This is a genomic window from Nonomuraea sp. NPDC026600 (genome assembly GCF_040638335.1).
Classification (GTDB): domain Bacteria; phylum Actinomycetota; class Actinomycetes; order Streptosporangiales; family Streptosporangiaceae; genus Nonomuraea.
Window position 1 is genome coordinate 1 of sequence record NZ_JBEZYD010000002.1, and the last position, 55878, is coordinate 55878.

At 69.8% G+C, this 55878-nt stretch carries 49 protein-coding genes and 1 tRNA gene; 24 read left to right on the plus strand and 26 right to left on the minus strand.

Going from position 1 to position 55878, the window contains the following annotated elements:
• Nucleotides 1-44: 44 nt before the first annotated feature.
• Together AB0F17_RS03715 and AB0F17_RS03720 are read right to left on the minus strand one after the other, a co-directional pair.
• Nucleotides 45-224 (minus strand): hypothetical protein, encoded by a 180-nt coding sequence (locus AB0F17_RS03715; protein WP_358015693.1) that lies wholly within the window; start codon nt 222-224, stop codon nt 45-47.
• A gap of 18 nt (nt 225-242) precedes the next feature.
• Nucleotides 243-1187 (minus strand): SDR family NAD(P)-dependent oxidoreductase, encoded by a 945-nt coding sequence (locus AB0F17_RS03720; protein WP_358015696.1) that lies wholly within the window; start codon nt 1185-1187, stop codon nt 243-245.
• Between the two features lie 56 nt (nt 1188-1243).
• Here AB0F17_RS03720 and AB0F17_RS03725 point away from each other — a divergent pair, with 56 nt between their 5' ends.
• The 3 genes from AB0F17_RS03725 (at nt 1244) to AB0F17_RS03735 (ending at nt 3961) form a co-directional block, all read left to right on the plus strand.
• A complete protein-coding gene (locus tag AB0F17_RS03725) occupies nt 1244-1663 on the plus strand; it encodes a MerR family transcriptional regulator (RefSeq protein ID WP_358015699.1) in 420 nt (139 codons plus the stop codon).
• A gap of 169 nt (nt 1664-1832) precedes the next feature.
• Nucleotides 1833-2549, plus strand: a complete 717-nt coding sequence (locus AB0F17_RS03730; protein ID WP_358015702.1) for a hypothetical protein — start codon at nt 1833-1835, stop codon at nt 2547-2549.
• A 191-nt stretch (nt 2550-2740) separates the two neighbouring features.
• Nucleotides 2741-3961, plus strand: a complete 1221-nt coding sequence (locus AB0F17_RS03735; RefSeq protein ID WP_358015705.1) for a helix-turn-helix transcriptional regulator — start codon at nt 2741-2743, stop codon at nt 3959-3961.
• 1062 nt (nt 3962-5023) lie between these two features.
• On the opposite strand, the gene AB0F17_RS03740 is transcribed toward AB0F17_RS03735, so the two are convergent.
• Entirely contained in the window at nt 5024-5572 is a 549-nt protein-coding gene (locus AB0F17_RS03740) for a CGNR zinc finger domain-containing protein (RefSeq protein WP_358015708.1), read from the minus strand.
• Between the two features lie 92 nt (nt 5573-5664).
• Between AB0F17_RS03740 and AB0F17_RS03745 the strand changes: the two genes are divergently transcribed.
• Nucleotides 5665-6561, plus strand: coding sequence for a DMT family transporter (locus AB0F17_RS03745; protein ID WP_358015711.1), 897 nt, complete (start codon nt 5665-5667; stop codon nt 6559-6561).
• Here AB0F17_RS03745 and AB0F17_RS03750 read toward each other — a convergent pair.
• The 5 genes from AB0F17_RS03750 to AB0F17_RS03770 are packed head-to-tail and all read right to left on the minus strand — an operon-like array spanning nt 6501 to nt 9836.
• Nucleotides 6501-6890, minus strand: a complete 390-nt coding sequence (locus tag AB0F17_RS03750; RefSeq protein ID WP_358017345.1) for a transcriptional repressor — start codon at nt 6888-6890, stop codon at nt 6501-6503. The genes AB0F17_RS03745 and AB0F17_RS03750 overlap by 61 nt on opposite strands.
• Nucleotides 6890-7765, minus strand: coding sequence for a metal ABC transporter permease (locus AB0F17_RS03755; RefSeq protein WP_358015714.1), 876 nt, complete (start codon nt 7763-7765; stop codon nt 6890-6892). Before AB0F17_RS03755 ends, AB0F17_RS03750 begins: the two co-directional genes overlap by 1 nt.
• On the minus strand, nt 7762-8538 hold the full coding sequence (locus AB0F17_RS03760; RefSeq protein WP_358015717.1) for a metal ABC transporter ATP-binding protein: 777 nt from the start codon (nt 8536-8538) through the stop codon (nt 7762-7764). Before AB0F17_RS03760 ends, AB0F17_RS03755 begins: the two co-directional genes overlap by 4 nt.
• Entirely contained in the window at nt 8535-9425 is an 891-nt protein-coding gene (locus tag AB0F17_RS03765) for a metal ABC transporter substrate-binding protein (protein ID WP_358017348.1), read from the minus strand. The genes AB0F17_RS03760 and AB0F17_RS03765 overlap by 4 nt, the downstream gene beginning before the upstream one ends.
• 48 nt (nt 9426-9473) lie before the next feature.
• Nucleotides 9474-9836, minus strand: a complete 363-nt coding sequence (locus tag AB0F17_RS03770; RefSeq protein WP_358015720.1) for a DUF6703 family protein — start codon at nt 9834-9836, stop codon at nt 9474-9476.
• A gap of 152 nt (nt 9837-9988) precedes the next feature.
• Between AB0F17_RS03770 and AB0F17_RS03775 the strand changes: the two genes are divergently transcribed.
• Together AB0F17_RS03775 and AB0F17_RS03780 are read left to right on the plus strand one after the other, a co-directional pair.
• On the plus strand, nt 9989-10276 hold the full coding sequence (locus tag AB0F17_RS03775; RefSeq protein ID WP_214638288.1) for an antibiotic biosynthesis monooxygenase family protein: 288 nt from the start codon (nt 9989-9991) through the stop codon (nt 10274-10276).
• A 94-nt stretch (nt 10277-10370) separates the two neighbouring features.
• Nucleotides 10371-11756: a glycine--tRNA ligase gene (locus tag AB0F17_RS03780; RefSeq protein ID WP_358015723.1), complete on the plus strand. Its 1386-nt coding sequence runs from the start codon at nt 10371-10373 to the stop codon at nt 11754-11756.
• A gap of 242 nt (nt 11757-11998) precedes the next feature.
• On the opposite strand, the gene AB0F17_RS03785 is transcribed toward AB0F17_RS03780, so the two are convergent.
• Nucleotides 11999-12970: a dienelactone hydrolase family protein gene (locus AB0F17_RS03785; protein WP_358015726.1), complete on the minus strand. Its 972-nt coding sequence runs from the start codon at nt 12968-12970 to the stop codon at nt 11999-12001.
• A gap of 133 nt (nt 12971-13103) precedes the next feature.
• Complete coding sequence (locus AB0F17_RS03790; RefSeq protein WP_358015729.1) at nt 13104-14432, minus strand: cytochrome bc complex cytochrome b subunit; 1329 nt, start codon at nt 14430-14432, stop codon at nt 13104-13106.
• Nucleotides 14433-14654: 222 nt separating this feature from the next.
• On the opposite strand from AB0F17_RS03790, the gene ppdK reads away from it, so the two are divergent.
• On the plus strand, nt 14655-17288 hold the full coding sequence (gene ppdK, locus AB0F17_RS03795) for a pyruvate, phosphate dikinase (protein WP_358015732.1): 2634 nt from the start codon (nt 14655-14657) through the stop codon (nt 17286-17288).
• Between the two features lie 39 nt (nt 17289-17327).
• Here ppdK and AB0F17_RS03800 read toward each other — a convergent pair whose 3' ends face one another.
• The gene (locus AB0F17_RS03800) at nt 17328-18827 is read right to left on the minus strand and encodes a M48 family metallopeptidase (RefSeq protein ID WP_358015735.1); all 1500 of its coding nucleotides are present in this window, start codon (nt 18825-18827) and stop codon (nt 17328-17330) included.
• An 81-nt stretch (nt 18828-18908) separates the two neighbouring features.
• Between AB0F17_RS03800 and AB0F17_RS03805 the strand changes: the two genes are divergently transcribed.
• Entirely contained in the window at nt 18909-20129 is a 1221-nt protein-coding gene (locus AB0F17_RS03805) for a deoxyguanosinetriphosphate triphosphohydrolase (RefSeq protein ID WP_358015738.1), read from the plus strand.
• Nucleotides 20130-20154: 25 nt separating this feature from the next.
• Nucleotides 20155-21315, plus strand: coding sequence for an FAD-dependent oxidoreductase (locus AB0F17_RS03810; RefSeq protein ID WP_358015741.1), 1161 nt, complete (start codon nt 20155-20157; stop codon nt 21313-21315).
• Here the strand turns inward: AB0F17_RS03810 and AB0F17_RS03815 are convergent.
• A complete protein-coding gene (locus AB0F17_RS03815) occupies nt 21299-22162 on the minus strand; it encodes a M23 family metallopeptidase (RefSeq protein ID WP_358015744.1) in 864 nt (287 codons plus the stop codon). The genes AB0F17_RS03810 and AB0F17_RS03815 overlap by 17 nt on opposite strands.
• 195 nt (nt 22163-22357) lie before the next feature.
• On the opposite strand from AB0F17_RS03815, the gene dnaG reads away from it, so the two are divergent.
• Both dnaG and rpoD read left to right on the plus strand, forming a co-directional pair.
• Nucleotides 22358-24199 (plus strand): DNA primase, encoded by a 1842-nt coding sequence (dnaG, locus tag AB0F17_RS03820; RefSeq protein ID WP_358015746.1) that lies wholly within the window; start codon nt 22358-22360, stop codon nt 24197-24199.
• A gap of 427 nt (nt 24200-24626) precedes the next feature.
• Nucleotides 24627-25730 (plus strand): RNA polymerase sigma factor RpoD, encoded by a 1104-nt coding sequence (rpoD, locus tag AB0F17_RS03825; protein ID WP_214638280.1) that lies wholly within the window; start codon nt 24627-24629, stop codon nt 25728-25730.
• A gap of 68 nt (nt 25731-25798) precedes the next feature.
• Here the strand turns inward: rpoD and AB0F17_RS03830 are convergent, their stop codons facing one another.
• The 7 genes from AB0F17_RS03830 to AB0F17_RS03860 are packed head-to-tail and all read right to left on the minus strand — an operon-like array spanning nt 25799 to nt 34299.
• Nucleotides 25799-26608 carry a glutamate ABC transporter substrate-binding protein gene (locus AB0F17_RS03830; protein ID WP_358015749.1) on the minus strand — a complete coding sequence of 270 codons (810 nt, stop codon included), beginning with the start codon at nt 26606-26608 and terminating at the stop codon, nt 25799-25801.
• Nucleotides 26605-27975 (minus strand): hypothetical protein, encoded by a 1371-nt coding sequence (locus AB0F17_RS03835; protein WP_358015752.1) that lies wholly within the window; start codon nt 27973-27975, stop codon nt 26605-26607. Before AB0F17_RS03835 ends, AB0F17_RS03830 begins: the two co-directional genes overlap by 4 nt.
• The gene (locus tag AB0F17_RS03840) at nt 27972-28622 is read right to left on the minus strand and encodes an FHA domain-containing protein (RefSeq protein WP_358015755.1); all 651 of its coding nucleotides are present in this window, start codon (nt 28620-28622) and stop codon (nt 27972-27974) included. The genes AB0F17_RS03835 and AB0F17_RS03840 overlap by 4 nt, the downstream gene beginning before the upstream one ends.
• Nucleotides 28622-29917, minus strand: a complete 1296-nt coding sequence (locus tag AB0F17_RS03845; RefSeq protein WP_358015758.1) for a VWA domain-containing protein — start codon at nt 29915-29917, stop codon at nt 28622-28624. The genes AB0F17_RS03840 and AB0F17_RS03845 overlap by 1 nt, the downstream gene beginning before the upstream one ends.
• Nucleotides 29910-31004 (minus strand): protein phosphatase 2C domain-containing protein, encoded by a 1095-nt coding sequence (locus AB0F17_RS03850; protein WP_358015761.1) that lies wholly within the window; start codon nt 31002-31004, stop codon nt 29910-29912. Before AB0F17_RS03850 ends, AB0F17_RS03845 begins: the two co-directional genes overlap by 8 nt.
• The gene (locus AB0F17_RS03855) at nt 31004-33133 is read right to left on the minus strand and encodes a tetratricopeptide repeat protein (protein ID WP_358015764.1); all 2130 of its coding nucleotides are present in this window, start codon (nt 33131-33133) and stop codon (nt 31004-31006) included. Before AB0F17_RS03855 ends, AB0F17_RS03850 begins: the two co-directional genes overlap by 1 nt.
• On the minus strand, nt 33130-34299 hold the full coding sequence (locus AB0F17_RS03860) for a hypothetical protein (RefSeq protein WP_358015767.1): 1170 nt from the start codon (nt 34297-34299) through the stop codon (nt 33130-33132). The genes AB0F17_RS03855 and AB0F17_RS03860 overlap by 4 nt, the downstream gene beginning before the upstream one ends.
• A 175-nt stretch (nt 34300-34474) precedes the next feature.
• Between AB0F17_RS03860 and AB0F17_RS03865 the strand changes: the two genes are divergently transcribed.
• Genes AB0F17_RS03865 through AB0F17_RS03875 form a run of 3 tightly spaced genes read left to right on the plus strand, consistent with a single transcriptional unit; the run spans nt 34475 to nt 36415 of the window.
• Nucleotides 34475-34630, plus strand: coding sequence for a hypothetical protein (locus AB0F17_RS03865; protein WP_358015770.1), 156 nt, complete (start codon nt 34475-34477; stop codon nt 34628-34630).
• 40 nt (nt 34631-34670) lie between these two features.
• Nucleotides 34671-35945: a hypothetical protein gene (locus tag AB0F17_RS03870; RefSeq protein ID WP_358015774.1), complete on the plus strand. Its 1275-nt coding sequence runs from the start codon at nt 34671-34673 to the stop codon at nt 35943-35945.
• Nucleotides 35942-36415: a hypothetical protein gene (locus AB0F17_RS03875; protein ID WP_358015777.1), complete on the plus strand. Its 474-nt coding sequence runs from the start codon at nt 35942-35944 to the stop codon at nt 36413-36415. Before AB0F17_RS03870 ends, AB0F17_RS03875 begins: the two co-directional genes overlap by 4 nt.
• A gap of 42 nt (nt 36416-36457) precedes the next feature.
• Here the strand turns inward: AB0F17_RS03875 and AB0F17_RS03880 are convergent, their stop codons facing one another.
• Nucleotides 36458-36772, minus strand: coding sequence for a YtxH domain-containing protein (locus AB0F17_RS03880; protein ID WP_358015779.1), 315 nt, complete (start codon nt 36770-36772; stop codon nt 36458-36460).
• 127 nt (nt 36773-36899) lie between these two features.
• Here AB0F17_RS03880 and AB0F17_RS03885 point away from each other — a divergent pair.
• From AB0F17_RS03885 to AB0F17_RS03905, 5 genes are all read left to right on the plus strand, one after another.
• Nucleotides 36900-36971 (plus strand) — tRNA-Asn (locus tag AB0F17_RS03885).
• A gap of 89 nt (nt 36972-37060) precedes the next feature.
• Complete coding sequence (locus AB0F17_RS03890) at nt 37061-37363, plus strand: DUF4265 domain-containing protein (RefSeq protein ID WP_358015781.1); 303 nt, start codon at nt 37061-37063, stop codon at nt 37361-37363.
• Between the two features lie 12 nt (nt 37364-37375).
• Nucleotides 37376-37507 (plus strand): hypothetical protein, encoded by a 132-nt coding sequence (locus AB0F17_RS03895; protein ID WP_358015784.1) that lies wholly within the window; start codon nt 37376-37378, stop codon nt 37505-37507.
• 357 nt (nt 37508-37864) lie between these two features.
• Nucleotides 37865-39001 carry a nitric oxide synthase oxygenase gene (locus AB0F17_RS03900; RefSeq protein WP_358015787.1) on the plus strand — a complete coding sequence of 379 codons (1137 nt, stop codon included), beginning with the start codon at nt 37865-37867 and terminating at the stop codon, nt 38999-39001.
• A gap of 86 nt (nt 39002-39087) precedes the next feature.
• Nucleotides 39088-39861: an enoyl-CoA hydratase-related protein gene (locus tag AB0F17_RS03905; RefSeq protein ID WP_358015790.1), complete on the plus strand. Its 774-nt coding sequence runs from the start codon at nt 39088-39090 to the stop codon at nt 39859-39861.
• Nucleotides 39862-39914: 53 nt separating this feature from the next.
• Here the strand turns inward: AB0F17_RS03905 and galK are convergent, their stop codons facing one another.
• Nucleotides 39915-41027: a galactokinase gene (galK, locus tag AB0F17_RS03910; RefSeq protein WP_358015792.1), complete on the minus strand. Its 1113-nt coding sequence runs from the start codon at nt 41025-41027 to the stop codon at nt 39915-39917.
• Between the two features lie 43 nt (nt 41028-41070).
• Here galK and AB0F17_RS03915 point away from each other — a divergent pair, with 43 nt between their 5' ends.
• Nucleotides 41071-41889, plus strand: a complete 819-nt coding sequence (locus AB0F17_RS03915; protein WP_358015794.1) for a 1-aminocyclopropane-1-carboxylate deaminase/D-cysteine desulfhydrase — start codon at nt 41071-41073, stop codon at nt 41887-41889.
• Here the strand turns inward: AB0F17_RS03915 and AB0F17_RS03920 are convergent.
• Nucleotides 41877-42422, minus strand: a complete 546-nt coding sequence (locus tag AB0F17_RS03920) for a hypothetical protein (RefSeq protein ID WP_358015796.1) — start codon at nt 42420-42422, stop codon at nt 41877-41879. The two genes, AB0F17_RS03915 and AB0F17_RS03920, sit on opposite strands and share 13 nt — an antisense overlap.
• Nucleotides 42423-42545: 123 nt before the next feature.
• Here AB0F17_RS03920 and AB0F17_RS03925 point away from each other — a divergent pair, with 123 nt between their 5' ends.
• From AB0F17_RS03925 to AB0F17_RS03935, 3 genes are read left to right on the plus strand one after another with little or no spacing between them, the layout of a single operon-like run.
• Nucleotides 42546-48017 carry a tetratricopeptide repeat protein gene (locus tag AB0F17_RS03925; RefSeq protein ID WP_358015798.1) on the plus strand — a complete coding sequence of 1824 codons (5472 nt, stop codon included), beginning with the start codon at nt 42546-42548 and terminating at the stop codon, nt 48015-48017.
• A 60-nt stretch (nt 48018-48077) separates the two neighbouring features.
• Nucleotides 48078-48806 carry a TetR/AcrR family transcriptional regulator gene (locus AB0F17_RS03930; RefSeq protein WP_358015801.1) on the plus strand — a complete coding sequence of 243 codons (729 nt, stop codon included), beginning with the start codon at nt 48078-48080 and terminating at the stop codon, nt 48804-48806.
• The gene (locus AB0F17_RS03935) at nt 48803-51295 is read left to right on the plus strand and encodes a PEP/pyruvate-binding domain-containing protein (RefSeq protein ID WP_358015804.1); all 2493 of its coding nucleotides are present in this window, start codon (nt 48803-48805) and stop codon (nt 51293-51295) included. Before AB0F17_RS03930 ends, AB0F17_RS03935 begins: the two co-directional genes overlap by 4 nt.
• Nucleotides 51296-51399: 104 nt before the next feature.
• On the opposite strand, the gene AB0F17_RS03940 is transcribed toward AB0F17_RS03935, so the two are convergent.
• From AB0F17_RS03940 to AB0F17_RS03955, 4 genes are read right to left on the minus strand one after another with little or no spacing between them, the layout of a single operon-like run.
• A complete protein-coding gene (locus tag AB0F17_RS03940) occupies nt 51400-52365 on the minus strand; it encodes a glycine betaine ABC transporter substrate-binding protein (RefSeq protein WP_358015807.1) in 966 nt (321 codons plus the stop codon).
• Nucleotides 52366-52401: 36 nt separating this feature from the next.
• Nucleotides 52402-53169, minus strand: coding sequence for an ABC transporter permease (locus tag AB0F17_RS03945; protein WP_358015810.1), 768 nt, complete (start codon nt 53167-53169; stop codon nt 52402-52404).
• Nucleotides 53166-54197 carry an ABC transporter ATP-binding protein gene (locus AB0F17_RS03950; protein WP_358015812.1) on the minus strand — a complete coding sequence of 344 codons (1032 nt, stop codon included), beginning with the start codon at nt 54195-54197 and terminating at the stop codon, nt 53166-53168. Before AB0F17_RS03950 ends, AB0F17_RS03945 begins: the two co-directional genes overlap by 4 nt.
• A complete protein-coding gene (locus AB0F17_RS03955; protein ID WP_358015815.1) occupies nt 54184-54837 on the minus strand; it encodes an ABC transporter permease in 654 nt (217 codons plus the stop codon). Before AB0F17_RS03955 ends, AB0F17_RS03950 begins: the two co-directional genes overlap by 14 nt.
• Nucleotides 54838-54942: 105 nt before the next feature.
• Between AB0F17_RS03955 and AB0F17_RS03960 the strand changes: the two genes are divergently transcribed.
• A complete protein-coding gene (locus tag AB0F17_RS03960; RefSeq protein WP_358015818.1) occupies nt 54943-55761 on the plus strand; it encodes an IclR family transcriptional regulator in 819 nt (272 codons plus the stop codon).
• The last annotated feature ends 117 nt before the right edge of the window (nt 55762-55878 follow it).

Genomic DNA, 55878 nt, shown 5'->3' on the forward strand with positions numbered 1-55878 from the left:
GCCTTCGCGGACTAACACGTCCGACAGATCACGCGGACTGTCCATCAACCGCAGGTCCAGACGCTGCCATCCGACACGGAATTGCGGATCCTACACCGGTAGCCCAGTCCTCGTTCGGCGTTGGTCAGGTCGGCCGCTAACGGGCCGGCCAGCAGCCACGGGTGATCGCCGACACTAGGATCCGGCCGCTCGCCGGGCAGCAGCACGGGCAGGGTGCGTTCCATGAGGCCCAGCGAACCAGTTCAGGCGGTTGTCATGAACGCGTTGACGCCGGTGAGCTCTGCCGACAGTCTCCACAAGCGCGCGGTCTGTTCGGGGTCGACCGCCATGCCGTCGCCGAAGGGTTCGGCGATGTCGCAGTCCTCGCAGTAGACGCCGCCCTTGCCGGCCAATTGCGGTGAGGTCGCAGCCCATACCTGCGTCGCCGCGCCCTGCGCAGGCGTCTTGAAGTCGTCGTTCACCTGATTGCCGGCCGCATCGATCCAGCCGGCGTCGATCATCTCCTCCTTGGTGAGGTGGCGTTGCAGCGGGGTGAGGATGTACCCCGGATGCACTGAGAACGCCCGGACTCCGGCGTCCCGGCCGAGCACGTCGAGCTCCGCGGCGAACAGCACGTTCGCCGTCTTCGCCTGTGTGTATGCCTGCCATTTGTCGTAGCCGTGCTGGAAGTGCACGTCGTCCCAGCGCAGTCCTGAGACCAAGTCGAAGCCGGAGGCCACGACGACAACGCGGGCCGCCCCGCCACGGGCGATCGCCGGCCAGAGCAGGTTGACAAGCGCGTAGTGGCCAAGGTGGTTGATCGCGAACTGCGCTTCCCATCCGGGGCCGACCCGTGTCTCGGGACAGGCCATGATCCCGGCATTATTGATCACGATGTCGATCTCCCGACCCGACGCCAGAAACCGATCGGCGAATTCGTGGACACTGCCAAGTTCGGCCAGGTCCACCTCGTCGACCTCGACGCCATCGATGCCCTCGGCCATCTCCCGAGCGGCCGCCCTCCGCCGGGCGGGGACGATGACGTGGGCTCCGGCGCGGGCGAGCGCGCGGCTGGTCTCCAGCCCGAGACCCGAATAGCCCCCAGTGACGACGGCGAGCTTGCCGGAGAGATCGATCCCACGCAGGACGTCGTTCGCGGTACTCCGGGTGCCGAATCCCGATCCAAGCTTGTGTTGAGGCGTTGTCATGATCCGAAAGCTAGATGCTAGACCTTGGTCTAGGTCAATAGCGTACGCTCGGCTCCATGACCGGCAGCACACCGGAACTGAGCATCGGGCAGGTCGCGGAGCGCACCGGGCTGAGCGTGCACACCCTGCGCCTCTACGAGCGTGAAGGCCTCTTCGCCAGTCAGATAAGACGGAGAACGAACGGCCGCCGCATCTACAGCGAGTGGGATGTGGAGTGGCTGTCCAGCTGCATGAGGTTCCGCGCCTCCGGGATGCCCCTCGCCACGATTCGGCGCTTCGCCGAACTGATCCGGCAAGGCCCCGGCAATGAAGACGAGCGACTGGCGTTGCTGCGCCAACATCAGCAGCAGGTCCTCGCTCGGATCGCCGAACTCACCGAGTGTCTCAACCTGATCACCCAGAAAGTCGGGGTCTACGAAGAACACGTGTCGCAGGGTACGGCGAGCGCCCTCTGGAGCACCGGCAACCACACGTAGGCGTCGACGGGTCCCGGCGGTGCAGGGCCGCAACCAGGCGCATCTGACCAGGGCGATCCTTGCGACCCACCGACGTCCAGGGCCTTGGTGGCTCCGGTCGTGTCGTCGCAGGCTGCGCCTTGATCGAGAAATCTCGATGAGAGCTCAACGCTAAAGAGGAGACATCTGGATGGCTGCTTCGCGAGCCGCCCTCACACGCGACGACCTGAGGCTGAAAGTCGCCGTCCAGCGTGGGCAGCTCAGCGGCACGGATTTCCGGGTGATCCGGCCGGCTAGACCGTTGAAGAACGGGGCACTCTACAAGGCCCGAGATTGGTACGAGATGTATGCGGACCGGAGGGACGGCCGACGCATTGGCACTCTGATGCTGCTCGCGGCGCGATCCCCGCGATCCCTGATCTACCTGCCGACGCGCGCCACCTCGACCGCTCCCGGGGTCGGCTGGGACAACGAGAAGCGGCTCGAACTCGTGCTGGCCCATCGCGCGGTGCAGTTCCGGCCCTCCCGGTGGAAGCAACTGCGGGAGCGCATCAACGCAGGGAACGCTCCCCGAGAGCTACGCACCGCAAGCATCCCGGCAAGAGACCTGTCGGCCGGCCACGGGCTCAAGACCTCAGGGCGAAGCGATCCGAAGCACAGCAACCTGCTTCACCAGGCCGTTTATGCCGAGACCCTGTTCCTGGTGGGCGGCACGACGGCGTTCCGGGAGGCGGCACAGGAGATCTTCGCCGTTACCAAGGACGGGCCACCCCACGCCGCGACGGAGCATTACATTCCCGGCGCCTGCAATTACCACGTCTGCCGCAGCCTCTACGACTGGCCGGATCTGGAGGAGCACGACTGGGACCAGTTCCATGTGGAGTTCTGCCCGCAATGGGCGAGATGATCAGGCGAAGGACTCCCGGCAGGTCATCGCTCCGGCCAGGCCCGGTCATCAACAGATCACGATCTCGGACTGCCGTACTAGGCGGCTGACGTTGAGTGGTGCTACGGCGATAATCCCAAGAACCACCTCTTTTGAGCTGGGCAAACGGTTTATGGTGGAGATGTCGCGCAACCGGAAAAGGGGGCAGGAATATGGCCGGATTTGACTGGAATCCCGAACCGGCAACCACCCCTCGCAGTGAGCACACGGGCATCCGAATAGCGAAAGCGCGGAACCTCCGAGGGTTCACCCAAGAGGGCCTAGCCATGCGAGCGAACGTGTCACGCAGCCTGCTCGCCAAGGTCGAGACGGGAGCGAAACCCGCGACTCCATCCCTGGTCGCGGCCGTCGCGAGAGCGTGCGCCGTGGACCCGGCGGAGATCAACGGCCAGCCATACCGGGGTAACGATAAGAACAGCGATGCGGTACACGCGACCATTCCGGCAATTCGGATGGCCTTGGCGTACGTGGATATCGCGCCCGAACTCGACGCGCCTCCTCGGACCCTGGGCGAGTTGCGCACCGAGATAGCCGAGCTGCGAAAGCTTCAGAAAGCCGCATCGCATGTCCGTCTCGGCGCTCGCCTGCCTGCGGTTCTGGAGGAGTTGACCGTCCACGCCATGGAGATGGATGTCGCGCGGGCATGGCGCATGCTCAACCGCGCCCAAGCCTTGGCCGGATCGCTGGCACGTCGGCTGGGCTACAACGATCTCGCTCAGGTCATTGTCGAGCGGACCTCCGTCTCCGCGCAGCGTGCCGAGGACGAGCACCTTCCCTGCCTGGTCTCGCTCGGTCGAGCGAGGCTGCTCATGACGCTCGGAGCATGGGACGTAGCCCTCAAGATGATCAAGAATGCGGCGAGTAAGATCGATCAGGACAACCCGGTCTCAATGGAGGTCTTCGGCTCCCTCCACCTCAGTGCCGCCATCGCCGCCGCGAGGGCCGGTAAGGCTCCGGATGCCTGGGAGCATCACGGCGCGGCTTCGGACGCTGCGGCTCGAATCAGCCCGCGAGACCGCCGCGATCCTTACGGCCTTCAGATGAACCCCCAGAATGCGGCCATTCATGGTTGCGCGGTGGCCGTCGAACTGGGGGACGCCGACGAGGCGATCAAGCTGGACCGCGAACTCGATCTGGGACAGCGCTCCGTCGGTGGTGAGCGGCGGGCTCATCACGAACTTGACATGTCTCGTGTCCACTTGTGCGGAAATGATCACGAAAGGTCGCTCAAGCGCGTCCTTCACGCGGAGCGGGTCGCGCCGCAGATGACCCGGTTCCACCCCTCTGCCAGAGAGACGGTCCGCCAGCTCCAGCGTAGTTACCGGAAGCCCCCCGAGTCGTTGCGTTTGCTGGCCGGCCGCATGAGCATTTAGCAGCCGGTTTGTCAAGGGGGCTCGTGTGCACTTGCTGTGCACAATGGCCCCCTTCCCCGTTTCTACGGTCGCTGTGATGCGAGACCCGCGGTCCTCGCACGCAAGATCAGCAAGGCTGAGACCTTGGAGGACGGGTGAGACGACGTACGGCGTCAACCAGATCGAGTGGGCCACCCGGCGAAGCCAGTCGGAGCGATCAGCAGCCTCCCGCAAGACGCCGGGACTGGGATCCGGACAAGCGACGCGTCGCATGGGAACTGGACCGCTCTGAGCCTGGATGGGCCGTGTTCTATGGCCCGTACAGTCGCCGCTTCTGGGCGATCGCCGCCTGGCTATCCCCATGCCCCCTTGTCTTGGACGCCGGGGATATCGTCGAACTGCGCACTCTCATGCGCGACGCGGACGCCGCGTATGGGCTGAGGATGGCATGACGGCGGATGGCTCGTGGCGGCAGCCGGGGTGCCGTATCGAGATCACGAGCATGGAGCACAGCCCGACGACTACACGGGCGCTCGGGTCGCGGCTCATCGGTGCCATGGGCCGGGTGGTCGCTCATTTCCGCCCTGGCGTGGTCGCCTTGATCGAACTTGATGGGCCGCAGTGGGATCTACCGCAGGGGGTGCGACGCTGGTCGGTGCACTGGGATGACCTCACTCCGCACCCAGAGCGGTGCGCCGAACCGCCGCCTGCCTACTGGGTGGGACTTTCAGGCCTTGAACGAGAGGCCGTACAGCATGCGATGCGAGATAGCGAGGAAATTGGCCTCTGCGGCGATGTGGCGTATCCCTTGCCGTTCACCGGCTGGTCTCTTCCGTTCGCCTCCACCAGCGCGCGAGCTTGCCCGACTTGCGCATGGTTGGTAGGAGCAGAGCTATGCCCTAGTAGTGCGGTGGGCCAGGGCTGAAGAACGAAGCCGTGGACCGTCGATCGCTGTCAGCCGGATGCCCTCGGGGTGCGAGCCAAGCTCCATGCCTTTGGGGGGTCGAAGGGGGCGGAGCCCCCTGGGAAGCACGGCTGAGTGCCACTCGCGCGTAGCGCGCCGAACGGCGATGACCGAGTTTGTCAGGCCCGCCGTCGTGCCCGATAAGCGGCCACGTGCATCCGGTTCCCACAAGTACGGCTGTCGCAGTAAACCCGCGACCGATTGCGCGACTCGTCCACGAACACCCGGTCGCAGTCAGGCGCCGAGCAGGTCCGAAGACGTTCCCACTCCTCGTCCACCACCAGATGCGCCAGCGCCACGCCGCAGTCCGCCGCCAGATGCTCGGAAAGGGTCGCGTCCGGGGCGAAGTAGTGCATGTGCAACGGATGCCCATCGTGCTCCGTCAACCGGGGCGTGATGCGCGTCTTCGACAGGAGCCCGTTGAGGAGTCGTACGGCCGTCGGCTGGTCCGGGGCGGTGAAGACGCGGTGGAAGGCCTCGCGCACCAGCCGCACCTGCCCGAGGTCGCGGGCCGTGAGGGCGCCGATGCCGCTGACCTGGCGCGACTCGACGAAGCCGTGCAGGTCGGCCAGCTCGGCCAGGCCGTCTTCGCCGCCGGTCGACGGGGAGGTGTTGACCAGCTCTACGACCGTGGCCAGCGAATGCACCATGTCATGGCCAAACGGCATGTTGACTCCTGTCGACGACCGGTTCTAGCGTGGTCGCAGCGTATCTCTCTCCAAGGGTGTCGGGGGTTTCTGTGAGTGCACATCGTCGTATCGTGCTGATCGCGATAGCGGGTGCGCTGATCATCTCCACCTCCGCGCCCCTGGTGCGGTTGTCGGGGGTCTCGCCGGCCACCTCGGCGTTCTTCCGGTGCGCGTACGCGCTGCCGCCGATGCTGGTGCTGGCCTGGTTCGAACGGCGGAAGCTGGGCCCCCTGCCGGCCCGGAGCCGCAACCTGGCGTGGCTGGCGGGCGTGCTGTTCGCGTTCGACCTGCTGTTCTGGCACCAAGCTATCAAGTACGTGGGCGCGGGGCTGGCGACCGTGCTGGGGAATCTGCAGGTCTTCATCGTGGCCTTCGCGGCGTGGGCGCTCTTCCGCGAGCGGCCGTCGAACCGGCTGATGCGGGCCACCCCGGTGGTGTTCGCCGGCGTGGTGCTGATCTCGGGGGTCTTCGACAGTGCCGCATACGGGGCGAACCCGGTGCTCGGGGTGGTGACGGGTGTGGCCACCTCGATCTCGTACGCGGCGTTCCTGCTGGTGTTGAAGGGCGGCTCGGGGCGTACGGTCGGGCCGTTGGCGCACGCCACCGTCGTGGCCACGGTCGCGATGGCCGCGCTGAGCCCGGTGTTCGGGGGCGCCGACTTCGTGCCGAGCTGGCCGGCGCACGGCTGGCTGCTGCTGCTCGCGCTCGGCCCGCAGGTGATCGGCTGGACGCTGATCTCGTTCTCGCTGCCCAGGCAGCCCGCCGCACTCACCGCACTGCTTCTGCTCATCCAGCCCATGACGACGGTCGCGCTGTCGGCCATGCTGCTCGGCGAGCACCCGTCGCCGTTCCAGCTCGCCGGGTGCGGGGTGATCGTGCTGGGAGTGCTGTACGGCTCGCGTCGTGCTCAGCCCGCCCGTACCGTGGCCGAACAGACGGAGCAGGTGCCGAACACCTCGACCGTGTGAGTGATCTCGGTGAAGCCGTGCTCCGAGCCGACCGTCTCCGCCCAGCGTTCGACGGTGGGACCGGCCACCTCGACCGTCCGGCCGCAGCGGCGGCACACCAGGTGGTGATGGTGGTCGCCGCTGGCGCACGCGCGGTAGACGGACTCGCCGTCGTCGGTGCGCAGCACGTCGACGAGGCCGCCGTCGGCCAGCGCCTGGAGCGCCCGATAGACCGTGGTCAGGCCGATCTTGGCGCCGTGGGCGCGCATCTCGGCGTAGACGTCCTGCGCGCTGCGGAAACCATCACTCTGGCGGAGAGTGTCGTGCACGGCGTCACGTCTTGTGGACATCATCGTGTGACCTCCTCGACGCGCATGCTGGATCGCTCGCTCACTGTGGACTCCCGGGGTCTGCCTCGCCGTACGAACTTACCGACACCGAGCGCCAGGACGAAGCCGCAGAGGGCAAGAAGCACGATCGCGGCGCCCGGCGGCACCCTGGCGGACAGCGTCGAGCCGAGCAGCCCGCCCACCGCCGCGATGACGCCGAACAGCATGGCCAACCCCATCGTCGAACGGAACCCTCTGGTGAGCTGCTGACTGGTCGCCACCGGGATCACCATCAGCGCGCTGACCAGCAGCAACCCGACCACGCGCATGGCGATGACCACGGTCAGCGCGGCCGTGACGGCGATCAGCAGGCTGAGGAAGCGTACCGGCAGACCACTGGCCCGGGCCATCTCCTCGTCCTGGCAGAGCACGAACAGCTCCCTGCCGAAGATCATAACCACCGCGATCACTGCGACGGCCAGCGCGCCGATGATCCAGATGTCCTGGGTGGTGACGCTGGCGATGGCGCCGAACAGGTACGAGTTCAGTTTGGCGTTGCTGCCACCCGGCGCGATGCCCATGAGCATGACGCCGCCCGCGATGCCGCCGTAGAACAGCAGCGCCAGAGCCACGTCGCCGCTGGTACGCCCGCGCGCCCGGACCAGTTCGATGGCCACGGCGCCGATGACGGCCACGGCCACGGCCGTGAGCACGGGCGCGGTGCCGGTCAGGAAGCCCAGCGCGACGCCGGTCAGCGCCACGTGCCCGATGCCGTCGCCGAGCAGGGCGAGCTTGCGCTGGACGATGAACGTGCCGACAGCGGGTGCGCAGAGCCCCACCAGCAGGGCCGCGATCAGCGCGAGCTGGAAGAACTGCTTGTCCAACAGCTCGATCATGACTCTCCCCGCCATCCGGAAAGGGGTCCCGAGGCCGTCTCGGCGGCGTGCGGGTGTACGTGTTCGTGTCCTGGCCGCGCGCAGTCGCCCTCGGGCCGGGGCGGCCTTCCGTCGTGCGCGATCCGGCCCTCGCGGACCACCACGCCGCGGGTGATGAGCGGCTCGAGCGGGCCGAGCTCGTGTGCGACGAGCACGATGGTCTTGCCGTTCAGCACCAGCGAGGCCAGCGTATCGGCGAGCAACTGCTGGGTGCCGGCGTCGACACCCGCGGTGGGTTCGTCCATCACGTACGTGTCGGGCTCGCCCGCCAGCGCGCGGGCGATCAGCACCCGCTGCTGCTGGCCGCCGGACAGTGACTGCACCGGGTCGCCCGCCCGGTCGGACAGCCCGACGGCCTCGAGCGCGCTCGCCGCCGCCGCCTTGTCCTCGGGGCTGGTACGGCGCAGCCGGCTCTGCCTGGCGATGCGGCCGGAGGTCACGACCTCGCGGACCGTGGCGGGCACCCCGCCGCCGACGGCCAGGCGCTGCGGCACGTAGCCGATGCGCCACCACTCGCGGAACTTCGCCGGCGGCGAGCCGTACACCAGGGTCTGGCCGCCCGAGAGCGGGGTGAGGCCCAGCAGGGTGCGGACCAGCGTGGACTTGCCGGAGCCGTTGGCGCCCATGACGGCGACGACCTCGCCGGGGCGGACCGTGAGGTCGATGCCGCGCAGGATGTCCCGCCGGTCCAGGCTCACCCGGCCGCCGGTCATGGAGAAGGCGCTGTCGGTCATGCCGTGCACCCCAATGCGCTCTGCAGGGTCTTCAGGTTGGCGCGCATGGCCGACAGGTAGTCGCCCGGCGGCTTGCTCTCCAGCGGGTCGAGCACCGCCGTCTTCGCGCCGATCTCCTTGGCGAGCACTTCGGCGACCTTGGGGCTGACCAGGGATTCGGTGAAGATCGTGGTCGCCTTCTCGTCCTTGGCCAGCTTGGCGACCTCGGCGATGCGGGCGGGGGAGGGCTCGGCCTCCGGGTCGAGGGTGATGCCGATCTGCTTGAGGTGATAGCGGTCGGCCAGGTAGCCGAACGCCTGGTGGCTGGTGACCAGGGTCTTGGTCCCGCAGGTGGTCAGGCTCTTGGCGTACTCCTGGTCGAGTGTCCCCAGCGCGCCCGCCGTCTTGACCGCGCGGTCCCGGTAGCCCTGGGCGTGCGCGGGGTCGACGGCGGCCAGCCGCTCGCCGAGCTTGGTGGCGACGGTGGCCAGGCGGGAGGGGTCCAGCCAGAGGTGCGGGTCGTACCCGATGTCGTGGCCTTCTTCGTGCTCACTCGCGGGGAGGGTCTTGACGGCGGTGGCGGCGTCGAAGCTCTTGTCCTGGGCGACCGCGTCGTCCACGGCGGGCTGGACGCCCTTGATGTAGACGGTCAGCGCCGCGTCCTCGAGCTGGGCCACCTGGTGCGCGCCGAGCTCCAGGTCGTGCGGTTCGACGCCGGGGGCGGTCAGCACCGACACGTTCACGTCCGAGCCCCCGACCTGCTCGGTGAGCCACTGGAGCGGGTAGAAGGCGGCGATCACGGCGGGCTTGCCGTCCTTCGCCGTGTCGGCGGCGCCGGAGCCGGAGCAGGCGGCGGACGTCAGGGTGATCGCGAGGATTGCAGCACTGATTCGGGGCGTTCGGGACATCACGCCACCGATTATGGGGAAAATGAAAATGATTGTCAAAATCTATGGCTAAAACACTCCGAAACGGTCGGCCGCAAGGACCAGCAGGAAGGCCAGCATCACGACCCGCAGTAGCCGCCCGCCGACACTCAGCGACGGCCAGGACAGGTACGCCAGCCAGCCCACGAACGCCAGCACCGGCAGCACCGCCACGCCGCCCAGCCAGTTGTTCACGGCGAACCCGGTCAGCAGGAGCACCACCAGCACGGCGGGCGCCGCCCACTTGGGCACCTGCGTGAACAGGAACGCCATCGGGGTCGCGCTGCGCTCCTCGACGGACTTGCGCAGGCCGGTCGCGCCGGGCGTGAAGAACTGCTCGCCGGCGGGAAGCGGTCGCCGGGGATTCTTGCGGCGGTTGTCTTTGGAGGCCACAGGCCGAGCCTAGCGCCGACGGGTCCTGCCGCCCGCGCGCCGGATTCGGCCGGGGGATCCCGCCGCCGCGCGCCGGATTCGGCCGGTGCGTGCGAGCAGGCCAGGGGCTGGAATCGCCCAGCGGTGTGTAATCGTCTGACATCCTGGTGTGCGTGCTCGCCGTAATCCGTTACACCGTCCCAGAGTCCCAGTCCCAAGACTTCGTCAAGCAAGGCCATGTCATCCTTCAGACGCTGGCCGACCAGCCCGGATTCCTGCGCGGCCGATTGGCCCGCTCGGTCGACGAGCCCAATCTGTGGGCGCTGGTCAGTGAGTGGGAGGGCGCCGGATTTTACCGGAGGGCCCTGTCCGCGGCGCGGATGGCGATGTATCCCCTGATGATCCTCATGGTCAACGAACCGAGTGCGTTCGAGGACGTTTACCTACAAGACGGAGAGTAGAAATACTCGCGCGCGAGGGCTCCCGGGCGTCCCCTAAGCTGGGAGCTCATCCAATTTCCCTCGCCGACCTCCAGCCGGAAAGAGACGCAACCAAATGGCACGACGCACAGACGTCATGGACACGATCGTCAGCCTCGCCAAACGCCGCGGGCTCGTTTACCCGTCGAGCGAGATCTACGGCGGACTGCGCGCGTCGTGGGACTACGGTCCCCTGGGCGTCGAGCTGAAGAACAATGTCAAGCGGCAGTGGTGGCTGTCGATGGTCCAGTCGCGCGACGACGTGGTGGGCCTCGACTCCTGCGTCATCCTGGCTCGCGAGGTCTGGCAGGCCAGCGGCCACGTGGAGACCTTCACCGACCCGCTGACCGAGTGCCAGTCGTGCCACAAGCGCTACCGCGCCGACCATCTCCTTGAGGCGTACGAGGAGAAGAACGGCAAGTCGCCCGAGAACGGCCTTGCCGACATCACCTGCCCCAACTGCGGCAACAAGGGCGCTTTCACCGACCCGAAGCAGTTCAGCGGCCTGCTCAAGACCTACCTCGGCCCGGTCGAGGACGAGTCCGGCCTGGCCTTCCTGCGCCCGGAGACCGCGCAGGGCATCTTCATCAACTACCTCAACGTGCAGCAGTCGGCGCGCAAGAAGATCCCGTTCGGCATCGGCCAGGTCGGCAAGTCCTTCCGCAACGAGATCACGCCGGGCAACTTCATCTTCCGCACCCGCGAGTTCGAGCAGATGGAGATGGAGTTCTTCGTCAAGCCGGGCAGCGACGAGGAGTGGCACCAATACTGGATCGACGAGCGCTTCCGCTGGTACTCCGATCTGGGCATCAACAAGGACAACCTCCGGCTCTACGAGCACCCCAAGGAGAAGCTGTCCCACTACTCCAAGCGCACGGTCGACGTCGAATACCGCTTCAACTTCGCGGGCGGCGAGTGGGGCGAGCTCGAAGGCATCGCCAACCGCACCGACTTCGACCTGACCGCCCACTCCAAGGCGTCGGGCGTCGACCTGAGCTTCTTCGAGCAGGACACGGGCGAGCGTTACGTGCCCTACGTCATCGAGCCGGCGGCGGGTGTCGACCGGGCCACGCTGACGTTCCTGCTCGACGCCTACACCGAGGACGAGGCGCCCAACGCCAAGGGCGTCATGGAGAAGCGCACGGTCATGCGGCTCGACCACCGGCTCGCCCCGGTCAAGGCCGCGGTGCTGCCGCTGTCGCGCAACGCCGACCTGTCGCCGAAGGCCCGCGACCTGGCCGCGCAGCTGCGCCGGCGGTGGAACGTCGAGTTCGACGACGCGGGCGCGATCGGCCGGCGCTACCGGCGCCAGGACGAGATCGGCACGCCGTTCTGCATCACGGTCGACTTCGACACCCTTGAGGACCAGGCGGTCACGATCCGCGAGCGCGACTCGATGGCTCAGGAGCGCATCTCCCTCGACGCCGTCGACTCCTATCTCCGTCAGCATCTGAACGACTAGTTCTCTGCTACGGCCAGCCAGCCGCTTTCTCTTTTCTGTTTTACGGCCGGCATGGGCCAGCCCCACCCGGTGCGCGGGGCTGGCGTCTGTCCAGGGGCACGCTCCTGAGGTTCACGGGGCTGGGCGCCGTGACGTGCGCACTCTTGACCCCGTTCGCGGTCTTTCGAGACCGTGGGCGGGGTCGCTGTCGTCATGCCTGAGGCGTCCCGTTCACCAGGGTGTCGCGGGGTCGTCTGCCAGGGTCAGGACAGGTGTTCGCCGAACCAGTCCAGGACTCGCTGGTAAGCCTGCGCGGCGACCTGCGCGTTGTAGCGCGGGCCCGTGTCGTTGAAGAAGGCGTGGTTCACGCCCGGGAAGGTCACGATCTCGTGGGGGAGCCCGGCCTTCTCCAGGGCGGCCTTGGCGGCGTCCCTGCTGGCGTTGACGCGGTTGTCCTGCTCCGCGTAGATGGCCAGGACGGCGGCCTTGGTGCCCGTGAAGTCGGCGTGGTCGGGCAGTGGGCCGTAGAACGGTGCGGCGGCGGACAGGCGCGGTTCGGCCGAGGACAGCAGGAGCCACGTCATGCCGCCGCCGAAGCAGAAGCCGATCATGCCCAGCTTCGCCCCGTTCGCGCGCTTGGCCAGCTCTCCCAGCCCCGCCTTCATGTCGGCGACGAAGCGTTCGGGTGCGATCTCGCCCAGCTTGGCGGTGGCCTGCGCGGTGTCGGCGAACGAGGCCGTGCCGCCCTCACGTGACAGCAGGTCGATCGCCAGGGCCGAATAGCCGCTCGCGGCGAGCCGGCCGGCCACCGAGCGGATGTGGTCGGTCAGGCCGCGGTTCTCGTGGATGACCAGGACAGCGCCCTTCGGATCGGCGGCGGCGGCCCAGGCGCCCTGCAGTGTCGTCCCTTCGGGGCCGGGAAAGGTGATGGCCCGCGTGGGCAGGGGCGACGGGCCGGCCGCGGAGGCGGACGCGGCCGGTGTGCCAGCGGGACCGGAGGAGACCGTCGGGGCGGCGGCACCCGACGAGGCCGCCGGAGTGGCGGCGCCGGACGAGGTCGCCGGTGTGCCGCGAGCCAGTTCCGGTGGCGCGCCACAGGCGGAGAGCAGGGCGCTGGCGGCGGGCAGGCCGATCCCGAGGAGACCCAGCCGGCGCAGCGCTTCGCGACGTGGGATGAGGCCGTCCGCGTGGTCGATGGCCACCTCTTCCGCGAGGTAGCGCTGGATAGGCGTCATGCCGGGAGATGTACCCCTCTTCACTGAAAGGCCGCGCAAAGGATTCGGCGGCGGCGCGGCTCCTGCACGCGGCCAGGGTGATGGCGTATCTCCACCGAAAGGTCGGTCTCCACCGCAAGGCCGGGCAAAGGATTCAGCGGCGGGCGCGACTCCTGCACACGGCCAGGGTGATGGCGTACACGATCGGGGGCAGGACGAAGATCGCGATGCGCAGGCCGTACACGATCCAGACGTAGGTCTCGTGCGGTGCCGTGAGGAGTGGCGTCGGCGCGTTCGGGTCCGGCGGGACCTCCGAGACCCACGTGCCGGCCCACAGCACCGTGAAGAACGTGATCACCGCCGCGCCGAGCGCGGTGCGGACGGGGGCGTGGGAGGGGCGGTCCAGCAGGTTGTGCACGCGGTGATCCTTGGTGAAGCGGCGTTCCAGGAACGGGTAAAGGAACAGGACCGTGAAGAAGGCCGCCAGGACCAGCATCGGGATCCAGAGGCCGATCTGCAGGGCGAAGCCGCCGACGGTGATCACCCACGGCGGCGTCAGGCGTAGCGCGCCTTCCAGAACGCCGAAATACCAGAACGGCTGGGCCGACGGCGGCCAGCCGCCGGGCTGGTACGGCCCGTGTTCCCACACCGGGTTGACCTGGACGAAAGTGGCCAGCAGCGCCACGACGGCCATCGTGAACATCGTGGTGGCGGCGTTCTTGACGGCGAAGTAGGGGAAGAACGGCCCGCCCGTGACCCGCTTCTCGTCCGACGTCGGGGTGCGGTGATCGGTGTGCTTCTGCCGCCAGGTCAGGACGATCCCGTGCAGCGGTATGAGCGCCAGCAGGATGCCCGGCACCAGCAGCACGTGCGTCACGAAGATGCGCGGGATGACCTGGCCGGGGAAGTCGCCGTTGAAGACGAGTGCCGACAGGTAGCCGCCGACGAGCGGGAACGACAGCAGCAGGCCCTGCGCCTGCCGCAGGCCGGTCATGGCGAGCTGGTCGGCGGGCAGCGAGACGCCCAGGAACGACTCGAACAGCGCCAGCCCGAACAGCACCACCCCGGTCATCCAGCTCAGCTCGCGCGGCTTGCGGAAGGCGGCGGTGAAGAAGACGCGGAACAGGTGGGCCACGATCGACAGCACGAAGATCGTCGCCGCCCAGTGGTGCATCTGGCGCACCAGCAGGCCGCCCCTGATGTCCAGGCTGATCTCGCGCACCGAGGTGAAGGCCACGTCGGGGTTGGGTTTGTAGAAGAGGGTCAGGAAGGTGCCCGTCAGGACGAGCAGGACGAACGAGTACAGGGCGAGCTCGCCGAGCAGGAACGACCAGTGGCTCGGGAAGAGCTTGCGCAGGTTCGGGCGGAGCCAGTGGGCCAGGCCGAGGCGCTCGTCCAGGAAACTCGCGGAGCCCTGCGCGGCTTTGGCCGATCCGGAGACCAGGCGGGCGGCGCGACGCTGTGGCTTGGTAGGAGTGGCCATCGGGCGCCTCCTGCTAGACGGTGAGCCGATTGTATCATCCGGATCTTTCAAAATTGGTTTATACCAATTGGTATAAACCAATTTCTGGCTCAACAGAATATTAATTGGATTAGACCGGTTATGTGCCCTTCACCAGGTGAAACGTTGACTTAACGGGTGAGTGCAGTTTCATCATGATTATCGCCGGTAGAGTCCGGGGCAGAGGCGTTGATTGGAGCTGTGGTGGCCAAGTACGTTTACGACTTCACCGAGGGCAACAAGGATCTCAAGGATCTTCTCGGAGGCAAGGGAGCAAACCTTGCCGAAATGACCAATCTCGGACTGCCCGTCCCTCCCGGGTTCACGATCACCTCCGAGGCGTGCCGCCACTACCTGGCCGAGGGCGCGGTCCCCGACGGCCTGGAGCGGGAGGTGTCCGAGCACTTGGGCGCGATGGAGAAGCGGATGGGCAAGGTGCTCGGCCAGGCCGACGACCCGCTGCTCGTCAGCGTCCGCTCCGGCGCCAAGTTCTCGATGCCCGGGATGATGGAGACCGTCCTCAACATCGGGCTGAACGACGAGTCCGTGCACGGCCTGGCCAAGCAGGCCGGTGGGAACGACCGCTTCGCCTGGGACTCCTACCGCAGGCTCATCCAGATGTTCGGCAAGACCGTGCTCGACATCGACGGCGAGCTGTTCGAGCACGCGCTCGACACGCTGAAGGCCGGCCGGCAGGACACCGACCTCGACGCGGCCGAGCTGCAGGGCCTGGTCGAGACGTTCAAGGGCATCGTGCGCGACCAGACCGGCAAGGACTTCCCCGCCGACCCGCGCGAGCAGATGCGGCTGGCCGTCATGGCCGTCTTCGACTCGTGGAACGCTCCGCGCGCCATCCTCTACCGCCGCCAGGAACGCATCCCGGCCGATCTCGGCACTGCGGTCAACATCGTGGCCATGGTCTTCGGCAACGTCGGCAACGACTCGGGCACCGGCGTCGCCTTCACCCGCGACCCCGGCTCCGGCCAGCAGGGCATCTACGGCGACTACCTGCAGAACGCCCAGGGCGAGGACGTCGTCGCCGGCATCCGCAACACGATCCCGCTCCAGGAGCTGGAACGCCTCGACAAGAGCTCCTACGACGAGCTCCTGCGGATCATGGAGACGCTGGAGAACCACTACCGCGACCTGTGCGACATCGAGTTCACGATCGAGCGCGGCAAGCTCTGGATGCTGCAGACCAGAGTCGGCAAGCGCACCGCGGGCGCGGCGTTCCGCATCGCCACCCAGCTTGTCGACCAGGGCCTCATCACGCTCGACGAGGCCGTCACGCGGGTGACGGGCGACCAGTTGGTGCAGCTGATGTTCCCGCGCTTCGACTCGGGCACCGAGAAGAAGAAGATCGCCAAGGGCATGAACGCCTCGCCGGGAGCCGCCGTCGGCAAGGTCGTGTTCTCCTCCGAGCGCGCCGTCGAGCTGGCCGACCAGGGCGAGGACGTCATCCTGGTGCGCCGCGAGACCAACCCGGACGACCTGTCCGGGATGATCGCCGCGCGCGGCATCCTGACCAGCCGCGGCGGCAAGACCTCGCACGCCGCCGTGGTCGCCCGCGGCATGGGCAAGACCTGCGTCTGCGGCGCTGAGGAGCTGGAGGTGTCGATCGCCGAGCGCAGGTTCACCGCGCCGGGCGGCGTCGTGGTGAAGGAGGGCGACGTCATCTCCATCGACGGCACGACCGGCGAGGTCTTCCTCGGTGAGGTGCCCGTGGTGGACTCGGCCGTGGTCGAGTACTTCGAGGGCCGGGAGCCCGACGACGACCTGGTCCGGGCCGTGGACCGGATCATGCGGCGGGCCGACGAGGTACGCCGGCTGGGCGTGCGGGCCAACGCCGACACCGCCGACGACGCGGCCAGGGCGCGCCGCTTCGGCGGCGAGGGGATCGGGCTGTGCCGTACCGAGCACATGTTCCTGGGCGAGCGCCGGCAGCTCGTCGAGGACCTGGTGCTGGCGTCGGGCGACGAGGAGCGTCAGGCGGCGCTGGACGCGCTGGAGCCGCTCCAGAAGGCGGACTTCGTCGAGATATTTCGGGCCATGGACGGTCAGCCGGTGACCGTGCGGCTCATCGACCCGCCCCTGCACGAGTTCCTGCCCGACATCGTGGACCTGTCGATCAAGGCCGCGACCGGCGAGACCTCGGAGAAGCAGCGCGACCTGCTGGCCGCCGTCAAGCGGCTGCACGAGGAGAACCCCATGCTCGGCCTGCGCGGCGTACGGCTCGGGCTGGTCATTCCCGGCCTGTTCGCCATGCAGGTACGCGCCATCGCCCAGGCGGCCAAGGAGGTGCCGGGAGCCAAGCCGGAGATCATGATCCCGCTCGTCGCCGCCGTACAGGAGCTGGAGGCCGTCCGCGAGGAGGCCGCCGGGATCCTCGCGGACCTCGGCGTCGAGGCCCTGGTCGGCACCATGATCGAGACGCCCAGGGCGGCGCTCACCGCGGGGCAGGTCGCCGAGGCCGCCCAGTTCTTCTCCTTCGGCACCAACGACCTGACCCAGATGACCTGGGGCTTCTCCCGCGACGACGTCGAGGCGGCGTTCTTCTCGCGCTACCTGGAGCTGGGCATCTTCGGTGTCTCCCCGTTCGAGACCCTCGACCGTGACGGCGTCGGCCGGCTGGTCAGGATCGCGGTCGAGGAGGGCCGCAAGGCGCGCCCGGATCTCAAGCTCGGCATCTGCGGCGAGCACGGCGGCGACCCCGACTCGGTGCACTTCTGCCACGAGGCCGGGCTCGACTACGTCTCCTGCTCGCCGTTCCGCATCCCGGTCGCCCGCCTGGAGGCCGGCCGCGCGGCCCTGGCGGAGTGCGACTCGGACACGCGCTGAGGAACACCCGCTGAGGGAACGCCCGCTGAAGAACGCCCGCTAGACGGCCGCCTCGGCCTGCTCCAGCGTGGCGGGCACGTAGTCGTGACGCATGCCCAGGTCGCCCAGCCACTTCCGGAGTCCGGGAACGGCGGACGGATTGGCCGCGACCTGGGCCGCGTACTCCGACAGCGCCACCTCCTCGCCGTCGTCGAACAGCAGCCGCGCCGGGCCCGCCCACGACAGCGTCCACCGGGCCTGGCCGTGCTGGATCAGCACCGCCTCCAGCGCCTGCCCGAGCACCCCGGCCAGCAGCGTCTCGGACGGGTTCCAGCCCAGCTCGCGCAGCTTCTCCTCCAGCTCGGGCCGCCGGTCTCTGGCGATCACCTCGAAGGCCGCGTCGAGGTAGGGCCGGGCGGCGCCCAGCACCCGCTGCCCGGCCAGCGCCAGGTCGTTGAGCGCCTCGGCGTTGCGGGCCGCGTACATGCCCTGGGAGATCAGCTCCTCCCACGACACCGGCCGCAGCCCCGTGAGCGCCTCCGGTGTCCACATCGACTGCTCGACCGCCTGCACCGCCGTGGTCGCGTCACGCAGCATGGTGAGGGCCGAGCGGGGGTCGGGCACGTGCTCCGGCTCGGGCAGCAGCTCGATGGCGGCCAGCCGCTCGCTCAGGCTCGGGTGCGAGTCGTAGAGGGAGGTCTCCTCGGGCTGCTCGCCGAGCTCGGCCACCTCGGCCTGCCTGGCCGGGTCGCTCATCAGCGCGTGGAACCCGCCGAACACGGCCGCGGGCCGGTTGCCGCCCGCGCCGGTCATCGACAGGTAGCCGGCGGCGTAGATGTCCCAGGCGGCCGCCGTGCCGTGGATCTTGCGCAGCGCCTCCGACATCGCCTGGCGACCGCCGATGCCCACCGCGAACTGGTCGGCCTCCAGCTCCTGCTTGCGCGACACGCCCTGGGAGACGAGCAGGTAGAGCTTGGCGTAGTACGTGAACAGGCGCTGGATGAACGGATGGTTGCCGAGCCCCTCAACGGTCGCGATCAGCGACACCCGGCCTCGGTAGACCGGCGCGCCCAGGCGGGTGTGGGCGCCGCTGTAGTGGCCCAGCTCGTGGCCGAGCACCGCGCGCATCTCGTCGACCGTGAGGGTCTGCAGCAGCGGCAGCCCGATGTACATGCGCCGCCTGGTGGCCTTCATGCCGAGGAAGCGGGTGTCCTCCGACACGGCCGCGTTGACCTCGGGCACCAGGCGGATCTCGTCGGGTGGCGCGGTACGGACGCGCTGGGACAGGTCTTCGACCACCTGCCAGAGCGCGGGCTCGTGCTCGCGGGTGACCAGCACGCCCGGCTGCTCGCCGTCCTTGCGGCGGCTGACCATGATCAGGGCGCGTACGAGCGCGCCCGCCGCCAGGGTCAGCACGACCGCGAACTTGAGCGTGTTGACATGGAAATCGACCAGCAGGAGCACGTCGAAGAAGACGGCCGCGGCCAGGATGAGGCCGACGAGCACGTAAAAACCGGCGAGCAGGCCGAAGGCCAGCACCGCCCGGAACGCAGTGGTCATGGAGGAGGGCTCCCGGGGAAGGGGGTTCTCGCGAGGGTTGACACTAGCGGAGACCGGAAACTGGATAAAATCACAGCTCTTATGGCCCGCTACGACGAGCACGACCAGGCCCGCTGGGTGCCGGAACCTCCCGGCAACCCGGAGCGAAGCGCGTTCGAGCGCGACCGCGCCAGAGTTCTGCACAGCTCCGCGCTGCGCAGACTGGCCGCCAAGACGCAGGTGGTGGGGCCCGGCGAGACCCTGGGGGGCGGCCAGCACATCCCGCGCACCCGGCTCACCCACTCGCTCGAATGCGCCCAGGTCGGCAGGGAGATGGGCGCGACGCTCGGCGTCGACCCCGACCTGGTGGAGACGGCCTGCCTGGCGCACGACCTGGGGCATCCGCCGTTCGGCCACAACGGCGAGGTGGCGCTCAACCAGTTGTCCACCTCGTGCGGCGGCTTCGAGGGCAACGCGCAGAGCCTGCGCCTGCTCACCCGGCTGGAGGCCAAGGTCCTCACCGTGGACGGCGGCAGCGCCGGGCTCAACCTCACCAGGGCCGCGCTCGACGCCTCCATCAAATACCCGTGGACCTGCGACAGGTCGCCGAAGTTCGGGGTCTACGACGACGACCTGCCGGTCTTCACGTGGATCAGGGACGGTGCGCCCGAAGGCCGGGTCAGCTTCGAGGCGCAGATCATGGACTGGGCCGACGACGTCGCCTACTCCGTCCACGACCTGGAGGACGCGCTGCACTCCGGCCACGTCACGCCCGAGGCGCTCCAGTCGGCCGCCGAGCGCCGCCAGGTCTGCGAGACCGCCCGCACCTGGTACGCGCCCGGCGCCGACCTCGCCGAGCTCGAGGCCATCTTCGCCGGGCTGCTGGCCACCCCGCTCTGGCCGCGCCGCTTCGAGGCCACCTTCGCCGACCTGGCCGGGCTCAAGGCGCTGACGAGCGGTCTCATCGGCCGTTTCTGCCGCTCCGCCCAGACCGCCACCAAGGACGCGTACGCCTCGCGGCACCGCGCCGAGCTCGTCGTGCCGACGGCCACGCGGCTGGAGTGCGCGCTGCTCAAGGGCATCACCGCCCACTACGTGATGACCACCGAAGACCACCACGCCAACCAGGCCCGGCAGCGCGACCTCATCTCCGAGCTGGCCTCCCTGATCACGCTCGGCGCGCCCGCCACCCTGGAGCCCGCCTTCAGGCCCTCCTACCTCGGCGCGCCCAACGACGCCGGTCGCGTCCGGGTGGTCATCGACCAGATCGCCTCCCTCACCGACACGTCGGCCATCGCCTGGCACAAGCGTCTTTCCCGATGACCCCCGTCGGGCGGATACTGCGCCCATGGCTACATATGTGATCGTCGGCGCGGGCCTGGCGGGGGCCAAGGCGGCGCAGACGTTGCGCGAAGAAGGCTCAGGCGACGAGATCGTCCTGATCGGCGCGGAGTCCGAACGCCCTTACGAGAGACCGCCCCTGTCGAAGGAATACCTGCTGGGCAAGAGCGAGCGGGAGAAGATCTTCGTCCACGGCGCCGGCTGGTACGCCGACAACGACGTGGATCTCAGGACCGGCCTGCGGGTCACGCGCGTCGAGCTCGACGAGCACGCGGTCAGGTTCGCCGACGGCTCGCGCCAGCCGTACGACAAGCTGCTGATCGCGACGGGGGCGATGCCGAGGCGGCTGCCCGGCCCCGCCCTCTACCTGCGCACGGTCGGGGACAGCGAGGCGCTCAAGGCCCGCTTCGCCGACGCCGGGCGGGTGATCGTCGTCGGCGCGGGCTGGATCGGCCTGGAGACCGCCGCGGCCGCCCGCAAGGCCGGCTGCGAGGTCACGATCGTCGAACCCGACCCCACGCCGCTGTACCGGCCGCTCGGGCCCGAACTCGGTGAGGTCTTCGCCCGGCTGCACCGGCGCAACGGCGTCGATCTGCGCACCGGTACCGGCGCCGCGGAGATCACCGAGACCGGCGTGCGGCTCAGCTCCGGCGAGCGCCTGGCCGCCGACCTGGTGGTCGTCGGCATCGGCGCGGCGCCCGAGGTCGGCCTGGCCCGCGACGCCGGGCTGGAGGTCGGCAGCGGCATCCTGACGGACGCCGCCCTGCGCACCTCGCACCCCGACGTGTTCGCCGCGGGCGACGTCGCCGAGGCGTTCCACCCGCTGTACGGCCGGCGCATACGGGTCGAGCACTGGGCCAACGCGCTCAACGGCGGCCCCGTCGCGGCCCGGTCCATGCTGGGCCAGGACGTCACCTACGACCGCCTGCCGTACTTCTACACCGACCAGTACGACCTGGGCATGGAGTTCACCGGCGACATCCAGGGCTACGACGAGGTCGTCTACCGGGGCTCGGTCACCGACCAGGAGTTCGTCGCCTACTGGCTGCGCGAGGGCAAGGTCGTCGCCGGCATGAACGTCAACGTCTGGGACGTCATCGGCGAGATCAAGGAGCTCATCCGCTCCGGTGTGACCGTGGACCCGAAGGAGCTCACGTCGAATCGGTGATGATGATCGGGGTCTGAGTCGGCTTGGCGCCGGTCTTCTTCTTCTTTTTCTTCTTGGTGGGGGTAGGTTCCGGCGCCTGCTTCGACGCGCACTGGACCGAGCAGGGCGGCGTCTCGCCCACCCGGCCGCGCAGCTTCAGCGTCTCCTCCTTCGGCGACAACGTCTTGTTGCCGGACTCCCAGGCCTCGAGGTAGCCCCAGGGGTTCACCATGCCCCGGCGCACCCACCAGTAGCCGGGCCCGGTCTTCCAGGAGATCGCGAAGTACAGGTTCGGGGCGGTGACGCCGGCGTTGCCGGAGTTGCCGACCTGGCCGAGCGTCTGCCCGACCTTCACCTTCACGCCCGGCTTGAGGCCGTCGGCCACGGTGTCGAGATGGCCGCCGAGGTAGCGGACGCCGTCTTCGCCGATGATCGTGACGTAGCGGCCCTCACGGGCGGCGCCCACGTCGGTGGCGGACGACCACCGGTTCAGGGTGTTGACCTCGTCGACCACGCCGTCGACGGGCGACACGAAGGCGCATCCCTTGGCCGCCCAGATCGTCGTCTTCGGGAGCACGAGGAGCTTGCGCTCGTAGGTCGTCTTGCAGCCCTGGACGGGGAAGGAGTAGGTGTACTTCGACACCTTCGGCGGCGGGATCTTGGTCGGATCCTCGCCCGTGGGCGATGTATCGGCCGACAGGGCGTCGGCCGACGGGATGGTGGCGGTGACGGACGGGCTGGCGCCTCCCGTGGGGGTGGCGGGTGACTGCGCGCTGACGCCCGCCACTCCGGTGGCCTGCGAGCACGCGCTCGCCAGAAGCGCGGCGCCCGCTAATGCCGCCCATCGTCCGAGATGCCCCGCTCGCATGATCTCCACCCGTGTCGACGTTTCCACCGCAAACATTTACCTTTGTAGCCGATCGGGGACGTGCAACCGACATATTTCCCCCTTTCGCGACTCGACGGTGACATCCCCTTACCGCCAGGTCACCAACACCTCACGGAGGGCAGTCATGGGCCCGGGTGGGGCCGGTTGTCGTAGCGCGGGAATAGACTCACCGGCGTGGCTGGCCGGATCCGTGACGTCGACATCGCGCTCGTTCGTGAGCGATCACCCATCGCCGATGTGATCGGCGAGCACATCCAGTTGCGCAACGCGGGGGGTGGCAACCTCAAGGGGTTGTGCCCGTTCCACGATGAGAAGAGCCCGTCCTTCAACGTGACGCCCGAGCGCGGCATGTACTTCTGCTTCGGCTGCAGCGAGGGCGGCGACGTCATCACGTTCGTCGAGAAGATCGAGCATCTGACGTTCGGCGAGGCGGTCGAGCGGCTGGCGCAGCGGGCCGGCATCCAGTTGCAGTACGAGCAGGGCGGCTACATGCCGCGGCGCGACCACGGCGAGCGGGCCCGGCTGATCGAGGCGCACAAGGCCGCCGCCGAGTTCTACGTCGACAAGCTGCTCGGCCCGGACGCCGCGCCCGGGCGGCGGTTCCTGTCGGAGCGGGGGTTCGAGCGGGCCGACGCGGAGATGTTCGGCGTGGGTTACGCGCCCAACGAGTGGGAGGTGCTGGCCCGGCATCTCATGGGGCGCGGCTTCACCGCCGAGGAGATCGTCAAGGGCGGGCTGGCCAAAGAGGGGCGGCGCGGGCCGATCGACCGGTTCCGCGGGCGGCTGATGTGGCCGATCCGTGATGCGACGGGCGACGTGATCGGGTTCGGGGCGCGCAAGCTGCTCGACTCCGATGACGGGCCGAAATATCTCAACACCCCTGATTCCCCGCTCTACAAGAAGAGCCAGGTGCTCTACGGCATCGACCTGGCCAAGCGGGAGATCTCCAAGCGGTCCCAGGCGGTGATCGTCGAGGGCTACACCGACGTCATGTCCTGCCACCTGGCGGGGGTGCCGACGGCGGTCGCCACCTGCGGCACGTCGTTCGGCGAGGAGCACATCAAGATCCTGCGGCGCTTCCTGCTCGACCAGGCGGAGTTCCGCGGCGAGGTGATCTTCACCTTCGACGGCGACGCGGCCGGGCAGAAGGCGGCGCTGCGGGCGTTCGCCGACGAGCAGAAGTTCGTCACCCAGACCTACGTGGCCGTGCAGCCCGACGGGCTCGACCCGTGCGACCTGCGCGTCAAGCAGGGCGACGCGGCCGTGCGCGACCTGATCGCCAGCCGCGAGCCGCTGTTCCAGTTCGCCATCCGCAGCACGATCGCCCGCTACGACCTGCGCAGCAACGAGGGCAAGATCGCCGCGCTCGACGCGGCGGCGCCGATCGTGGCCGGGATCAAGGACGTCGGCCTGCGCAAGCGCTACGCGATCGACCTCGACCGGTGGCTCGGCTTCATGGACGAGCGGTTCGTCATGCAGCGCATCGCCGAGGTCGGCGGGGCCCAGCAGGGCCGCCCGCGACGGGCGCCGAAGGCCGCGCCCGTCGATCCCAACGTGCGGGTCGAGGGCGAGCTGCTCAAACTGGCCATCCAGCGGCCCGCGCTGCTCGGCCCCCGCTTCGACGCGCTCGACCCGCGGGCGTTCACCGCGCCCGACCATGTCCTGGTGCACCAGGTGATCACCGCGGCGGGGGGCGCCGCGTCGGCCGGCCGTGGCGGCCGGGAGTGGGTCGACCGGCTCCTGGAGCACTGTCACGACGACGTGACGCGGGCGCTGGTGACCCGGTTCGCGGTCGAGGCGATCCGGGCCGACTCGCACGCCGAGGAGCGCTACGGGGCGGCCATGCTGGCGGCGATCGAGGCCATCGCGGTCGACCGGGCGATCGCTCAGGTCAAGTCGCGCATTCAGCGGCTCAACCCGGTGGAGGAGCAGCAGGACTACAACCGGCTGTTCGGCGAATTGGTGGCGCTGGAGCAGCAGCGCAGGGTTCTCCGGGACCGGGCCGCGGGCAGTTGAGGGGTTTCGGCGGGATGTGAGCACCCGCTTTGCCCACGGCGCCGGCGGAAGATGAGCCGCGAATGGGCCCTGTAACGGCTCGTTCAAGAGCTGCCGAGCAGAAGATGTCGGGAACTTGTTGAATCCAGCTGACCGTGGCGGAATCCTTCACCCGCCATGCCCGGACCTCGGAGTTAAGGGGCATCCGGGCAGGCTGCGCCATGCGACCGGCGACAACCCCGTGCCGGACACGTCTTACTCGACCGCGTAATGGACTTTACTTTCCTGATCAAAGTCCGGCTAAACCTTTAAGCGATCTCGTTTTGGTAAGGGTCACGCCCTTACCTTCGGTTACAAAAATGGGTCTGCCATTTTACGGAACCAATACTGCAGACTGTGTCCCGTGGGTGCATCGGTACTACCAAGTGGACCGCCATCCGTAGATCAAGTGGCGGACCTCGTCGCGAAGGGAAGGGAGCGCGGAAGCGTAACCGTCGATGACGTCGCAGCCGCGCTTGACCGCTCAGAGCTCCCGTCCGACGCGTTGGAACGCGTCGTGCGCATGCTCGCGGAGAACGGCGTGGAGGTTCTCGAACCCCAGGGAGAGGAAGAGACCACCCGCGCCGACGAGGAAGACGTAGGCAAGCGGGCGCCGACCAGCGATCTTGTCCGCATCTACCTGCGGGAGATCGGCCGGGTGCCGCTGCTCACAGCCGAAGAGGAGGTGGAGCTCGCCAAGTCGATCGAAGCCGGGCTGTTCGCCGAGGACAAGCTGGCCAGTGGAGTCTCACGTCTGGCCTTCCCTGAGTTCAGGGAGCTCGTCTGGCAGGGCACCCGGGCGAAACAGCGCCTCATCGAGGCGAATCTCAGACTCGTCGTCTCGATAGCCAAACGATATGTGGGCCGTGGAATGCTCTTCCTGGACCTCATCCAGGAAGGCAACCTCGGGCTCATCCGCGCGGTCGAGAAGTTCGACTACACCAAGGGATACAAGTTCTCCACTTACGCCACGTGGTGGATCCGGCAGGCGATCACGCGGGCGATAGCCGACCAGGCGCGCACCATTCGCATTCCGGTGCACATGGTGGAGACGATCAACAAGCTCGTCAGAGTGCAGCGGCAGCTCCACCAGGACCTGGGCCGTGAGCCCGCGCCCGAGGAGATCGCCAAGGAGATGGATCTCCCGGTCGATCGTGTGGTGGAGATCCAGCGCATCGCCCAGGAGCCGGTGTCACTGCAGTCGCCGATCGGTGAGGAAGACTCCGACCTCGGCGACTTCATCGAGGACGCCGACGCGGTCGTGCCCATGGAGGCGGCAGCCTTCATCATGCTGCAGGACCAGCTCGACGACATCCTGGCGACGCTGTCGGACCGTGAGCAGCGCATCATCCAGCTCCGCTTCGGCCTGGCCGACGGGCATCCGCGCACGCTGGAGGAGGTGGGCAGGGAGTTCGGCGTCACCAGGGAGCGCATCCGGCAGATCGAGTCGAAGACGCTGGCCAAGCTCCGCCACCCGACCAGGGCGCAGATGCTCCGCGACTATCTGGATTGACTCTCGCGGCGAAGAACGGCGGGCCCGGGGTTCTCCCCGGGCCCGCCGTTCTCATGCACGGCCTTCTTTTATGAACAGCCTTCGAACTGCGGGACCGCGATGGTGCTGAGGTTCAGACCGGCCTTGCCGAACCACTTGTGGAGCAGCTTCGAGGCCGTCCCGTCCTGGTACATGGTGGTGATCGCCCGGTTGACCGCCTCGCAGCCCGCGACGTCGCCCTTGTGCATGCCGACCCCGGTCCGCTGCTCGTTGAACTGGGCGTTGACCAGGCGCAGCCCGCTGCCGTCCTTGATGGCCAGCCCGGCCAGGATGACGTCGTTGGTGGTGATCGCGTCCACCCGGCGATCCTTGAGCGCCGCCAGGCAGGCCGCGTAGTCCCTCACCGGCACCACCTGCGCGGCCACCTTGCGCTCCTCCACGACCCGCTGCGCCGCGTTCGAGCCCTCCACCTGGCAGATCTTGCGGCCCTTGAGGTCGCGGACGTTTCCGATCGACGGCTCGTCCGGCCGTACCAGAATGTCCTGGTAGGAGATGTGGTACGGCCCGGCGAACAGGACCTTCGACTTGCGGTCCTGGCTGATCGTGTACGTGGCCAGCACGAGGTCGGCCTTGCCGTCGACCAGGACCTTCTCCCGGTCGGCCGCCAGGACCGGGATGAACTCGAAGTCCTTGCCGAGCTTCTGGGCGATGTAGCGGGCCACGTCCACGTCGAAGCCCTCGAAGGTGCCGTCGGGCTTGCGCGCGCCGATCGACGGCAGGTCGGTACGGACCCCGATGACGATCTTGTCCTTGGACTCGATCGACTCCGAGCCGCCCATGCCGCACCCCCCGGCGAGCAGTGCCGTCAGGGCCAGCACCGCGGGTAGCAGCCGCTTCATCGATACTCCTTGAGCCGTGGCCACACCCCGGCGATGACCAGCAGACCGAGGCCGCCGATCGCGAACGGGAGCAGCCGCCACAGGTTGTCGAGCGCGCTCTCGCCGGCGTCCGTGGCCTGCTTGAACACGGCCTCATGCTGCTCGGCGAGGTTCAGCAGCGCCTTGTCGTAGGCGTCGAAGGACTCGCGCACCGTCCCCAGCCTGGCCGAGACGGCCTCACTGGCCTGACCGCTGGCGGCCAGGGCGCGGAACTTGGCGTCGGCGTCCTGGAAGCGGGTGTACGCCTCGAGCGCCCGCTCGCCGTCGCTCCCGCCGAGTTCGGTGCCCAGCAGGCCGAGGAAGTGCTTGGCGCCCTGCGCCACCTTGGCCTGGTAGCCGTCGAGGTTGCCCGCCTCCAGGTAGATCACCGACTGCGACTTGTCGAGGAAGGTGTGCTCGTAGGTGTCGGCCCGGCCCTTGTCGAGCAGGAACCGGCTCTGGTCGCCGTGCAGGCTGTTGCTGATCGCGCGGGCCCTGGCCAGCGTGAGCACCGAGTCGAAGCCGTCGGCCTTGGCGGTGCGCAGCTCTCGCAGGTCCCGGCCGAGCACGTTCACCCCGGCGACCAGCGCGACGATGGTCACGACGGTCGCGGCCAGCAGCGCCGGCCCGAACACCCGCCGGAAGCGCCGCGCCAGGAAGACCTGCAGCCAGATCAGGCAGCCCAGCGCCAGCAGCCCGGCCACGATCACCGCGAACCGTACGGCCGGCACCATGACGCTCTTCTCGTCATAGGTGCGCCGCACGATCGTGCCGCTCTCCAGCGTCAGGTTGTAGGCCTGGGGGAGCAGGACCAGCCGCATCAGGTCGGTGGCCTGCCGGTACACCTCGACCACATTCTGCGGCGGCGGGCCGGCCGCGTGATCGGCCTGGGTGTCGAGCAGCAGCGCCTGCCCGGCCAGCCGTTCGTAGCGGCCGAGGCCGTCGAGCACGGACTGGACGGTCTGCCGCTCGGCGGGGTTGTCGCCGGACAGCTCGAACGCCTTCAGCAGCGCCTGGTTGGCCTCGGAGCGCCGCCGTTCGTACTGGGCGATGGCGGCCCGGCGCTGCTCGCCGTACTCCTTGCCCATCAGCAGCGCGTCGGCGACCTGCGCGTCCATGTCGCTCAGCCCGAGATACAGGCCGGCGGTGGCGACCACCTGCGGGCCCGCGTCGCGGCCGATCACCGTCAGCCCGTCGCGCGCGCTCGTGCTCCCGGCCGCCAGCGCGGCGAAGAGCAGCGCCAGGGAGGCCACGGTGATGCCGGAGATGACCCGGATCCGGCCCGGCACGCTCCGGCGCGCCGGGGCCGGGGTCCCCGGCGGGGCCTGCACGGTCTGGACGGCGGTCATGGTGTGCCCTCGCGGATCGTGATGACGGTCCACGCGCCGAGGTGGATGCGGTCGCCCGCGCCCACCCGGACCGGCACGTTGACCATGACCGGCTTGCCGTTCACCTGGGTGCCGTTGGCGGAGCCCGGGTCTACGAGCGTCCACGAGCCGTCGTGCTGGGCCAGCAGCACGGCGTGCAGGTGGGACACCCCGGGGTCCTCCGGCGGCCCGGTCAGGTCGATCTCCGGCCGCAGGTCGCGGCCCCGGCTGCGGCGGCCGATGCGTACCTGCTCGCCCGACAGCGCGAAGGACCGCTCGGGACAGTACGGCGGGAAGGCGACGACGTGGGCGTCGGGGCCGCCCTCGGCGATCACCTGGTCGTAGTAGCCGCGGTCGGCGGCGGTGACCGCCTCCCAGCGGGCGCCGGACACGGGCGCCAGCGAAGGCGCCGTGCCGGAGTAGTCGTGGCCGCACACCTCGCAGAACTGCCCGGCACGCGGCGTCTGGCAGACGGGACACCTCTCCACCGCTGCTCCGGCCCCGGAGGGCGCGGAGGAGGCGGCCGGGCCGGCGGCCGCGGCCGGTGCCGCGGAGCCGGCCATCTGGAGGCCGCAGACGTCGCAGTATTCGTCGTCACCCGACGCGTGGCCCTGTGGGCAGGTCGCCATCAGCTGCCCTCCCCGTCCTTGCGCAGCCTGCTGGTACGCACGGAGCCCGTGTCGAGCTCGATGGCGTCGGCCTTGTCGACGTTCCTGCGCAGCCGGGCGGTGCCGGAGGCCGGATCCACCTCGACGACCTTGTCGAGCAGCCTGGCCGTGTCCTCGCGCCCCGAATCGACGGCGAGCTGTTTGGCCTTGGCCAGCCGGGCCGTCGCCTTGTCGACGTCGCCGGCCGCGCGGGCGCTCAGCCCGTCCTGGATCAGCTCGTGCAGCTCGGCCTGGCCGGTGTAGTGGGCGACCTTGCCGTTGATCCGGGTGGACTGGGCGAGGTCGTCGGTCCACTGGGCGAGCACGTTGCCGCTGGCGAAGACCTCCTGGGTGTCGGGGCGGAGCAGCTTCACCCAGCCCGCGCGGATCTCACTGCCGATCTGGCCGGGCGGCACCTCGACGCACAGGTGGTACTCGCGGTCCTCGGTGCCCCACGAGCCGGTCGGGTAGTCGCCGGTCAGCGGGTTCACGTCGGTGCGCTTGCCGGTCAGGTCGAGCAGCGTGGGCGAGACCTGCTTGACCCACTTGAGCGTCGCCGTCTGCGGCACCCACACCCGCATCACCAGCTCGGCCACGGTCTTGCTCATCGAGGTCTGGGTGAGCGTGCGGAAGAAGTCGGCCAGGTCGCCCTGGTTCCTGACGAAGTCGAACGTGCCCAGCAGCGCCTCGGCGACCTTGCGCAGCTCGGCGGGCACCCAGTCGTCGCCGACGCCGAGGCTGTCGCAGACGAACGCGCCCTCGCAGCGGGCCAGCGCGGCGGCGAACACGTCGGCGCGCTCGTTGTTCTGGCCGTCGGTCATCAGGATGGCGTGCCTGATCGCGTTCGGATGGGCCGACAGCATCTGGGCGGCCAGTTGCAGCCACTGGCCGATCGAGGTGCCGCCGCCGGCGGACAGCTGGCCGATGGCCCGCTGCGCCTCGGCCCGGGTGGCCGCGTTGGCCCTGACCAGCTCGGGGCCACGCGGGTAGACGGTCCTGGCCCGGTCGGTTCCGGCGATCACCGCGAAGAGGACGCCGTCGCGCAGCGTCTGCACGGCCGTCGCGGCCGCCTGCCTGGCCTCCCGGATCTTGCCGCCGCTCATCGACCCGGACGTGTCGATGATGATCACTTCCGCGGCCTCGGCCGGGGCGGCGGCCGTGGTGGTGGTCACCTCGCCGGTGGAGTTGATCGTGAGGATGGCGTGCACCTCGCGCCCGTCGATCGGGAGGTACTTGTTCTGGTCGATGTGGAGGGTGAAGGTGGGCTGGTCACCCATGTGCGTCTCCTAGAGGGATCAGGACGATGGTCACGTTGTCTTGCCCGCCGGAGTCGAGCGCGTGGCGCAGCATCGCGCGGGCCATGTCCAGAGGGCTGCCGGTGGAAGGGAAGGTGTAGCCGTCGAGGTAGCGCCACAGGCCGTCGCTGCACACCAGCAGCAGGCCCGGGTGCTCCGGCTCCAGCACGCGGACGTGCGGGCGGACGTCGCCGTAGTCGGCGCCGAGCCAGGCGGTGATCTCGCCCGTGGGCGCGGCGTCGTCCTCGGTCAACTGGATGCCGGTCAGCCGGACGCCTGGCGGCGGACCGGCCTGGGCGGGTCGGGTCCCGGCGGGCGGTTGTGCCCCGACCGGACGGGTGGTGGCGGTCGACTCGGCGTCGGCCGGTGGGGTGGCGGCTGCCGGGTCGGTGTTGACCGGTGGGGTGGCGGCGGTCAGGTCGGGGCCGGCCGGCCGGATGCCGGCGGTCGGGTCCGCGTTGACCGGTTGGGTGCCGACGGACGGATCTTTCGCGGCCGGTCGGACGCCGGGGGACAGCCAGTACGCGCGGGAGTCGCCCGCCCAGCCGAGCGTGATCCGGCCGCCTTCGACGACCGCCGAGACGTAGGTGCAGGCAGGGGCGTCGTCCACCGAGGTGGCCAGCTTGCCGACGGCCCGCCCGGCCAGGTCGAACGCCTCCTCGGCGGACATGCCCCTGGCCAGAGCGGCGCAGGCCGTCTCCACGGCGGCCGCCGACGCCTCGTCCGCGCGGGGCGAGCTGCCCACGCCGTCGCAGACCAGGACCACGGTCCGCGTGTCCGTGGACAGCAGCGCCATCGCGTCCTCGTTGCGGCTGCGGCGCAGTCCCTTGTCGGTCACGCCCGCCGTGCCGTTGTCGAGCGTGAGCTCGGTGTGGTCCCGGCCGGTGGGCTGACGCAGGCCGCACCGCTCGCAGTAGCCGTCCGCGTCCACGGCCGGCGCGCCGCAGGACGTACAGGAAGGCGCTCCGAGTGGATGACCGCATGCCTCGCAGAAGGCGTCGCCGGTGAGCACGGGGGCCTCGCAGACCGGGCAGCGCACGTCCGCCCGCGGGGCGGCGGTGTGGTCCATCACACCCACGTCCGGGGGCGGACGGCGTTGGCCTGGTCGACGAGGGCCTGGCGCTCCTGGCGGGAGCTCGCGGCCACGGCCAGGCGGCGGAAGATGCCTTCCAGCTGTTTGCGTACACCGGGTTCGGTGAACTCGGCGCCGGCCAGTTTCAGCCCGCCTGGCGGCTTGCCGGTGTCGAGCCAGGACAGCGCGCTCTCCAGCAGCTCGGCGATGAGCAGTTCGCGGCGGCGCGGGTCGAGGTGGGTGAGGTCGTCGAGGCGGTCGGCCGCGGCCGACAGCTCGTTCGGCTTGCCCGGGTCCGTGCCGGGCGCTCTGGCCACCGCGGCCACGACCGCGAGCTGCGCGGCCACCCGATGGCTCGAGGTGACGGGCACCTCGTCGAGCACCCCGATCCGGCCCGCCCTGGCCAACCCGAACGCGGCGCTCACGTAGGAGTGGTCGGTACGCCACACGCTCTCGTACCAGCGGACCGGGTTGTCGTTCACGCACTCCAGCGCGAACGCCAGCCCCAGCTTGGGCGCGCACTCGCCGGGCAGCAGCGAGAAGCACTCGTCGAAGATCTGCGCCGCCCGGCCGGCCTGCCGCGCGGCCAGCAGGTGAACGGCCCGGTACCAGGTCACCCGCCAGTCGCCGGGCAGCGCCCGCCCGGCCTCGTCCAGCGCCTGGATCGCCTGGTCCGTGCCCTGCTCGGCGAGGAGCCGGGCCTTGGTCAGCAGCGTCTCGGGCGTCTGCGCCATCCCCTCGACCTGGCTGACCAGTGCGTCGGGATCGCGGCCGACCAGGCCGGCCAGCGCGCCCGCCGCCGGGTCGGCGGGGTCGGCCAGCGGCACCGGCAGCGCGGCCGCCGCCTCCAGCGGGTCGAGCCCGTCGAACACCCGCCCGCGATCGGCGGCCAGCGCCGCCCCCGCCGCGAGCCGCTCGGGCCCGAACATCGGCGACTGCGCGGGGTACGGCACGCCGTCCGTCACCGCGCTGATCTCGCGCAGTACGCCGACGAGCTGTTCCTCCATCTCCTCCGCGCTCTGGAACCTGGCGGCGGGATCCGGCGCGGTCGCCCGGCGCAGCAGCCGCGCGAACGACTCGTTGCCGCAGTCGGCCGGCAGCGGGTTCTCCGCGCCGCCCTTGGCCGGGCTGAACGACGGGATGGTCAGCACCGCCAGCGTCCTGGCCACCGTGTAGAGGTCGGAGGCGACGGACGAGGGCCGGGTGTCGAGCTCGGGCGCGTGGTAGCCGACCGTGGCCCAGGACGTGCCCGGCGGCGAGCCGACACGCTGGACCGCGCCCAGGTCGATGAGCTTGAGCCGCCTGCCGACCCTGATCACGTTGGCCGGCTTGAGGTCGCAGTAGACCAGGCCCTGCTCGTGCAGGTAGCCGAACGCGCGCAGGATCTCCCGCCCGTACATCAGCGTCTCGCGCAGGGGCAGCGGACCCTGGCGGCGCAGTTCGTGCAGCGACTGGCCGCCGACGTACTCCATGACGATGTAGCCGAGGCCGGCGGAGCGCTGGAAGTTGATGATCTTGACGATGTTCGGGTGGTCGACGGTGGTGAGGAACTTGCGCTCGGCCTCCGCCGCCGCCAGCGCCTCTGCGTCGGCGGTGTTCAGCAGGCCCTTGAGCACCACCCAGCGGCCGTCGAGGTTCTCGTCGGCGGCCAGGTAGATCCAGCCGAGGCCGCCGTGGGCCAGGCAGCCCAGCACCCGGTACTGGCCCGCCACCAGGTCGTCCTGGCCCAGCTTGGGGGTGAAGGAGAACTGGGTACGGCAGTGCGGGCAGAACCCGTCGGGCAGCCCGGCGCGTCCCTGCCTGGAGCGGCCGACCGGCTCGCCGCACGCCGGGTTGGCGCAGTACCGCTTCTCCTCCGGCACCTCGGGATTGGCCATGATCGCGCCGGCCGGATCCCGGTAGGGCACCGACGGCAGGTCGGCCAGCTCGCCCAGCACGCCGGCCCGCGACCGGCCACTGCTCAGCGGGCCGGTCGTCGGCCGGCTCACCGGCCGGGTGTCAGGGGACGGCGTGGCGGCCGATGAGGGGGTGGACACGGGTGCGGCGGCTGTCGCCGCGTGCCCGCACAGGTCGCAGTAGCCATCTTCGATCGTGCCCGTACAGCCTGGCTGGGCGCATCGGGTCATCGGCCACCTCCGTGGATCGCACGCTGGTACAGGTCGACGGCTTGTGCCGCCTTCGTCAGATCGCAGGGAGCGCTCCACAGCAGCAGCCGCGCCCGGTCGTACAGCCCGGTGGCGGCCGGGTCCTCCGCCAGGCCCTTGCGCACCGCCATCGCCTGGCACGCGCCGAGCAGCCCGCGCAGTTCGTCCCGCCTGCCGATCAGCCCGAACAGTGCCTTCGCCGTGGCCTGCGCCTGCTGGGCGGCCTGTTCGGCGCCCTGCTCCAGCGCCGTCAACCGGCCGGACCTGTCGAGCCAGGTGCCGGTCGAGGCGTCGAGCGCGTCGAGCTCGCCGGCCAGCGCCTCCACCTTGCTACGCGGCTGTGCCTGCGGTGGCAGGGCGATCTTGGCGACGACCGTGCCGTGGGCCACTCTGGCACCGCTCTCGGCCGCCCGTACCCGATCCAGAGCGGCCACCAGCTCCTCGCGCCGCCTGCCGTACTCCTGGCTGACCCGCAGCGCCCGCTCCAGGTCCGCGCGGGCGCTCGCCAGGGCGCCGGTGACGCGGGCCAGCTCGTGCTCGGGTGGGGCCGAGCCGAGAGGGTCCTCCAGTACGGCGGCGCGCATCCGCTTCAGGTCGGTCTCCGCCTGGCTCAGGTCCAGGGTCTCGCCGAGCTGCCGCTGCAGGTCGCTCACCACGCGCAGCTCGGCGTCGGCGGCGTCGAGGCGGGGCAGCACCGCGGTCCAGACCGTGTCGATCTCGGTCAGCACGTCCGTGGCCAGCTGGAAGGCGGCATCCATCCTGGCGACGGTCTCGTCCAGGGTGAGCCGCTCGTCCGGCTGGGGGAGCAGGGACCGCTCCTCGACCGGTTTGGCGGCGGCCTTCAGGACCACCGAGCGGCCGACGAGCAGCTCGGTCAAGGTGATGAGCTGCTCCGCGCCGAGGCGGCCGCGGGGGCCCTTGACCTGTTCGGCCGTGCGTAATACGCCCCGGTAGGTGTCGTAAAGCGCCCACAACGTGGCGAGCGCGTTCTGTGCGGTGGCCCAGCGGGTCTGGGTCGGGCCGCGTAAGGAGGCGCCCTTGAGTAACTGATAGGTGGTGTGCGCTTCAAGATCGAGCAGGTCGCCGGAGATGCGGTCACGCTCGTCGGAACGAGCGCGCAGCGCGTACTCCGCGCCCTCCCTACTCATGGGTGGTCCGAGACTCATCACGCTCCCCGTGATACGGGCCCCCACGCCCCGTTGTCTACCGGCTAAACGGTGAAACCGACCGGTTGGTTCCGAAGGTAGGGAAGACCCTGACTTGTCCCTGATTCAACCCTGTCTCACCTGCAATTCGCTTAAAGGATCTCGTAGCGTCTTAGGCATGGGACGCATACTTCTCGGAATCCTGGCGATCATCGCCGTGTTCATCCTCATCGGCCCCCTCGTGGGCTTCGCCTTCACGCTGCTCAAGTGGGGCCTCATCATCGGTGCCGTGGCCTTCGGGATCATGCTCGTGTCCAAGTGGGTCCGGACGTAGCCACCTGGCTTCCTGCGGCTCGGCGGCGCATAGTGGGTTGATGGAGGCGCGGCCCGCGGTCGACGACGACGCGCTCGGGCGCGAGGCACTGTCCGTGCTCGAGGCTAACTGGACGGGAACCTCCACCGTTCCCGCCCCAGGTCTCTACCCGCACCAGTGGAGCTGGGACTCGGCGTTCGTGGTGATCGGCCTGGCCAGACACCGGCCTGACCGGGCCAGAGCCGAGCTGCTCAGCCTGCTGGCCGGGCAGTGGGCGACCGGCATGGTGCCGCACATCGTCTTCCACACTCCCGAGGCGTACTTCCCGGGCCCTTCGGTCTGGCGCTCGCAGGACCACGACGCCGCGCCGCGCGTACTCACCTCGGGCCTCACCTCACCACCGCTGCAGGGGCTGGCCCTGTGGTGGCTCTACCGGCACACCGGCGACGGCGACTTCGTCAGGCGGGCGTTTCCGGCGCTGGCCGCCCAGCACGCCTACCTGGCCGCCGCGCGCGACCTCGGCGGCTCGGGGCTGGCCGCGATCGTGCACCCCTGGGAGTCGGGCATGGACGACAGCCCGGCCTGGGACCAGGCGCTCGCCGCGCTGCCCGAGATCAGGTACGGCTACCGCAACGTCGAACTCGACGAGCGCCACCCCGACAGCGACCACGACCGCTACGTCTGGCTGGCCCTGCGATACCGCAACGCCGGCTATCGGTCCGAATACCTGCGCGACGAGCACCCGTTCGCCATCGAGGACCCGATGTTCAACGGGATCTGGCTCGCCTCCTGCCTGGCCTTGGCCGACCTGGCGCCGCTGGCCCACGCCGACCCGGTGCCCCACGCCGAGCAGGCCGAACGCATCAGACAGGCGCTCCTCGACCGCCTCTGGGACGGCTGCTTCTACGCCCGCGACCTGCGCGCCGACCGGCTCATCCGCGTCTGTACGGTCGGCGGCTTCGGCCCGCTGCTCGACCCCGGCCTGCCCAGCGACCGCGTCCGAGCGGCCATCGACGTGCTCGAATCGGCCAGGTTCATGGGCGCCACCGGCTACCCGGTGCCCAGCTGCGAGATCCGCGCGGCCCAGTTCGACCGCACCCGCTACTGGCGCGGCCCGTCCTGGGTGAACACCAACTGGCTGCTGCGCCGGGCCGCCGCCGTGCACGCGCTCGACTCGCTCAGCCAGCAGCTCACCAACGGCACGCTCCGCCTGGTCAGGCAGGCCGGGTTCCGCGAGTGCTTCGACCCGTTCGACGGCAGCGGCCGGGGGTGCAGGGACTTCTCCTGGAGTGCGGCGCTGACCCTCGACCTGCTCGCCGATAGCGTGAAGGAATGAGCTTCCTTCGCCGCCTGCCCGCCGACGTCCGCAAGGCCCTGGTCACCGAGCCGGGGGAGCGGGTGCTGACCTTCGCCGCCACCGGCGACGGGCACGTGGTGGCCACGAACCTGGCGCTGCACCTGCCCGGCGGGGTTCGCGTGCCGTACGAGACGATCGACCGGGCCGGCTGGGACGAGGAGGGGCTGAACGTCCTCACCATGTCCGGCGAGAGGCACCGCGTGCTGCTGCCGGAGCCGCGGCTGCTGCCCGAGACGGTGCGGGAGCGGGTCAACGCCACCATCGTGGTGAACAAGCACGTGGACCTGCCCGGGCGTGGCGGGGTACGGCTGGTGGCCAGGCGCCGGCCCGGCGGCGAGGTGCTGGGGTGGACCCTCGTCTTCGACGAAGGTCTCGACCCGGACGACCCGGGCGTGCGGGCACAGGCCGAACAGGCCCTTGAGGGCGTACGGCGCAGCATGGGCGTGTGAGTGGGGCCCCGGGCATGGGTCCCATGCCCGGGGCCGACCGTGTCAGTAAGGGATGCCGGTTTCGTTGGCCTTCTTCTCGGTGACCTGTTCTCCGGGCCAGCCGGTGCCGGTGTCGGCGTGGTCGTGCTTGTTGAGGAACGGGATCCGATGCTGGAGCGTGTCACCCACCTTCGACCTGGCCGCTCCGGCCGCCTTCGACACCTGCGCGCCGACCACCCCCGCGGTCTCCTGGAACCTGGGACTGTCGGCAACACGCTGGGCCGCCCGCTTGATCTGCTCATAGCGTTCGCGACCAGCCCGGCTTCCCAGGACGTAGCCGACAGCGAGCCCAATGACGAACGTCATCCGATAACGCATATTGCACCTCCGCTGTCTCCGGACTACCCCGCTGACGATGCGACACGCACTCCTGGAGTGCGCTAATCTATTCGTGCGCCCAAGGGAAGCGGACCGCAAGGCCAGCCGATCAGGGCACAACGTTCGATCCCGCGTAGCTCAACGGCAGAGCAGCCGGCTGTTAACCGGCAGGTTATAGGTTCGAGTCCTATCGCGGGAGCTTTGGTACACAGAGCTCAGGCCCCCTTCCTTGATCAAGGAAGGGGGCCTGAGTCGTTCCGGGAGCCGGCAAGGGAGCCACTCCACCCCGTGCACCTGAATTTGCTGGCCGGTACGACTCCCTCAGGGCAGCCCGTTTTCGAACCTGTGCACGTTCTGCCGCTCCCGGATGCTCGATACCGGATCATGGCCACGCCTGCCCTGGTTGCGGGCTGTGCTGCCGGTGACCTGGTTGAGGTGGACGAGCACGGTCGGTCTCAGGTCATCGAGCATGGTGGCAATCTGGCCATTCTGGCGTTCGTGGAGCACGAGGCGTTCGGCACTGACCAGGTTGATGCGCTGCGTCGGGCATTCGCGTCTGTTGGTGGCGTGGTCGAGGCTCCTGCCGACTGAAGATTTCTCGTCGTGACGGTCCCAGCTGAGATCGGGTTCCCTCGTGTCGAGTCGATCATGAGCAGCTGGTCCATGGCGACCGGCAACGGCTGGACATACGGCAACGTCTATGACGAGTCAGGTGCCCCACTCAACTGGTGGTGAGCCACCATGGCGTTCGAGGTCCGAGGTATCCCAACGTGCTCGGATCGACGCAATGGCGGCGCTGGAGCAGGGCGATCCGGGGATTCTCTGTCCGAATGATGCCTGTATCCGGTTCTGGGATGGAGAGACCGTCCAAGGCGGTCTGATGATGAACAGAGCCACCGTCATTCACGCTTTGTAGTCATAAGATCACTGGATTTTTGATTTGCCGGGACAAACGGCTATCGGACGGTGAAGGATGGCAGGAGCTGCGGGCACGTTGCGAAGGCGGTGTGGAGAGGGCGCCGCCTGCAAGGAGGTGTCGCCGACCCGGAATCGGCGGGGCGCTCCGTTGATGGAAAAGTGCTGGTTACTGCGTTGCGTACCTGGATCAGGTCCCTGCGTCCCTTCGATGCCATCGCCGTACAGACCCTCATCGAGCAAACGATCGACATCCGCGAGGCGGAGCGCTTCATCAGGCTCTTCCACGCCGAGAATCCCGGCGCCGGCGACGTGCACGCGCGTCTGCGTGAGGTCGCCAGGGACGTGGCCCGTCATGGGACCTATGTCCATACGTTCGAGGAGCTTCAGTTCGGGGCCAGGGTGGCCTGGCGCAACAGCAGCCGCTGCATCGGGCGGCTCTACTGGCGGTCGTTGAGGGTACGCGACCGCAGGCAGGTGAACAGTGCTGAAGGCGTGGCCATCGAGTGCGTGGCTCATCTGCGCGCCGCGACGGGTGATGGGCGGATTCGGCCGACGATCACCGTGTTCCCGCCGGACACGCCGGAGAGGCGCGGGCTCCGGGTGCTGAACGAGCAGCTCATCCGGTACGCCGGGCATCGCCTGCGGGACGGCTCGATCGTCGGGGATCCCCGCCATGTCGACTTCACCACGATGGTCAGGGGGCTCGGCTGGCGTGGCGGGGAGGGGAGGTTCGAGGTGCTGCCGCTGGTCATCCAGCCGGAGGCGGGGCGGCCGCTGCTGTGTAATCTGCCGGGCGACGCGGTTCTGGAGGTGCCCTTCACGCATCCGGAATATCCGTGGTTCGCCGAGCTGGGGCTGCGCTGGCATGCCGTGCCGGCCATTTCCAGCATGTGCCTGGAGATCGGCGGGTTGTGCTATCCGTGCGCGCCCTTCAACGGCTGGTACATGGGGGCGGAGATCGGCGCCCGCAACCTCGCCGACGTCGACCGATACGACCAACTGCCGGTGGTCGCCGAGCGTCTGGGGCTGAACACCGCCACCGATCGGTCACTGTGGCGCGACCACGCACTGGTTGAGCTGAACGTGGCCGTGCTGCACTCGTTCGAGCAGGCGGGGGTCACGATGACCGACCACCATACGGAGTCGAACCGGTTCCTTACGCACCTGGAGCGGGAGGAGAAGGCGGGGCGCGTCTGCCCGGCGGACTGGTCGTGGATCGTGCCGCCGATCTCCGGCGGCGCCACACGCGTTTTCCACCGCTACTACGACAACCCCACGCTGACTCCGGCGTTCGTCCACCACAGCGGCTGATCACCCGGCCCCAGGCGGCGGGGCCGGGGCGTGGAGCGGCCTCGGCCTTCTTGCGTTCCACCACTAGAATCTGATTCTGTTGCCCCATGGCGGAACTCGTTCTCTCCTCGGCGGATCAAGGCGTGCTCACACTGACCTTCAACCGCCCCGACAGGCTCAACGCCTGGACGGACGCGATGGGCCGGTGCTACTTCGACCTTCTCCAGGAGGCCGAGGAAGACCCGAACGTGCGGGCCATCGTGGTGACCGGCGCGGGTAAGGGCTTCTGCTCGGGCGCCGACTTCCAGACGCTCAGCGCCCTCCAGGCCGGCACCTACGACGAGACCCCGGATCCGCGCCCCAACACCTTCCCCACGACCATCGCCAAGCCGATCATCGCCGCCGTCAACGGCGCCTGCGCCGGTCTGGGCGTGGTCCACGCGCTGGCCTGCGACCTGATCTTCACGGCTGAGGACGCCAAATGGACCACGGCCTTCCCCCGCCGCGGCCTGATCGCGGAGTACGGCCTGTCCTGGATCCTCCCTCGCCTCATGGGCCAGCAGAGAGCCATGGACATCCTCCTGTCGGGCAGGGTCTTCACCGGCGCGGAAGCATACGAACTCGGCCTGGCGAACCGCTCGGTCCCAGGAGACGCGCTGCTCGCCACGGCCCAGGAGTACGCCAGAGAGCTCGCGATCCACAGCTCCCCGGCCTCCATGGCCATCATCAAGCGCCAGGTGTGGAACGACTGGAACGTCACCTTGGAAGAATCGGCCAAGACGGCGACCCAGGAGATGCTCGCCTCCTTCAACCGCCCGGACTTCGCCGAGGGCGTCGCAAGCTTCCTGGAACGCCGCCTGCCGAACTTCCCGCCCCTGTAGTCAGGAGAGAACCACCCAGACGGTGCCGGTGTGCACATAACGGCGGCAAGCGGTCAAGAAATGCGGCGAGCACCTGAGGATGGGGTGGCGGGGAGGAAGCGGGGGGGTTGCCAGCCGCGTTCCGCGTAGGCCCCGCTCACCGACTCCTTCACCGCCTCCAGGCGTTCGTCGGCCACCAGCGCGATCGCCGAGCCGCCGAAGCCGCCCCCCGTCATGCGGGCGCCCCGGGCGCCGCCGCGCAGGGACGCCTCCACGGCCAGGTCCAGCTCCGGCGACGACACCTCGTACTGGTCGCGCAGTGATAGGTGGGACGCGTTCAGCAGCGCCCCGATCTCCGTGATCGCCCCCGCCCGCAGCAGGCCGACGAGCGCCTCGACGCGGTGGTTCTCGGTGACGATGTGCATCGTGCGCTTGCGCTCGTCGCCCTGCAGCAGGTCGAGGGCCCCGGCCAGGTCCGTGACGTCGCGCAGCGCCGGGACGCCCAGCTTGCGGGCCGCCGACTCGCACTCCGCGCGGCGCTTGGCGTACTCGCCGCCCGCGTGCTCGTGGTGCACCCGCGTGTCGATGATGAGGATGGTCAGCCCGTGTGCGGCCAGGTCGAGCGGGATGTTGCGGGAGCCGAGCGAGCGGCAGTCGAGGAACAGCGCGTGCCCCTCGGCGCTCAGCGCGGACGCGGCCTGGTCCATGATGCCGCACGGCATGCCGACGAACTCGTTCTCCGCCCGCTGGCTGAGCAGGGCGCGTTCCATGGGCGTCATGCCCAGGTCGTAGAGGTCGTCGAGGGCCGAGGCGACGGCCACCTCCAGCGCGGCGCTCGAACTGAGCCCGGCGCCCGGGGGTATGTCGCCGTCGATGGCGATGTCGGCGCCGCGTACCCGGTCGCCCAGCATGGCCAGGACGCCGACCACGTAGCGGGTCCAGCCGCGGGACTCCTCGTGGCTGGAGATGACCACCGGGTCGCCGGGCGACTGCAGGGACAGCAGCCGGATCGTGCCGTCGTCGCGCGGGCTGACCGCCGCCGTGACGCCCCACGGCACCGCGAAGGGCAGGACGAAGCCGTCGTTGTAGTCGGTGTGCTCGCCGATCAGGTTGACCCGGCCGGGCGCGTGCCAGACGGTACGCGGGTCGGCACCGAAGGCGGCACGGAAAGCATCGGTAACGCGCATAATCCAACACTCCTCAACAAAGCTCCGACCGTAGACTAGCGCCATGGAGGAGCTGGTGGATCCGGCGCTCGCCTCTGTCCGGGTCTTTCTCGTCCGCGACGACAACAAGGCGCGCAAGCTCAAGTACAACCTGGGCCACCCGCGCGTGCTCACGTTCGGTGGCGCCTACTCCGGCCACATCAGGGCTGTCGCGGCGGCCGGGCGGCGGGATGGGTTCGAGACGATCGGGGTCATCCGCGGCGAGGAGCGGTTGCCGCTCAATTCGTCGCTGGCGTACGCGGCCTCCTGCGGCATGCGGCTCACGTACCTCGACCGGGGGACATACCGGCTCAAGCACACGCCAGAGGTACAGGCCGCGCTACGCGAGCGGTGGGGCGACGTGGCGATCCTGCCCGAGGGCGGCAGCAACGCGGCGGCCGTGCGCGGGTGCGCCGAGCTGCCCGGCGAGATCGGTGGCGACTACGACGTGATCTGCTGCGCGGTCGGCACGGGTGGCACCCTGGCCGGGATCGCGGCCGGGTTGCCGGAGGGGCGGCGGGCGATTGGGTTCGCGGTGCTGAAGGGGGCCGGGTTCCTCGACGGTGAGGTCGCGCGCCTGCAGCGCGAGGCTTACGGGCGCGTGTGGTCCAACTGGTCGGTCAACCTGGACTACCACTTCGGGGGCTACGCCCGCTCGACTCCGGTTCTCGACGACTTCATCGCGAAATATCGGGTCGAAGGGGTGTACGTCGGGAAGATGCTCTACGGCGTCTTCGACCTCGTACGACAGGGCGCCTTCCAGCCCGGCACCCGCATCGTCGCCGTCGTCACCGGCGAGCCCTGGAACTCGGCGACCGGTCAGGCGTGCTGTCAGCCGAGTTGATCGAGGATGGGCGCGACGAGCTGGTTCAGCTCGCGCACCAGCACCACCAGGACCCGCTCCGCGCTCTGCTCGACCTGGTCATGCGGCCCCTCGGGCTCCGACGGCAGGTCGTCGAGCGGCACCGGCACCTCGACCAGCAGCGTCGCCCGCAGGAACGGGCTCCTGGCCAGGTCCTGCTGCGTCGGCTCGACGTACTGGCCGAACGTCTCCTGCCAGCCCAGCCAGCCGCGGTCGCGCCACCACGTCCGCGAGCGGGTGAGCTCCTCGGGCAGCGGCGAGACCAGCCGGATCCGCGCGTTGAGAGTGCCGTCCCACGTGTTGCGGTCGCAGGTCGCCTCCAGGATGCGGCGGTCCCAGCGCACGTAGCCGGGGTTCAGTGACGGCGGCGTGGCCAGCCGCCAGGCCGCGCAGGCGAACCTGACCGGCGCGATGTCCCCCCACTCGAACTCTTCGAGGTTCTTGCGCACGTGTACGGCGTAGCGCCCGTCACGATCCCTGTCGAACTCCTGGTCGATCCAGAACGCTCTAGCCATGGGGACTACGCTACGGCGCTCCGAGCGGTGATGGCCCCAGGTCCGGAGATCCGGAGAATGTGCTGTAACCAAGCGACTACACATGTAGCTTTTTCACATTATTAGATGACTTGGGAGTACAGCATGGAGTCAGAACAGCTCGCCGCGGCGATGAGGTACTGGGAAGCGGGAGATCTCGGTGCGGCGGCGGTGCTGTTCAGGGAGAACGCGGCCACCGCGGATCCCGAGGCGTCCCATCTGCTGGCCTGCCTGCTGGAGGAGCAGGGCGACCTCGACGGGGCCGAGGCCGCGCACCGGTCGGTGATCCAGTCGGGCGACCCGGTCTTCGGGCAGCGGTCGGCCATCGCCATGAGCATGATGCTGATCGCCGCGCGGGAATGGCCCGCCGCTTACCGGGTGCTGATGATCGCCTCCGACGGCGCCGACTTCGAGGTGGCCGCGCTCGCCGAGACGGCGCTGGTCCTCGTACTGACCGAGATGGGCGACGCCCAGGGCGCGACGGAGGCGCTGGAACGGGCGCGCCGGTGCGACAGTCCCGCCGTGGCCGAGCTGGCCGCCCAGCTGGAGCTGCCCGACTTCGCCCCCCACGATCCCGGTACGGCCCGCGACCTGTACGAGCTGGCGGAGGACGAGGACGACTACCGGCAGTTGCTGACCTGCGGCGATCCCGAAGTGGTGTCGCTGTCGGCGTTCCGGCTCTTCCAGATGTACGCCGATGAGCAGGACTTCGGGGCCGCCCGCGAGGTGTGCGAGCACGCGATCGCCGTGGGGCACCCCGACCACCTGGCCACGGCCCACCGGTTGCGCGGCGCGGTCCTCGTCGATCTCGGCGAGTACGCCGAAGCGGTGGCCTCCTACGCCACGGCCGCCGAGGACCCCAGGCCCGAGGAGCGGCTGCCCGCGCTCATCGAGCAGGCCAAGGTGACCGCCCAGCTCGGCGACGTGGCGGCGACGGAGGCGATCTTCCACCGGGTGATCGCCAGCGGTCAGCGCGAGTACGCCGTCGAGGCCCAGGCGTGCCTGGCGCAGATGCACACCGAGGCCGGGGAGGTGGCCGAGGCGCTCGCGGCGCTGCGGGCCGTACTGGAGGCAGGGGAGTCGGAGTGGTCGTCGATCTGCCTCACGCTGCTCGGCCTGCTGCTCGACCGGCACCCGGACGAGCGGGAGAGCCTCATGGCGCTCGTACTCGACGCGGCCGAGCACGACGACCCCGACACGGCGTTCAAGGCCGCGCTGCTGATCGACCACGCGGCGCGGCAGCAGCCGCTCGCCGACCCGGTGGAGGAGCAGGCGCTCCTGGACGTCGACGAGGCCCTGCGCCACCTGCAGGCGGGTGACCTGGCCGGGGCGCGGCCGCTGCTGCGCCGGGCCATCGACTCCGGCGCGGCCACGCAGTCGGTCCGGGCCATGATGACGCTGGCCGAGCTGGAACTGGGCGAGGGCGACCGCGAGCAGGCCGACGAGCTGCTGTCGTACGTCGCCGAGGGCGACGACCTGCTGCAGGGCTTCAGCGCGGAGTTCTTCCTGCACCTGCTCCGCGAATCGGGCGACGAACCGCATCCCGTGCTGCGGGCGGTCATCGACCACCAGCGCCTGGGCAGGGAGCAGGGGCTGGTCCGCTACCGCCAGGCCATGGCGCACCCGAACCCGGTGACGGCCGCGATCGGCACCGCGGTGTTCGCGCAGGTGCTGGCGTCCATCGGGTATGACCTGTCGGACGCGGCCCAGTTGTTCCGCGCGGCGGCCGACTCCGGTGATCCGCTCGCGCTCTCGTATACGGCCACCATCTTCAAGGACGTCCTGGTGAACCAGGACCAGCCCGAGGAGGCGGTCGCACTGCTGCGCCGGGCCCGTGCCGATGGGCATCCCGGGTTGGCGCCGTGGGTGGCGTACGCGCTGGGTGAGCTGCTCTGCGAGCGCGCCGGCGAGGACTTGGGCGAGGACTTCGGCGCGGGTGAGCATGGGAGCGCGGGCGCCGGTGAGAGTGCGGGCGTGGTTGCGAGCGCGGGCGCTCGCGGGAGTGCGGGCGAGGCTGGGCGCGCGGGTGCGGGTGGGAGTGTTGTCGGCGTTTGGGGCGTGGGCGGAAGTACGCGGGAGCGTGACCTGGTCGAGGCGCGGGCCGCGTTCACCGCCGCGATGGAGACCGGCCACCGGGGGCTGCGGGTCGAGGCGATGGGCGCGCTGCTCGGGCTGTTCGAGCGCCAGGGCGATCTGCTGGCCGCGTGCCGCCTGCACGAGCGGCTCGTCGGCGAGGGCGACCCGGTTCAGGCGCCGCGCAATGCGTGGCTGCTCGGCCTCACCCGGGTACGGATCGACGACCTCGACGGCGCCCGCGCCGCGTTCGCCCGCATTCCGGAGACCCACCCGGAAGAGGGTGACACGGGGCGCTACGCCAGGTTCCTGCTCGACCGCGACTTCGGTGCGGCGGCTGCGGTCTTCGAGGCGATATCCGACGATGGCCGGTGCTGGATGGCGGCCATGCTCGCGATGCGGACCTCGCACGCCTGGCACCGGCAGGGCGAGACGGCCGCCGCCGACGGGGCGCTGTCCCTGGTGCTCGACGTGGGCGACCCGGACTTCCGGCAGGAGGCGGCCTGCTTCCTCGGCGCCCTGCGCCACGACGCCGACGACCCGCACGGCGCGATCACCGCCTGGCAACAGGCGTCGACCGGCCCCGACGAACGCCTGGCCACCATCGCGCACCGCGACCTCGCCCGGACCTGGCACACCCTCGGCGACCTCGACGCGGCGGCCGAGGCGTACCGGAAGGTAATGGCGGGGTATGGCGAGACGGCGAAGGCACACGATCGGTCGGGTGCGGGACACCAGGGGACAGCCGCGGCGAGCCCGGCGGAGGACCAGGGGACAGCCGCTGGGGCCGACAAGGCGCTCGCGTACCAGGGGACGGTGGCCGACGTCGATAGGGCGCACGTGGCAGGGGGAGGCCAGGGGATGGCGGCCGACGTCGATAGGGCGCACGCGGCAGGGGCGGGCCAGGGGATGGCGGCCGGGGTTGAAAAGGCGCACGCGGTAGGGGCGTACCGGGAGGTGGCGGTCGAGGCCGCGTTGCGGCTTGGGGAGATTCTGATTGCGACGGGCGCGACCCATGAGGCTCGCGAAGTGCTGCGGGTGGCGTTCGGGGATGCGGCGGCACCGTATCTGGCCCGGCTTCTGCGGGATGCCGGTGATCTGGAGGGGGCGCTGGCGGCTGCGGAGATCGCGGTGGGGATCGCGCCGGGCGCCGACACCGTGTGCCTGCTGGGTGGTCTCCTCGCGCGGACCGGCGATCTCGCGGGGGCGCGGGCGGCGTTCGAGCGGGCCGTGGCGGCCGATCCGGGGTCGGCGGGTGCCACGCTGGTGGAGGCGGGGCGGTGCCTGGAGGAGGCGGGTGACCAGGACGGCGCCCGTTCGGCCTACCAGCGTGCGGCGGTTCAGGACGTGGACCGGCAGGCTGCGGCTACGGCCCGGGTCCGGCTCGGCACGGCGTCGCCGGAGGAGCGGCCGTGGGTGCTGGCCGCCGAGGGCGACCGGCAGGGTGCGCGGGCGGCTCTGACCGAGCTGACCGGCTCGGCGTCGATGGCCCGGCTGCTGCTCGCGCTGGACGCGGGCGAGCCGCCCGAGATACGCCGCCTGCTGGCTGGCTCTCCTACCGGGTTCTCCATCGATGAGGCGTTCGCCGAGACGCTGGAGATGGCCAGGATGACCCGGGACGACGCCTTCGCCAGGGCGCTCTACCTGCTGGTCATTGAGCTGGGCGGGCCAAGGTGGGCCGCGTTGGCAAGGCGGGGGCTCGGCTCGGACCTGGCTCGCGACGGCCAGTACAGCCAGGCCGAGTTGTGCCTCCTGCCCGCGACGGAGAGCGACGACGCCGAGATCGCCCTCATGGCGTGGCGCGACGTCTCCGCCGTCCGCCGTCGGCGCGGCGATCTGGACGGAGCCGTCGAGGCGCTGCGGGCCGCGATGCCGTCGACCGCCGTTGAGCTGGCCGGGGTGTTGGAGGAGGGCGGCGATCTGGCGGGCGCCGGTGATGTGCTCGATCAGGGCGCCGCGGCCGGGGATCTCGCGAGTCTGCGCCATCTGCTCGTCAACCTGTTCCAGCGGCGGGAGTACGCGGCCGTCGCCGCGGAGGCCGAGCTGGCGGTCGGTACCGGCGATCCCGAGACGGTGGCCATGGGCTACTGGGTGTGGGGTGACGCGTGCAGGGCGACGGATGACCTGGCGGGCGCGGTCGGCATGTACCGCAAGGGGATCGACACCGGTCACCCGAGCGCGGGGATGCGGGTCGACCTCGCCGACGCCCTGCACGCGCTGGGTGACACGGCCGCCGCCGCCGGGGAGGCGCGGCTGGCCATCGAGTCGGGCGAGGCCGACGCCGTGGCCAGGGGCGGCCTTCAGCTCGGCTGCTGGCTGCACGAGGACGGCGACCCGCTTGGGGCGGCGGAGGCGTTCGCCGCCGCCGCGGGGACCGGCGCCGAGCTGGCTCACGAGTCGGCCCGCGAGGCCCATGAGCCAACCCACGAGCTGGCCCAGGCCGCCCTGAACAACCTGAGCACCCTGGCCTACCAGGCGTACGAGCAGGGCGAGCACGCGCTGGCCGTACAGGTGCTGTCGCATCTGGGGCCGCACGCCGGGGTCAAGGCCAGGGAGCTCGCGGAGCTCTGCGACGACCCCGACGCCGTCCACCTCTACTACGAGCTGGTCGGCTCCGACGCCTTCACCGAGCTGGGGGTCGCCGAGCGGCTCGCCGAGCTCGGCGAGACGGCGCGGGCGCGGGCCGTCTACGAGCGGCTGAACGAGCACGAGGACCCGGACGTGCGATTCGTCGCGGGCGGCAGGCTGCTGGCGCTCCTCGACACCGAGAACGACGTCGCCGCCTTCTATGACCTGGCCGAACGGCAGGCGGGTGACGTCGACAGCCCGGTCCGGTCGGTGTTCGGCAGCCTGCTCGGCATGCTCCAGGGCCGTCAGGGCGACACCGAGGCGTCGCTGCGCACGCTGCGGGAGGCGGCCGAGGGCGGCGAGCCCACCGCGCTGAGCGTGTTCGCGCAGGCCCTGGTCGGGAGCGGCGAGGTGGCCGAGGGCAGGGAGGTTTATCGGCGCGTGCTCAGCGCGGGCGATGCCGAGCTGGCGGCCAGGGCGATGGTCGCGCTCGGCCACAGCTACCACGACGAGGACGAGGACGAGGCCCGCCGGTGGTACGTCCGGGCGGTCGAGTTCGGCACCGGGCACGTCACCGCGCTCGGGGCGATGTACCTCGGGGCGCTGGCCAAGCGGGAGCGGGACTTCCCCGAGGCGCTCGGCTGGTACCAGCGGGTCATCGACTCGGGCGACTCGGAGTCGGGCATGGCGGCGGCGCATCTGGGGGAGCTCTGCTACTGGCTGAACGACCGTGACGGGGCCGTGCGCTACTACGAGCTCACGCTGGGGCTGACCGAGCAGTCCGACCTGGTCGCCGAGGCCGCCTTCCGCCTGGGGGAGATCCGGTACGCCCACGGCGACCTCACCGTGGCCAGGCGGATGCTCCGGCTCGCGGCCGGCACCGACGACTCGACCTTCGCGGCCGACGCCGAACAACTTCTGGCCAAGCTGGGCTGAACTTGTGCTTAATTAAATGACCAACTAGTCTCATCTAGTCAATCATTTGAGGTGAGACGGATGGCCAAGGTCGGCCGGCCCCCGCAGGATCCCGCGCGCCAGTTGGAACGGGCGCACCGGATCCTCGACGCCGCCGCCGAGCTGTGCCTGCGCTGGGGCTACGACAAGACGACCATCGACGACGTGGCCAGGCAGGCGGACGTCGCCAAGGGCACGATCTACCTGCACTGGAAGACGCGCGAGCTGCTCTTCGGCGCGCTGGTCCGCCGTGAGCGGGTCCGCTTGCTGGGCGAGGTCCGCGAGCGCGCGCCCGCGAACCTGCACGAGTTGCTCCGGGAGCTGGTCGGGGGGTTGCTGCGACGGCCGTTGATGAAGGCGCTGATCCTGGGCGACTCGGCGGTGTTCGGCAAGCTCAGCAGGCAGAAGAAGCGCAGTCCGGCCACGCTCGAGCAGGGCGCCGCGTTCGAGGCGTATCTCGGCGAGCTGGTCGGGCGGGGAGTGCTCCGCTCCGACCTGGCTCCCGCCGAGCTCCTCGCGATCCTCGCCTCGGTCGTCTACGGGTTCCTGCTCACGCAGAACATGTTTCCCGAGGAGATGCGGACGCCGGAGGACCGGCTCGCCGAGCTGGTCGCCGACACCGCCATCCGGGCCATGGGCGCGGACGGCGCGCCGCCGGACGACGACGCGCGGGCGGTCAGGCTGGCCACCCTCGGCTATCTCGACACCATCGAGGAGATCGCGCAGCGGAAACTCGCGCTCTCCCTAGGCGCTAAGGAGCGTGTCACGTGAGGGCCTTACTCCCTCTCGACGATGCCGCCGCCGACCTCGCGACAGCGGGGGGAAAGGGCGCTTCCCTGGCCAGGCTGACCAGGGCGGGACTGCCCGTTCCCCACGGGTTCCACATCACCACCGAGGCCTACCGCGCGTTCGTCGCGGACTTCCACGACCGGATCCTCGACGCGGCCGCCGCCGGCGACGCCGCCACGATCGCCGCCCTGTTCGCCGGGCACGACATGCCCGCCGCGATCGCCGCCGAGATCCGTGCGGCGTATGACGCGCTGGGCCACGACGTGGCCGTGGCCGTCCGCTCGTCCGCCACGGCCGAGGACCTGCCCGACATGTCGTTCGCCGGGCAGCAGGACACCTACCTCAACATCAGGGGCGACGCGCTGCTCGACGCCGTCAAGCGCTGCTGGGCGTCGCTCTGGAACGCCCGCGCCATCGCCTACCGCGAGCAGAACGGCGTGCCCCAGGACGACGTGGCGCTGGCCGTCGTCGTGCAGGAGCTCGTGGACGCCGACGCGGCCGGCGTCCTGTTCACCGCGAACCCGGTCAACGGCGCCCGCGACGAGATCGTGATCAACGCCTCCTGGGGCCTCGGCGAGGCGGTCGTCGGCGGCCAGGTCACCCCCGACACCGTTGTGGTCCGCGACGGAGCCGTCGCGGAGTCGCGGATCGGCGACAAGACGGTCATGACCGTGCGCACGCCGTCCGGCACGCGGGAGGAGCCCGTCCCCGATGACCTGCGGCGCCGGGCCGTCCTCGACCCGCCGCAGGCCGCCGAGCTGGCCGCGATCGGCTCGCGCATCGAGGAGCTGTACGGCACGCCGATGGACGTCGAATGGGCCAGGCGCGACGGCTCGTTCTTCATCGTCCAGGCCCGCCCGATCACCGGCATCAGGCAGCGGGTCGAGGAGTGGAACGACAGTCTCAAGGGCGTCAACCTCTGGACCGGCGGCAACCTCGGTGAGGCCATCCCGGACGTGATGACACCCGCGACCTGGTCGTTCGTCCGCATGTTCATCCATGAGGCGATGGCCGCCTCGGCGCTGCCCGGGTTCGACCTGGTCGGCAACATCGGCGGCCGGTTCTACATGAACCTGAGCGTCATGTACACGATGGCCATCTCGCTCGGCATGCGGAAACGGCTGAGCGCCGTCGAGCAGATCTTCGGCAAGCTGCCGCCCGGTCTCGACGTGCCGCTGCTGACGGTCTCCCGCTGGGAGCTCGTCAAGAAGGTCGTGCCGCTGGGCATCAACATCCAGAAGCGCGTCCGTACGAACCTCAAGGGCCTGCCCGCCTTCCTCGCCACCGCGCAGCAGCGTGCGGAGGACCTGCGCGCCCGGATCGCCACCACGGAGACCGGCCCCGAACTGGCCGCCCTGTGGAAGCGCGAGATCGAGCCGTACGTCGTCACGAGCTGCCGCATGCTGGAGGCCGCCGGCCGGCAGGGCGGGGCCACGCTCGTGTACACCCGCGACAAGCTGCGCAAGATGATGGGCGACGTCGACGCCGAAGCCATGCTCACCGGCGCCAACGCCGACGGCGAGCTGGCCAGTCTCGGCCCGGTCCTCGGGCTGGGCAAGCTGGCCAGGGGTGAGATCGACCGTGACACGTTCGCCCGCTTGTACGGGCATCGGGGCCCCCACGAGTTCGAGGTCTCCCTGCCGCGCCCCGGCGAGGATCCGGCCTGGATCGACGCCCAGCTCGCCGGGTTCCGCGACATGAGCGCCGACACCGAGGCCCTGCTCGCCCGCCAGAAGAAGGCGCGCGAGGAGGCGTGGGCGCGGTTCGCCCAGCGTTATCCCCGCCAGGAAGCCAAGACGCGGGACCGGGTCACCCGGTGGAACAAGGTCGTCCGCGACCGCGAGACCGCCAGGTCGGAGAACATGCGGGCGTTCTGGGTGCTGCGCGCCTTCATGCTGCGGGCCGGGCAGCTCACGGGGCACGGAGACGACCTGTTCTTCCTCTACCTGGAGGAGATCCTCGGCCTCCTGCACGGTGACGCGTCCTCGCTGGACCGGGTCCCGGTACGGCGGGCGACCTACGAACGCTACGCCTCGCTGCCGCCGTACCCGACGCTGATCGTCGGCCACTTCGACCCGGTGCGCTGGGCCGCCGACCCCGGCAGGCGCAGCGACATCTACGACGCGCGCGGCGGGAGCGCGCCGGTCAGCGACACCGTCACCGGGTTCCCCGGCGCGCCGGGCATCGTCGAGGGCGTCGCCCGGGTGATCTCCTCGCCCGAGGACGGCGAGCGGCTCAAGCCCGGTGAGATCCTCGTGACGACGCTGACCAACATCGGCTGGACCCCGATGTTCCCGCGCGCCGCCGCCGTCGTGACGGACATGGGGGCGCCGCTGTCGCACGCCTCGATCGTGGCCCGCGAGCTGGGCATCCCAGCGGTGGTCGGTACGGGCAACGCGACGATGCGGTTGCGCGACGGCGACCGCATCCGGGTGGACGGCGAACGGGGCACGGTCGAGTTGCTGGGCTGATGGTGCTTCGGGCCGTGATCGGGTAGGCCGGAGTCGTGCGCGAATCCGGCCGCCGCGCCTGGCACGAGCTCAGCCCAGGGAGGTGCCTCAGGCGGTGACGTGCCTCAGGTGGCGGATTTGCCGAGGAAGCCCGAGGTGCGGAGCCAGTCGGCGGAGACCTTGCTCGGCTCCTCGCCGTCGACGTCCACCTGGGCGTTGAGCTGCCGCATGGTCGTGTCGTCCAGCTTGGCGATCACCGGCTTGAGCACCTTCTCCAGGGCCGGGTACTTCTGGTAGGTCTCGTCCCGTACGGTGACGGCGGCGTTGTAGATCGGGAAGAAGTGCTTGTCGTCCTGCAGCACGGTCAGGCCGAGCGCGGCGATGCGGCCGTCGGTGGTGTACACCTCGCCGAAGTTGCAGGTCTGGCCCTTGTCGGTCTCGGTGTAGACGACGCCGGTGTCGAGCTGGCTGACCTTGTCCTTCGGGAGGTTCAGTCCGTACGCCTTGGACAGCCCCGGCAGCCCGTCGTCACGGGTCGAGAACTCCGACTCGACGCACAACGACACCTCGTCCGGCTTGGTCCTGGCCAGTTGCGCCACGTCGGAGAGCGTCTTGACGCCCAGTTCCTTGGCCTTCTCCGAGCGGATCGCCAGGGCGTAGGTGTTGTTCAGGGGCGTCGGCCCGACCCAGCGGATCTTGTTCTTCGCCAGGTCCTCGTCCGCGGTGGCCTTGAACTGCTTGGCCGCATCCGGGATGGGGGTGGCGTTCTTCAGGTGCTCGATCCAGCCGGTGCCCGAGTAGTCCCAGTACATGTCGATCGACTTGGACTCCAGGGCCTTGCGGTTGGGCACCGTGCCGCCGAGGTTGGTCTTGTCCTCGACCTCGGCCCCGTGCGCCTGGAGCAGTTGCACGGCGATCTGCCCGAGCATGATGTTCTCGGTGAAGTCCTTGGAGCCGATGACGAACTTGGCGCCGGACAGCTCGTTGCCCGCGCTGGCGGCCTCGACGGCGTCGCCCGAGCCACAGGCGCTCGTGGCGGTCAGGGTCAGGGCCGCAGCGGTGAGCAGGGTGAACGTCTTGCGGACATGCATGGAAAAAACACCTCTTGGAGCTGGACGAGCGTGTGGTCAGATGCCGCGGGGCTTGAGCAGGTCTTCGGCGAGCCCGCTCAGCCAGTCGATGAAGAAGGCGATGCACGCGGTCAGCACGGCGCCCACGATGGTCACGGGCATGCGGTTCAGCTTGAGCCCGTTGATGATCAATTCGCCGAAGCCGCCCGCGGCGACGAACGCGCCGAGCGTGGCGACACCGACGGTCAGGACGAGCGCGGTCCGCAGGCCGGCGAGGATCGCCGGCACGGCCAGCTTGAGCTCGACCCGGCGCAGCACCTGCCCCCTGGTCATCCCCATGCCGCGCGCGGCCTCGATGAGCGCCGGATCGACCTGCTGCACGCCGACCATCGTGTTGCGCAGCACGGGCAGCACCGCATAGGCGACCAGGCCGACCAGAGCGGTCTGGAAGCCCACCCCGAGCAGGAACGTGCAGAGCACGAGCAGCCCGATGCACGGGATCGCCTGGCCGAGGTTGGCCACGGTGAGGATGACGGGCGCGATCAGCCGGTTGCGGGCCCGTGAGGCGACGACGCCCAGGGGAATCGCGACGACCACCACGAGCGCGGTGGCCAGGAACGTCAACTGGACGTGCTCCACGGCCTTGGCCAGCAGGAACTCCCGGGTGAGGCTGCGGCTCTCGATCGAGTCCAGGTTCTGGGCGCTGATCCAGGCGTACAGGGCGAACAGTACGCCGCAGAGGACGACCGGGGTGATGACGTGCCGCAGACCTGACACCCGCCAGAACGGGCGGGTCCGGCCGGCGCGGAGTGTCGCGGTGGTCACCGGCGGACCGCCTCCTTGAGGGCGGCGGCCGGCCCGGCTCCCACCGGCTCCTTCCACGCGGCCGATGCCGGTCCGGTTCCCACCGCCTCGCACAGCGCGCCGTAGGTGAGCACGCCGGACGGCGAGCCGCAGCGGTCGGTGCCGTGCGCGAGCATGACGTCCAGAGCCTCGCGCAGGCTGGCGTCCGCGGCGATCTGCGGCATGTCCGCGCTTCCCTGCTGCTGCGCGCACCGCACGTCCGCCACGCGCAGCAGCGCGAGCCGCTTGAGCGTGGCGTCCTGGCCGATGAAGCCGGCGACGTAGTCGTCGGCGGGGTGGGCCAGGATGTTCGCGGGCGTGTCGTACTGCGCGATGTGCGATCGCTCCCGGAGTACGGCGATGCGGTCGCCGAGCTTGATGGCCTCCTCGAAGTCGTGCGTGACGAAGATGATCGTCTTGCGCAGCTGCTTCTGGAGCTTGACGAACTCGTTCTGCAGGTGCTCACGGGTGATGGGGTCGGTGGCGCCGAAGGGCTCGTCCATCAGCATCACGGGCGGGTCGGCCGCCAGCGCCCTGGCCACGCCCACCCGCTGCTGCTGCCCGCCGGAGAGCTGGCTGGGATAGCGGTCGTGGAACGCCGACGGCTCCAGGTTCACCAGGGTCAGCAGTTCCTCCACCCGGTCGGCCGTACGGGCGGCGGACCAGCCCAGCAGCTTCGGCACCAGGCCGATGTTCTGGCCGATGGTCAGATGCGGGAACAGTCCCACCTGCTGGATGGCATAGCCGATGTGCCTGCGCAGCTCGTCGGGATGCAGGCTCAGCACGTCCTGGCCGCCGATGCGGATCTCGCCCGACGTGGGCTCGACCAGGCGGTTGATCATCTTCATCGTGGTCGTCTTGCCGCAGCCCGACGGGCCGACGAAGACCACGAGTTCACCGGCGGGGATGTCGAGATCGACGTGGTCCACCGCCGGCGCGGGCTGCCCTGGGTAGTGCTTGGTCAGTGCCCGCAGCTCGATACGCGCGCCTCCGGTGTCACGGTCGAACACGAAGCCCCCTTGGGATGGTCAGTTGACGTACGGCGAAAAAGAACAGGTCGAACAGCACCGCGATGACCACGATGCCGAGCGTGCCGGCGAGTGTCGCGTTGAGCGCGTTCACCGAGCCCAGCCGGGACAGCCCTTCGAAGATCTGCGTGCCGAGGCCGGGCCCGTCGACGTAGGCGGCGATGGCCGCGATGCCGATGAGCATCTGCGTGGCGACGCGCACTCCGGTCAGGATCAGTGGCCAGGCCAGCGGCAGCCGCACCTTCAGCAGGACGCGGGCCCGGCTCATGCCCATCCCGCGCCCCGCCTCCACCATGGCGGCGTCGACGCCGCGCAGCCCGGCGACCGTGTTCCTGATGATCGGCAGGAACGCGTACACGGTCAGCGCGACCAGCGTGGATCCCCAGCCCAGCCCGGTGATCGGGATGAGCAGGGTGAGCAGCGCCAGGGAGGGTACCGTCAGGATCGCGGCGGAGACGGTCAGCGAGGCGCTCCGGGCCTTCGGTAGGTCGTGGGTGAGGAGCCCGATACCGATGCCGACGGCGGTGGAGACGCCGATGGCGATGCCCACGACCAGGGCGTGTTCGGCGGCGGCCAGCGAGAGGGTGTCCCAGCGTGAGACCACGTACTCGCCGAAAGTCATAGAGTGACCGCCTTTACTTAAGCTTGTAGGAATGCGTAAACGTATGTGACCAATTGCAGTCACCGCAAAACGGGTTGCGGTCAGCGCAACTGAGCAAGGGTGGGAATGAGCGAGAAGTCGCCGGTTTCGTCGGCCGGGCTCCGGCGGGACATGGACATCCTGGAAGTGCTGGCGGGCCATGGGGACGACCGCGACGTGGACGGGTTCGGCGTCAACTGGATCGCGCAGCGGCTGGGCAGGGAGAAGAGCCAGGTGTCGAGGGCGCTGCGCGCTCTGGAGGCCGAGGGCATGGTCGAGCGCGACCCGCTGACCAAGCGCTATCGCCTGGGCTGGCGGCTGTTCGCGCTCGCGGCGCGTACGCAGCAGTCGAGGCTGGTCCAGCTGGCCGTGCCCTTCCTGAGGCGGCTGGCCACGGTCTGCGACGAGGACACGCACCTGTGCGTGCAGCGCGGCGACATGGCGCTCACGCTGATGACGCTGCCCTCCTCACGGGCCTTCCACCGGATCTGGGAGGGCATCTCGATACCGGTGATCATGGCGGCCGCCGGCCGGTCGCTGCTGTCGGACTGGGACGACGCGCAGATCCGCGAAAGCCTGCGGGCTCCCCTGCCCGCCGGGCTGGGCTCCTCGGTCGACGACGAGAAGCAGTGGCTGGCCGACGTCGCCCACGTGCGCTCCTTCGGCTACGCGGTGACGGCGTTCGAGATGGACGACGGTGTGTTCGGGGTGTCGGCGCCGGTACGCGACCACCGAGGGGTGATCGCGGCCGCCGTCTCCGTGTCGGTCACTCGCGCGCCGGGTGAGTCACGCCTGCACGAGGTCGGCGGCATCGCCGCGGAGACGGCGCGCCAACTCTCGGTCGCCTTGGGTCTTCCACCGGGCGGCCGAGGCGTTCTGCCGTCCATGCCGCCGCGGGCACGGTGAACTGCGATGCGAGCGGATCGGCTCCTGCTGCTGCGCCTGCGGACCACGGGCAGAGTGACCGCACGGCAACTGGCCGAGGAACTTGGAGGTGTCGGTCCGCGCTGTCCACCGGGACCT

Coding starts and splice junctions, on each gene's coding strand:
- AB0F17_RS03730 (WP_358015702.1), top strand. CDS start 1,833: ATGGCTGCTTCGCGAGCCGCCCTCACACGCGACGACCTGAGGCTGAAA.
- AB0F17_RS03800 (WP_358015735.1), bottom strand. CDS start 18,827: ATGACCACTGCGTTCCGGGCGGTGCTGGCCTTCGGCCTGCTCGCCGGT.
- AB0F17_RS03930 (WP_358015801.1), top strand. CDS start 48,078: ATGGCCAAGGTCGGCCGGCCCCCGCAGGATCCCGCGCGCCAGTTGGAA.
- AB0F17_RS03735 (WP_358015705.1), top strand. CDS start 2,741: ATGGCCGGATTTGACTGGAATCCCGAACCGGCAACCACCCCTCGCAGT.
- AB0F17_RS03845 (WP_358015758.1), bottom strand. CDS start 29,917: ATGGGTGACCAGCCCACCTTCACCCTCCACATCGACCAGAACAAGTAC.
- AB0F17_RS03760 (WP_358015717.1), bottom strand. CDS start 8,538: ATGACCGACAGCGCCTTCTCCATGACCGGCGGCCGGGTGAGCCTGGAC.
- AB0F17_RS03780 (WP_358015723.1), top strand. CDS start 10,371: ATGGCACGACGCACAGACGTCATGGACACGATCGTCAGCCTCGCCAAA.
- AB0F17_RS03850 (WP_358015761.1), bottom strand. CDS start 31,004: ATGGACCACACCGCCGCCCCGCGGGCGGACGTGCGCTGCCCGGTCTGC.
- AB0F17_RS03880 (WP_358015779.1), bottom strand. CDS start 36,772: ATGCGTTATCGGATGACGTTCGTCATTGGGCTCGCTGTCGGCTACGTC.
- AB0F17_RS03805 (WP_358015738.1), top strand. CDS start 18,909: ATGGCCCGCTACGACGAGCACGACCAGGCCCGCTGGGTGCCGGAACCT.
- galK (WP_358015792.1), bottom strand. CDS start 41,027: ATGCGCGTTACCGATGCTTTCCGTGCCGCCTTCGGTGCCGACCCGCGT.
- AB0F17_RS03830 (WP_358015749.1), bottom strand. CDS start 26,608: ATGAAGCGGCTGCTACCCGCGGTGCTGGCCCTGACGGCACTGCTCGCC.
- AB0F17_RS03715 (WP_358015693.1), bottom strand. CDS start 224: ATGGAACGCACCCTGCCCGTGCTGCTGCCCGGCGAGCGGCCGGATCCT.
- AB0F17_RS03960 (WP_358015818.1), top strand. CDS start 54,943: ATGAGCGAGAAGTCGCCGGTTTCGTCGGCCGGGCTCCGGCGGGACATG.
- AB0F17_RS03925 (WP_358015798.1), top strand. CDS start 42,546: ATGGAGTCAGAACAGCTCGCCGCGGCGATGAGGTACTGGGAAGCGGGA.
- AB0F17_RS03785 (WP_358015726.1), bottom strand. CDS start 12,970: ATGACGCCTATCCAGCGCTACCTCGCGGAAGAGGTGGCCATCGACCAC.
- AB0F17_RS03765 (WP_358017348.1), bottom strand. CDS start 9,425: ATGTCCCGAACGCCCCGAATCAGTGCTGCAATCCTCGCGATCACCCTG.
- AB0F17_RS03855 (WP_358015764.1), bottom strand. CDS start 33,133: ATGACCCGATGCGCCCAGCCAGGCTGTACGGGCACGATCGAAGATGGC.
- AB0F17_RS03870 (WP_358015774.1), top strand. CDS start 34,671: ATGGAGGCGCGGCCCGCGGTCGACGACGACGCGCTCGGGCGCGAGGCA.
- AB0F17_RS03860 (WP_358015767.1), bottom strand. CDS start 34,299: ATGAGTAGGGAGGGCGCGGAGTACGCGCTGCGCGCTCGTTCCGACGAG.
- AB0F17_RS03940 (WP_358015807.1), bottom strand. CDS start 52,365: ATGCATGTCCGCAAGACGTTCACCCTGCTCACCGCTGCGGCCCTGACC.
- AB0F17_RS03740 (WP_358015708.1), bottom strand. CDS start 5,572: ATGCCGTTTGGCCATGACATGGTGCATTCGCTGGCCACGGTCGTAGAG.
- AB0F17_RS03875 (WP_358015777.1), top strand. CDS start 35,942: ATGAGCTTCCTTCGCCGCCTGCCCGCCGACGTCCGCAAGGCCCTGGTC.
- AB0F17_RS03750 (WP_358017345.1), bottom strand. CDS start 6,890: ATGTCCACAAGACGTGACGCCGTGCACGACACTCTCCGCCAGAGTGAT.
- AB0F17_RS03755 (WP_358015714.1), bottom strand. CDS start 7,765: ATGATCGAGCTGTTGGACAAGCAGTTCTTCCAGCTCGCGCTGATCGCG.
- AB0F17_RS03790 (WP_358015729.1), bottom strand. CDS start 14,432: ATGGCCACTCCTACCAAGCCACAGCGTCGCGCCGCCCGCCTGGTCTCC.
- AB0F17_RS03725 (WP_358015699.1), top strand. CDS start 1,244: ATGACCGGCAGCACACCGGAACTGAGCATCGGGCAGGTCGCGGAGCGC.
- AB0F17_RS03835 (WP_358015752.1), bottom strand. CDS start 27,975: ATGACCGCCGTCCAGACCGTGCAGGCCCCGCCGGGGACCCCGGCCCCG.
- AB0F17_RS03810 (WP_358015741.1), top strand. CDS start 20,155: ATGGCTACATATGTGATCGTCGGCGCGGGCCTGGCGGGGGCCAAGGCG.
- AB0F17_RS03915 (WP_358015794.1), top strand. CDS start 41,071: ATGGAGGAGCTGGTGGATCCGGCGCTCGCCTCTGTCCGGGTCTTTCTC.
- AB0F17_RS03840 (WP_358015755.1), bottom strand. CDS start 28,622: ATGGCGACCTGCCCACAGGGCCACGCGTCGGGTGACGACGAATACTGC.
- AB0F17_RS03905 (WP_358015790.1), top strand. CDS start 39,088: ATGGCGGAACTCGTTCTCTCCTCGGCGGATCAAGGCGTGCTCACACTG.
- AB0F17_RS03920 (WP_358015796.1), bottom strand. CDS start 42,422: ATGGCTAGAGCGTTCTGGATCGACCAGGAGTTCGACAGGGATCGTGAC.
- AB0F17_RS03815 (WP_358015744.1), bottom strand. CDS start 22,162: ATGCGAGCGGGGCATCTCGGACGATGGGCGGCATTAGCGGGCGCCGCG.
- AB0F17_RS03865 (WP_358015770.1), top strand. CDS start 34,475: ATGGGACGCATACTTCTCGGAATCCTGGCGATCATCGCCGTGTTCATC.
- AB0F17_RS03955 (WP_358015815.1), bottom strand. CDS start 54,837: ATGACTTTCGGCGAGTACGTGGTCTCACGCTGGGACACCCTCTCGCTG.
- AB0F17_RS03720 (WP_358015696.1), bottom strand. CDS start 1,187: ATGACAACGCCTCAACACAAGCTTGGATCGGGATTCGGCACCCGGAGT.